60 protein-coding genes and 2 riboswitches (1 of these 62 only partly in view) are annotated in these 57,489 nt (G+C 43.5%); of the genes, 48 read left to right on the top strand and 12 right to left on the bottom strand.

From position 1 onward, the window contains the following. The 8 genes from ACFQU8_RS03055 to ACFQU8_RS03025 all read left to right on the top strand — a co-directional run. Positions 1 to 342, top strand: partial view of an NAD(P)H-quinone oxidoreductase gene (locus ACFQU8_RS03055; RefSeq protein WP_382357698.1) — the end only. It extends 648 nt beyond the left edge of the window; the window shows 342 of its 990 coding nt (coding positions 649–990); the start codon falls outside the window, past its left edge; its stop codon occupies positions 340 to 342. Between the two features lie 74 nt (positions 343 to 416). Then, positions 417 to 701 (top strand): WYL domain-containing protein, encoded by a 285-nt coding sequence (locus ACFQU8_RS14215; RefSeq protein ID WP_449280296.1) that lies wholly within the window; start codon positions 417 to 419, stop codon positions 699 to 701. Between the two features lie 229 nt (positions 702 to 930). Further along, positions 931 to 1,713: a transporter substrate-binding domain-containing protein gene (locus ACFQU8_RS03050; RefSeq protein WP_382357697.1), complete on the top strand. Its 783-nt coding sequence runs from the start codon at positions 931 to 933 to the stop codon at positions 1,711 to 1,713. 117 nt (positions 1,714 to 1,830) lie between these two features. Further along, positions 1,831 to 2,490 carry an amino acid ABC transporter permease gene (locus ACFQU8_RS03045; RefSeq protein WP_382357696.1) on the top strand — a complete coding sequence of 220 codons (660 nt, stop codon included), beginning with the start codon at positions 1,831 to 1,833 and terminating at the stop codon, positions 2,488 to 2,490. Continuing rightward, the gene (locus tag ACFQU8_RS03040; protein ID WP_382357695.1) at positions 2,490 to 3,212 is read left to right on the top strand and encodes an amino acid ABC transporter ATP-binding protein; all 723 of its coding nucleotides are present in this window, start codon (positions 2,490 to 2,492) and stop codon (positions 3,210 to 3,212) included. The genes ACFQU8_RS03045 and ACFQU8_RS03040 overlap by 1 nt, the downstream gene beginning before the upstream one ends. A gap of 288 nt (positions 3,213 to 3,500) precedes the next feature. Beyond that, entirely contained in the window at positions 3,501 to 4,031 is a 531-nt protein-coding gene (ectA, locus tag ACFQU8_RS03035; RefSeq protein ID WP_382357694.1) for a diaminobutyrate acetyltransferase, read from the top strand. Between the two features lies 1 nt (position 4,032). Beyond that, a complete protein-coding gene (gene ectB, locus ACFQU8_RS03030; protein WP_382357693.1) occupies positions 4,033 to 5,313 on the top strand; it encodes a diaminobutyrate--2-oxoglutarate transaminase in 1,281 nt (426 codons plus the stop codon). Positions 5,314 to 5,352: 39 nt separating this feature from the next. Beyond that, complete coding sequence (locus ACFQU8_RS03025) at positions 5,353 to 5,739, top strand: ectoine synthase (RefSeq protein WP_382357692.1); 387 nt, start codon at positions 5,353 to 5,355, stop codon at positions 5,737 to 5,739. A 59-nt stretch (positions 5,740 to 5,798) separates the two neighbouring features. Here ACFQU8_RS03025 and ACFQU8_RS03020 read toward each other — a convergent pair whose 3' ends face one another. Then, positions 5,799 to 6,656: a GNAT family N-acetyltransferase gene (locus tag ACFQU8_RS03020; protein WP_382357691.1), complete on the bottom strand. Its 858-nt coding sequence runs from the start codon at positions 6,654 to 6,656 to the stop codon at positions 5,799 to 5,801. A gap of 158 nt (positions 6,657 to 6,814) precedes the next feature. On the opposite strand from ACFQU8_RS03020, the gene metA reads away from it, so the two are divergent. From metA to ACFQU8_RS03000, 4 genes are all read left to right on the top strand, one after another. Further along, a complete protein-coding gene (gene metA / locus ACFQU8_RS03015) occupies positions 6,815 to 7,732 on the top strand; it encodes a homoserine O-acetyltransferase MetA (protein WP_382357690.1) in 918 nt (305 codons plus the stop codon). 160 nt (positions 7,733 to 7,892) lie between these two features. Beyond that, on the top strand, positions 7,893 to 9,092 hold the full coding sequence (locus ACFQU8_RS03010) for an exonuclease SbcCD subunit D (protein WP_382357689.1): 1,200 nt from the start codon (positions 7,893 to 7,895) through the stop codon (positions 9,090 to 9,092). A 22-nt stretch (positions 9,093 to 9,114) separates the two neighbouring features. After that, positions 9,115 to 12,207, top strand: coding sequence for an AAA family ATPase (locus tag ACFQU8_RS03005; protein WP_382357688.1), 3,093 nt, complete (start codon positions 9,115 to 9,117; stop codon positions 12,205 to 12,207). A gap of 179 nt (positions 12,208 to 12,386) precedes the next feature. Next, positions 12,387 to 14,060, top strand: coding sequence for an ABC1 kinase family protein (locus tag ACFQU8_RS03000; protein WP_382357687.1), 1,674 nt, complete (start codon positions 12,387 to 12,389; stop codon positions 14,058 to 14,060). A 103-nt stretch (positions 14,061 to 14,163) separates the two neighbouring features. Here ACFQU8_RS03000 and ACFQU8_RS02995 read toward each other — a convergent pair whose 3' ends face one another. Continuing rightward, the gene (locus tag ACFQU8_RS02995; protein ID WP_382357686.1) at positions 14,164 to 14,370 is read right to left on the bottom strand and encodes a twin-arginine translocase TatA/TatE family subunit; all 207 of its coding nucleotides are present in this window, start codon (positions 14,368 to 14,370) and stop codon (positions 14,164 to 14,166) included. A gap of 73 nt (positions 14,371 to 14,443) precedes the next feature. Next, positions 14,444 to 14,803, bottom strand: coding sequence for a Lin0512 family protein (locus ACFQU8_RS02990; RefSeq protein ID WP_382357685.1), 360 nt, complete (start codon positions 14,801 to 14,803; stop codon positions 14,444 to 14,446). 266 nt (positions 14,804 to 15,069) lie between these two features. Between ACFQU8_RS02990 and ACFQU8_RS02985 the strand changes: the two genes are divergently transcribed. From ACFQU8_RS02985 to ACFQU8_RS02975, 3 genes are all read left to right on the top strand, one after another. Next, positions 15,070 to 15,561: a QueT transporter family protein gene (locus ACFQU8_RS02985; protein ID WP_382357684.1), complete on the top strand. Its 492-nt coding sequence runs from the start codon at positions 15,070 to 15,072 to the stop codon at positions 15,559 to 15,561. A 65-nt stretch (positions 15,562 to 15,626) separates the two neighbouring features. Next, positions 15,627 to 16,220 carry a DNA-3-methyladenine glycosylase gene (locus ACFQU8_RS02980; protein WP_382357917.1) on the top strand — a complete coding sequence of 198 codons (594 nt, stop codon included), beginning with the start codon at positions 15,627 to 15,629 and terminating at the stop codon, positions 16,218 to 16,220. A gap of 488 nt (positions 16,221 to 16,708) precedes the next feature. Continuing rightward, complete coding sequence (locus ACFQU8_RS02975) at positions 16,709 to 18,172, top strand: catalase (RefSeq protein WP_382357683.1); 1,464 nt, start codon at positions 16,709 to 16,711, stop codon at positions 18,170 to 18,172. Between the two features lie 243 nt (positions 18,173 to 18,415). Here ACFQU8_RS02975 and ACFQU8_RS02970 read toward each other — a convergent pair whose 3' ends face one another. Next, positions 18,416 to 19,348, bottom strand: coding sequence for an NADP-dependent oxidoreductase (locus ACFQU8_RS02970; RefSeq protein ID WP_382357682.1), 933 nt, complete (start codon positions 19,346 to 19,348; stop codon positions 18,416 to 18,418). A gap of 179 nt (positions 19,349 to 19,527) precedes the next feature. After that, positions 19,528 to 19,629, top strand: a riboswitch (purine riboswitch). Positions 19,630 to 19,794: 165 nt separating this feature from the next. Here ACFQU8_RS02970 and ACFQU8_RS02965 point away from each other — a divergent pair. From ACFQU8_RS02965 to ACFQU8_RS02930, 8 genes are all read left to right on the top strand, one after another. Next, entirely contained in the window at positions 19,795 to 20,385 is a 591-nt protein-coding gene (locus ACFQU8_RS02965) for a xanthine phosphoribosyltransferase (protein ID WP_382357681.1), read from the top strand. A gap of 183 nt (positions 20,386 to 20,568) precedes the next feature. Continuing rightward, positions 20,569 to 21,039 carry a hypothetical protein gene (locus tag ACFQU8_RS02960; RefSeq protein ID WP_382357680.1) on the top strand — a complete coding sequence of 157 codons (471 nt, stop codon included), beginning with the start codon at positions 20,569 to 20,571 and terminating at the stop codon, positions 21,037 to 21,039. A gap of 35 nt (positions 21,040 to 21,074) precedes the next feature. Beyond that, positions 21,075 to 22,157 (top strand): aldehyde dehydrogenase family protein, encoded by a 1,083-nt coding sequence (locus ACFQU8_RS02955; protein ID WP_382357679.1) that lies wholly within the window; start codon positions 21,075 to 21,077, stop codon positions 22,155 to 22,157. A gap of 376 nt (positions 22,158 to 22,533) precedes the next feature. Beyond that, complete coding sequence (locus ACFQU8_RS02950; protein WP_382357678.1) at positions 22,534 to 22,833, top strand: rhodanese-like domain-containing protein; 300 nt, start codon at positions 22,534 to 22,536, stop codon at positions 22,831 to 22,833. Positions 22,834 to 23,121: 288 nt separating this feature from the next. Further along, positions 23,122 to 23,328 carry a copper chaperone CopZ gene (gene copZ / locus ACFQU8_RS02945; RefSeq protein ID WP_382357677.1) on the top strand — a complete coding sequence of 69 codons (207 nt, stop codon included), beginning with the start codon at positions 23,122 to 23,124 and terminating at the stop codon, positions 23,326 to 23,328. 254 nt (positions 23,329 to 23,582) lie between these two features. After that, positions 23,583 to 24,074, top strand: coding sequence for a MarR family winged helix-turn-helix transcriptional regulator (locus ACFQU8_RS02940; protein ID WP_382357676.1), 492 nt, complete (start codon positions 23,583 to 23,585; stop codon positions 24,072 to 24,074). After that, on the top strand, positions 24,052 to 25,014 hold the full coding sequence (locus ACFQU8_RS02935) for an ATP-binding cassette domain-containing protein (RefSeq protein WP_382357675.1): 963 nt from the start codon (positions 24,052 to 24,054) through the stop codon (positions 25,012 to 25,014). The genes ACFQU8_RS02940 and ACFQU8_RS02935 overlap by 23 nt, the downstream gene beginning before the upstream one ends. Continuing rightward, complete coding sequence (locus ACFQU8_RS02930) at positions 25,014 to 25,841, top strand: ABC transporter permease (RefSeq protein ID WP_382357674.1); 828 nt, start codon at positions 25,014 to 25,016, stop codon at positions 25,839 to 25,841. Before ACFQU8_RS02935 ends, ACFQU8_RS02930 begins: the two co-directional genes overlap by 1 nt. 242 nt (positions 25,842 to 26,083) lie before the next feature. Here the strand turns inward: ACFQU8_RS02930 and ACFQU8_RS02925 are convergent, their stop codons facing one another. Next, complete coding sequence (locus ACFQU8_RS02925; protein WP_382357673.1) at positions 26,084 to 27,190, bottom strand: M24 family metallopeptidase; 1,107 nt, start codon at positions 27,188 to 27,190, stop codon at positions 26,084 to 26,086. 157 nt (positions 27,191 to 27,347) lie between these two features. Next, positions 27,348 to 27,532, top strand: a riboswitch (cobalamin riboswitch). 126 nt (positions 27,533 to 27,658) lie between these two features. On the opposite strand from ACFQU8_RS02925, the gene ACFQU8_RS02920 reads away from it, so the two are divergent. The 4 genes from ACFQU8_RS02920 (at position 27,659) to ACFQU8_RS02905 (ending at position 31,925) form a co-directional block, all read left to right on the top strand. Beyond that, a complete protein-coding gene (locus ACFQU8_RS02920) occupies positions 27,659 to 28,642 on the top strand; it encodes an ABC transporter substrate-binding protein (protein ID WP_382357672.1) in 984 nt (327 codons plus the stop codon). Further along, entirely contained in the window at positions 28,614 to 29,657 is a 1,044-nt protein-coding gene (locus ACFQU8_RS02915) for a FecCD family ABC transporter permease (protein ID WP_382357671.1), read from the top strand. The genes ACFQU8_RS02920 and ACFQU8_RS02915 overlap by 29 nt, the downstream gene beginning before the upstream one ends. A gap of 48 nt (positions 29,658 to 29,705) precedes the next feature. Beyond that, entirely contained in the window at positions 29,706 to 31,112 is a 1,407-nt protein-coding gene (locus ACFQU8_RS02910) for an ABC transporter ATP-binding protein (RefSeq protein ID WP_382357670.1), read from the top strand. Positions 31,113 to 31,247: 135 nt separating this feature from the next. After that, positions 31,248 to 31,925, top strand: a complete 678-nt coding sequence (locus ACFQU8_RS02905; protein ID WP_382357669.1) for a uracil-DNA glycosylase — start codon at positions 31,248 to 31,250, stop codon at positions 31,923 to 31,925. A 46-nt stretch (positions 31,926 to 31,971) separates the two neighbouring features. Here ACFQU8_RS02905 and ACFQU8_RS02900 read toward each other — a convergent pair whose 3' ends face one another. Further along, positions 31,972 to 32,769, bottom strand: coding sequence for an N-acetylmuramoyl-L-alanine amidase (locus ACFQU8_RS02900; protein ID WP_382357668.1), 798 nt, complete (start codon positions 32,767 to 32,769; stop codon positions 31,972 to 31,974). Between the two features lie 419 nt (positions 32,770 to 33,188). Between ACFQU8_RS02900 and ACFQU8_RS02895 the strand changes: the two genes are divergently transcribed. The 4 genes from ACFQU8_RS02895 (at position 33,189) to ACFQU8_RS02880 (ending at position 36,598) form a co-directional block, all read left to right on the top strand. After that, entirely contained in the window at positions 33,189 to 33,920 is a 732-nt protein-coding gene (locus ACFQU8_RS02895; protein WP_382357667.1) for a gamma-glutamyl-gamma-aminobutyrate hydrolase family protein, read from the top strand. Positions 33,921 to 34,104: 184 nt separating this feature from the next. Next, positions 34,105 to 34,566 (top strand): hypothetical protein, encoded by a 462-nt coding sequence (locus ACFQU8_RS02890; protein ID WP_382357666.1) that lies wholly within the window; start codon positions 34,105 to 34,107, stop codon positions 34,564 to 34,566. 27 nt (positions 34,567 to 34,593) lie between these two features. Next, on the top strand, positions 34,594 to 35,472 hold the full coding sequence (gene garR / locus ACFQU8_RS02885; protein WP_382357665.1) for a 2-hydroxy-3-oxopropionate reductase: 879 nt from the start codon (positions 34,594 to 34,596) through the stop codon (positions 35,470 to 35,472). A 130-nt stretch (positions 35,473 to 35,602) separates the two neighbouring features. Continuing rightward, complete coding sequence (locus ACFQU8_RS02880) at positions 35,603 to 36,598, top strand: LLM class flavin-dependent oxidoreductase (protein ID WP_382357664.1); 996 nt, start codon at positions 35,603 to 35,605, stop codon at positions 36,596 to 36,598. A 53-nt stretch (positions 36,599 to 36,651) separates the two neighbouring features. Here ACFQU8_RS02880 and guaC read toward each other — a convergent pair whose 3' ends face one another. Continuing rightward, complete coding sequence (gene guaC / locus ACFQU8_RS02875; protein ID WP_382357663.1) at positions 36,652 to 37,635, bottom strand: GMP reductase; 984 nt, start codon at positions 37,633 to 37,635, stop codon at positions 36,652 to 36,654. Positions 37,636 to 37,711: 76 nt separating this feature from the next. Between guaC and ACFQU8_RS02870 the strand changes: the two genes are divergently transcribed. Continuing rightward, positions 37,712 to 38,047, top strand: a complete 336-nt coding sequence (locus ACFQU8_RS02870; protein ID WP_382357662.1) for an aminotransferase class III-fold pyridoxal phosphate-dependent enzyme — start codon at positions 37,712 to 37,714, stop codon at positions 38,045 to 38,047. Between the two features lie 83 nt (positions 38,048 to 38,130). Here ACFQU8_RS02870 and ACFQU8_RS02865 read toward each other — a convergent pair whose 3' ends face one another. The 3 genes from ACFQU8_RS02865 to ACFQU8_RS02855 all read right to left on the bottom strand — a co-directional run bounded on the left by ACFQU8_RS02865 (position 38,131) and on the right by ACFQU8_RS02855 (position 42,025). Continuing rightward, entirely contained in the window at positions 38,131 to 39,903 is a 1,773-nt protein-coding gene (locus ACFQU8_RS02865; protein ID WP_449280297.1) for a cation:proton antiporter, read from the bottom strand. Between the two features lie 154 nt (positions 39,904 to 40,057). Next, positions 40,058 to 40,828, bottom strand: coding sequence for a succinate dehydrogenase iron-sulfur subunit (gene sdhB / locus ACFQU8_RS02860; RefSeq protein WP_382357660.1), 771 nt, complete (start codon positions 40,826 to 40,828; stop codon positions 40,058 to 40,060). 147 nt (positions 40,829 to 40,975) lie between these two features. Next, entirely contained in the window at positions 40,976 to 42,025 is a 1,050-nt protein-coding gene (locus ACFQU8_RS02855) for a C45 family autoproteolytic acyltransferase/hydolase (RefSeq protein ID WP_382357659.1), read from the bottom strand. Positions 42,026 to 42,212: 187 nt separating this feature from the next. On the opposite strand from ACFQU8_RS02855, the gene ACFQU8_RS02850 reads away from it, so the two are divergent. Further along, complete coding sequence (locus ACFQU8_RS02850; RefSeq protein ID WP_382357658.1) at positions 42,213 to 43,697, top strand: BCCT family transporter; 1,485 nt, start codon at positions 42,213 to 42,215, stop codon at positions 43,695 to 43,697. Positions 43,698 to 43,762: 65 nt separating this feature from the next. Here ACFQU8_RS02850 and ACFQU8_RS02845 read toward each other — a convergent pair whose 3' ends face one another. Continuing rightward, positions 43,763 to 45,349, bottom strand: a complete 1,587-nt coding sequence (locus ACFQU8_RS02845; protein WP_382357657.1) for a peptide chain release factor 3 — start codon at positions 45,347 to 45,349, stop codon at positions 43,763 to 43,765. Positions 45,350 to 45,760: 411 nt separating this feature from the next. Here ACFQU8_RS02845 and ACFQU8_RS02840 point away from each other — a divergent pair, with 411 nt between their 5' ends. The 9 genes from ACFQU8_RS02840 (at position 45,761) to ACFQU8_RS02800 (ending at position 50,862) form a co-directional block, all read left to right on the top strand. Then, positions 45,761 to 46,021, top strand: coding sequence for a metal-sensitive transcriptional regulator (locus ACFQU8_RS02840; protein WP_382357656.1), 261 nt, complete (start codon positions 45,761 to 45,763; stop codon positions 46,019 to 46,021). Positions 46,022 to 46,237: 216 nt separating this feature from the next. After that, positions 46,238 to 46,537: a rhodanese-like domain-containing protein gene (locus tag ACFQU8_RS02835; protein WP_382357655.1), complete on the top strand. Its 300-nt coding sequence runs from the start codon at positions 46,238 to 46,240 to the stop codon at positions 46,535 to 46,537. A gap of 62 nt (positions 46,538 to 46,599) precedes the next feature. After that, entirely contained in the window at positions 46,600 to 47,001 is a 402-nt protein-coding gene (locus tag ACFQU8_RS02830; protein WP_382357654.1) for a DsrE/DsrF/DrsH-like family protein, read from the top strand. Between the two features lie 18 nt (positions 47,002 to 47,019). Then, the gene (locus ACFQU8_RS02825; protein WP_382357653.1) at positions 47,020 to 48,144 is read left to right on the top strand and encodes an MBL fold metallo-hydrolase; all 1,125 of its coding nucleotides are present in this window, start codon (positions 47,020 to 47,022) and stop codon (positions 48,142 to 48,144) included. A gap of 39 nt (positions 48,145 to 48,183) precedes the next feature. Beyond that, on the top strand, positions 48,184 to 48,411 hold the full coding sequence (locus ACFQU8_RS02820; protein WP_382357652.1) for a sulfurtransferase TusA family protein: 228 nt from the start codon (positions 48,184 to 48,186) through the stop codon (positions 48,409 to 48,411). Positions 48,412 to 48,686: 275 nt separating this feature from the next. Beyond that, positions 48,687 to 49,268 (top strand): class I SAM-dependent methyltransferase, encoded by a 582-nt coding sequence (locus ACFQU8_RS02815; RefSeq protein ID WP_382357651.1) that lies wholly within the window; start codon positions 48,687 to 48,689, stop codon positions 49,266 to 49,268. Between the two features lie 70 nt (positions 49,269 to 49,338). Next, positions 49,339 to 49,485 (top strand): SHOCT domain-containing protein, encoded by a 147-nt coding sequence (locus ACFQU8_RS02810; protein WP_382357650.1) that lies wholly within the window; start codon positions 49,339 to 49,341, stop codon positions 49,483 to 49,485. A gap of 130 nt (positions 49,486 to 49,615) precedes the next feature. Then, positions 49,616 to 49,918, top strand: coding sequence for a metal-sensing transcriptional repressor (locus tag ACFQU8_RS02805; protein ID WP_382357649.1), 303 nt, complete (start codon positions 49,616 to 49,618; stop codon positions 49,916 to 49,918). A gap of 452 nt (positions 49,919 to 50,370) precedes the next feature. Beyond that, positions 50,371 to 50,862 (top strand): CBO0543 family protein, encoded by a 492-nt coding sequence (locus ACFQU8_RS02800; RefSeq protein ID WP_382357648.1) that lies wholly within the window; start codon positions 50,371 to 50,373, stop codon positions 50,860 to 50,862. Between the two features lie 10 nt (positions 50,863 to 50,872). Here ACFQU8_RS02800 and ACFQU8_RS02795 read toward each other — a convergent pair whose 3' ends face one another. Then, a complete protein-coding gene (locus ACFQU8_RS02795) occupies positions 50,873 to 52,141 on the bottom strand; it encodes an MATE family efflux transporter (RefSeq protein ID WP_382357647.1) in 1,269 nt (422 codons plus the stop codon). Positions 52,142 to 52,518: 377 nt separating this feature from the next. Between ACFQU8_RS02795 and ACFQU8_RS02790 the strand changes: the two genes are divergently transcribed. The 6 genes from ACFQU8_RS02790 to ACFQU8_RS02765 all read left to right on the top strand — a co-directional run bounded on the left by ACFQU8_RS02790 (position 52,519) and on the right by ACFQU8_RS02765 (position 56,760). Continuing rightward, positions 52,519 to 52,935: a GntR family transcriptional regulator gene (locus ACFQU8_RS02790; RefSeq protein WP_382357646.1), complete on the top strand. Its 417-nt coding sequence runs from the start codon at positions 52,519 to 52,521 to the stop codon at positions 52,933 to 52,935. After that, a complete protein-coding gene (locus ACFQU8_RS02785) occupies positions 52,919 to 53,800 on the top strand; it encodes an ABC transporter ATP-binding protein (RefSeq protein WP_382357645.1) in 882 nt (293 codons plus the stop codon). The genes ACFQU8_RS02790 and ACFQU8_RS02785 overlap by 17 nt, the downstream gene beginning before the upstream one ends. 57 nt (positions 53,801 to 53,857) lie before the next feature. Further along, positions 53,858 to 54,577, top strand: coding sequence for an ABC-2 transporter permease (locus tag ACFQU8_RS02780; protein ID WP_382357644.1), 720 nt, complete (start codon positions 53,858 to 53,860; stop codon positions 54,575 to 54,577). Next, complete coding sequence (locus ACFQU8_RS02775) at positions 54,577 to 55,272, top strand: hypothetical protein (RefSeq protein WP_382357643.1); 696 nt, start codon at positions 54,577 to 54,579, stop codon at positions 55,270 to 55,272. The genes ACFQU8_RS02780 and ACFQU8_RS02775 overlap by 1 nt, the downstream gene beginning before the upstream one ends. A 156-nt stretch (positions 55,273 to 55,428) precedes the next feature. Continuing rightward, positions 55,429 to 55,755: an ArsR/SmtB family transcription factor gene (locus tag ACFQU8_RS02770; RefSeq protein ID WP_382357642.1), complete on the top strand. Its 327-nt coding sequence runs from the start codon at positions 55,429 to 55,431 to the stop codon at positions 55,753 to 55,755. A 60-nt stretch (positions 55,756 to 55,815) separates the two neighbouring features. Further along, entirely contained in the window at positions 55,816 to 56,760 is a 945-nt protein-coding gene (locus ACFQU8_RS02765) for a cation diffusion facilitator family transporter (protein ID WP_382357641.1), read from the top strand. Positions 56,761 to 57,489: the final 729 nt, after the last annotated feature.

Genomic DNA, 57,489 nt, shown 5'->3' with positions numbered 1-57,489 from the left:
CGCTACTGGGACAAGAACCTGGCAAGCATTAAAGAAGGCGGCCGCTGGGTATTGATTGGTGTTCTCGGTGGCAGCGAGCTGTCAAGTGCCGATTTAATGCCGCTTATGTCTAAATACGTTCAGCTTACGGGGACGTTGCTGACGCCGAGAAGTGATGCTTATAAGGCTGAACTGAGCAAGGAATTTACCAGAGTGGTGACAAATGAGCTTGAGCGGGGCAGCATTCGCCCGGTTATTGACCGCATTTTTCCAATTGATGAGGCGAATGAAGCTCACGAGTATATGGAAACCAACAGCAATATCGGAAAGATCATTCTTGAGGTGATTTCCGGAGAAGCTTAACAGCACTTAGCGTTTAAAAAACCTTAAGGCCTGTGCGGCAGGTCTTAAGGTTTTTTATAATGATATGAGAACATATGTTTGATAACAGCTGGCGGTCATGTTACTTTGGGATCAAATGTTCTTGTGTAAAGGTGATGCTTATGAATCGTTTGCTGCAAAGGGCCGTACAAACTGGAAATAAGTTCGAAATCATTTATCTTGATGCCCGCAATCACGTGAGTCAGCGAATCATCCGTGTGCACGGCGTTCAAGGGACAGCAGTCACGGCGTTCTGTTTCACACGACGGCGAATCAGAACGTTCAAACAGGACAGAATTTTATCGATCAGACCTATCAGACATTGGGCTTATGGTGCATAAACTTATGGAAAAAGACAATTTTTACGACAGCAGCTTTTTATCTTTAATTTGATACCTGTCTCTCTCCTCTGCTATAGTACGTTCCTTTATCACTATTAAAAGTGATTGGCATGTTAACGCCCAGCCAATCATACGCTTGTATCAATATGCCAAAACATGCTGACAGGACACTGCAGGACATTTAATATAGTTTATTTGCGCGCGTAAATAAATGCATAGGAGGGCTTTTTTGTTAAAACAAGGACGCAAATGGCTCATTGCTGGTGTTGCAGGTATCGGGCTGATTAGCTTGCTGGGTGCTTGTGGTTCTGACGACTCGGAAGCTTCTGGTGAATTGAAGGACACGTATACAGTGGCCACTGACTCCTCGTTTGTTCCTTTTGAATTTGAAGAGGACGGTGAGTATGTCGGGTTTGATATCGATTTAATTAATGCTGTCGCTGATGAGGTCGGATTTGATATTGAATTGGAAGTAACGAATTTTGATGGTATCATTCCAGGTCTGCAGACAGGCTCGTTTGATATGGCGGTTGCCGGCATCGGGATCACTGACGAGCGCAAGAAGAAGATTGATTACAGTGACCCATATTATGAATCAGGTCTGGCTATTGGTGTGGCAGCTGACAATGAGTCGATTAATGGTCTTGGCGATCTTGAAGGTAAATCAATTGCGACACGCCTTGGTTCGACAAGTGCGGACTTTATCAAAAGCAGTATTGATGATGCTGATCCCCAGCAATATGAACAGCTGGACCAGGCCTATTTGTCTGTAGAAAACGGTCGTGATGATGCCGTTCTGTATGATGCTCCAAACGTTAATTATTATATTCAGACAACAGGCGACGATCTAAAAGTTGTCGGTGACTTATATCAAGCTGAAGATTATGCTATTGCAATATCTGAAGGACAGGAAAAGCTAGTGACTGCTGTTAATGACGCCCTGGAAACAATAAAGGAGAACGGTACTTATGATGAGATTTACGAAGAGTGGTTTGGCAAAAGTCCTGAATAAATAAGTGAAAACGTGTTTTTAAAACTGGAGCAAACTAAGACTTATCCCCCGCGCAGGAAGTAGTGATAGGTCTTAGTTTTTCTTATTTTGAAGCAAATTTTCAGAAGAGGTGGTCACATGATAGGAAGATTCAACTGGGCCGGGGTGGTTGATTTTTTACCGCAGCTGCTGACCGGACTGCTGTATACATTACTGATATCTGTTGTTGGCCTTGTTATCGGATTTATATTAGGCGGTTTATTTGGAATGGGACGGATTGCGGCTAACAAGTTCGTACGGAGTGTTTCGGTCGTGTTCATCGAAGTGATACGCGGAACGCCTGTTCTTGTTCAGGCTATTTGGATTTACTACGCTCTGCCGCTCATTATTGGTTTTGAGTTAGGTTCTGTTACAGCCGGTATTATTGTTATTGCACTGAATTCAGGTGCCTATATTGCAGAAATTGTGCGCGGTGCTGTGCAGTCGATTGATCCTGGTCAAATGGAGGCGGGACGTTCACTCGGACTTAATCATGGCCAGGCAATGCGTCATATTATCTGGCCACAGGCATTCAAGCGAATGATTCCTCCCCTTGGGAACCAGTTCATCATTAGTATTAAGGATACCTCACTTCTTTCAGTTATTCTTGTTCCAGAGCTGATTTTTCAGGGGCGTCTGATTGCCGCCAACCATTTTAATGCGGTGGAAATTTATACAACGGTAGCTGTCTTCTACCTAGCGGTTACACTGACATTGTCTTTTATTTTACAGCGAACTGAAAGGAGACTGGATATCTAATGATTCAGGTTACTGATCTGCATAAATCATTCGGGAACACTGACGTTTTAAAGGGAATTAATTGCGGGATTGATCCGTCAGAAGTTGTCTGTGTGATCGGCCCAAGTGGATCCGGGAAAAGCACATTTCTGCGCTGTTTAAATTTGCTGGAGTCCATTACGGCTGGTGAGGTTGTAGTAGATGGGCGCAGTTTGGCGGATCCGGCAACCGACATTAATCACGTCCGGGCTGAAGTGGGGATGGTTTTTCAGCAATTCAATCTTTTTCCGCATAAAAAAGTGATTGAAAATCTGATGCTTGCGCCTGTAAAAATACGCAAAATCAGTGAAAAAGAAGCACGTGAAAGGTGTCTGACGTTGCTGGAGAAGGTTGGTCTGGCCGACAAAGCTGACCAATATCCACAGCAATTGTCCGGCGGCCAGCAGCAGCGGGTTGCTATTGCAAGAGCATTGGCAATGGAGCCGAAAATGATGCTGTTTGATGAACCAACATCTGCATTGGATCCTGAATTAGTTGGTGAAGTGCTGGCTGTGATGAAACAGCTGGCAAACGAAGGTATGACGATGTTTGTTGTCACCCATGAAATGGGATTTGCCCGGGAAGTAGGTGACCGGGTCCTGTTTATGGACGATGGCATGATCGTTGAAGAGGGTATACCAGAAAAGATTTTTTCTGATCCGCAGTTAGAACGCACACAGGAATTTTTAAATAAAATTTTATAGCAATAGATGCTGAATTCGCCAAATAATGCTTGCTGCCAGTCTTCATGAAGATTGCCTGAGCAATGTGGCATCCTGCTGAAATTGAAAACGTCCGTTTATTTCCAACAATATGGGAGCATTTTTTACCTTAAGCCACTTATGTGCTCTTAGTGATAAGCCATTATGTTTAAACAACCGTCATGCTGATTAAACAGCTTTGACGCCTGCCGCTTTTTTGTTTATTCTTAATAGGAATGCTTTTTCAAAAAATTTGGAGGTGGAAGCATCTTAAACAGTAGTGATCAAGGCATGACTGTTACGAAGGAAAAGGAAGTGGATTTGGGTTTTCGCAAGCCCAGCAAGGAAGATGGAGCAAGCGTCTGGGAACTTATTAATCAGACGGGAGTTCTGGATCTTAATTCTTCCTACAGTTACCTCATGTGGTGCGAAATTTTTTCGGAGACATCTGTGGTGGTGGAACGTGATGAGAAGATTGTGGGCTTTATTTCGGGGTTTATTCATCCCGATGAGCCGGAGACATTATTCATCTGGCAAGTTGCTGTAGATGAATCGGAACGCGGCAGCGGCCTGGCTACACGCATGCTGTACCAGCTGCTTAAACGCGAAGGATGTGAAGAGGTCAATCACGTCGAGGCAACGGTCTCACCGTCGAACATCGCTTCTCAGCAGCTGTTTAAAGGACTTGCGAAAAAACTGCGTACCAAATGTTTAATTCATGACTACTTTACAGCCAATGATTTTCCGCGAGAAGGTCATGAGGATGAACGCTTGTTTAAGATCGGACCAATTCAAAAAGACAAAATAGAAGTGGAAGGGTGAAATGGTGACAACAACAGTAACTGAAACTGACAAAATGAAGTCGTTTGAAGAACTGGAGTCAACCGTCAGAAGTTACAGCCGGGGCTGGCCGACTGTTTTTGCAAAAGCGAAAGGCTATAAAATCTGGGATACAGACGATAACGAGTATATTGATTTTTTCGCAGGTGCTGGTGTCCTGAACTATGGACATAACGATGACAGCATGCAGGAAAAAATGATTGACTATATTCGAAATAACGGTATTCTTCATAGTCTTGATATGGGATCAACATCACGGAAGGAATTCCTGGAACGATTCAAGGAGGTTATTCTTGAACCCCGGAATCTTGACTATAAAGTTATGTTTCCCGGACCGACCGGAACGAATTCGGTGGAAAGTGCCCTAAAAATTGCCCGGAAAGTGACAGGGCGCGATACGGTCATCAGCTTTACAAACGCATTTCACGGTATGACGATTGGTTCGTTGTCTGTGACGGCCAATTCGTTTAAGCGCCACGGCGCCGGTATTCCGTTGCACCATGCTGTATCGATGCCCTTTGATAATTATATGGAAGATCAGGACTCAATCGCTTATCTGGAGCGGTTTTTGGAAGATGGGGGGAGCGGTGTAGCTCTTCCAGCAGCTATCATTCTGGAAACAGTCCAGGGTGAAGGCGGTATTAATGCGGCAAGAATGGACTGGTTGAAAAAAGTTGAAGAACTTTGTAAACGCTGGGACATATTGCTGATTATTGATGATGTTCAGGCAGGGTGCGGCCGAACAGGCACATTCTTCAGTTTTGAACCGGCCGGCATTGACCCGGACATTGTCTGCTTATCAAAATCAATTGGCGGTGCCGGTTTGCCAATGGCTCTGACACTGATCAAGCCAGAATTTGATCAATGGGGCCCTGGCGAGCATAATGGTACATTCCGCGGCAACAATCTGGCGTTCATCGGTGCCATTGAGGCTCTCGATTACTGGAAGACAGATGACTTCAGCCATGCAATTAAGGAAAAAGGATCTAGCCTGCACAAGGGAATTCAAGCGATTATTGACAAGTATCCTGAACTTAAAGCAACGCATCGCGGAAGAGGTCTTATGCAGGGGATCGCTGTTGCAAAGCCTGAACTGACGGATGTCATTTGTTCTGAAGCATTTCAGCGCGGTCTGATTATTGAAACGTCCGGGCCGCAGGATGAGGTTATTAAATTCCTCCCTCCGCTAATCATAGACGAAAAGGGTCTTCAGCAGGGTCTGAGCATCTTAGATGAGAGCATTAAAGCAGCCCTGAACCCATAAATACAGCAGGTGAAATCGAACTAAAGGAGGCACTATTAAATGATTGTCAAATCACTGAATGATTTGGTTGGCACCGATGATGAAACGTCTGATGAAAACTGGTCAAGCCGCCGGTTCATACTGAAACAAGACGGTGTCGGCTTCAGTATGAATGATACAATTATTAAAGCGGGCACTGAAAATTATTTCTGGTATAAGAATCACATCGAAGCGGTTTATTGTATTGAAGGCGAGGGCACAATCGAAAAGGTGCAGACTGGTGATGTTTATGACATTAAGCCAGGCACGATGTATCTTTTAGATGAACACGATAAGCATATTTTGCGTGCAACGTCGCAAATGCGTATGATCTGTGTGTTTAATCCGCCACTAGTCGGAAGAGAAACACATAATGAAGAAGGCTATTACCCGTTGTTAACGGAGTAAACGATAAGCTTCCAAAGGCCGGAGCAGTTTAATACTGCTCCGGGCTTTTTTTGTTCAGGCTATGTTACAGGCATACCATGTAAGATCCACGGTGCAGATAATTGGAATGGATGATTGTCCGGGAGCGTCTGAATGTTATCCTTCGTTAAATCTATCCATATGTAGGCAGTTTCATTTGTGTGCTGTTTCAGCTTCACATAGTCATGCCTGATTGTTTCCCACAAGCCTGGCTGAGAAGTGACATCCCGCCACGGGTAAACGACATGTAACAGATGATATTTTTTACGATCGTATTTTGTGATCACAAACCGTGTGCGATCATCGTTCTCATAAAAAGACCATTGGTTTAGGATATCATTTGAAAATAAATCGTCTGATGCGGGAAACGGATAAAAGCATTCATATGGAAAAATCGCTCCGGTTTGGATGTAAAGCTTGTCAATCCATTCGCGTTTGCGCGCTAAACGTGTGATAGGCTGCCAGGAATGAGAGCCTGATTCCAGAACGGTTGTATCCTCTGCCGTTGCACCATACAGCGGTAGGTATGGTGCCAGATTAAGGCGTTTTAATAGACGCCGGGCCGGTACATTATCTTCCTCTGTATTTGCTCCGATCCACCGAATGCCGGAAAGTTTCTGTGCCTCCTTCAAAACATAAGTTACTAATTCGGTCGCATAGCCGTTTCCACTGAATCGCTGGTCACTTCTTAGCCGTCCGAGCATTGCATAATGCTTGGCATAAATGGAATAGCCGCACAGGACGATCATTCGGCCATCTAGGAATAAACCGTATAAGCGATTGTCGCCTGTCGTAAGATCAGCAAAGATAGATGAAATATAGTCAGAATCCATACCGGTTTCCATAGCATCAAAGTATGAAAAATCGTTACTGCTTAGCAGGCGGATATCTTTGATCAAAGTGTCACACCCCTTTCTAATGACAGGTTACCATGCTTGATATGCCTGGAAAACTTGTTCGATTGTTTAATAAATATTCTGTGAAATGATTGTGATTTTCACCATCTGCTTTTATAATGGAAAGAACTTAATCGTGTAAATTAAAGGAGTGGTGACGGTTGCCGATCAATGTTTCAAAAGAATTGCCTGCGAGTGACGCATTAAAGCAGGAAAATATCTTTGTTATGGATGAAGACAGGGCTCAGACGCAGGATATCCGCCCTCTTAATATATTAATTTTAAATCTTATGCCGGAAAAAGAACGCACGGAACTGCAACTGCTCCGTTTGCTGGGCAATACACCGCTGCAGGTTAATATCTGTTTTCTGCAAACGGCAACACACCAGCCGACACATACAAGCGCCTATCATTTGGATAATTTTTATACGACATTTAACGATATAAAAACGCAACGGTTTGACGGATTGATCATTACAGGTGCTCCAGTGGAACAATTAGCCTTTGAAGATGTTACTTATTGGAATGAGCTCACAACAATTATGGACTGGGCCGAAAACAATGTAACGTCTGTCCTGCATATTTGCTGGGGTGCCCAGGCAAGTCTGTATTATCATTATGGCATTAGCAAATATGATCTGCCCGAGAAGTATGTTGGTATTTATAAGCACTATGTTCAAGATACGCGTGTGAAACTTATGCATGGCTTTGATGATATTTTCCATGCCCCACATTCACGATTTACCGGGGTGTCCAAACAAGCTGTTGAAGCCCATACCAATTTGACATTACTGGCAGCGTCTGAGGATGGGGCACCGTTTATCATCATATCTGACGATGCCCAAAACATTATGGTCACGGGTCATCTGGAGTATGATGCGACCACGCTTCGTGAGGAATATGAACGTGACCGGGCAAAAGGGGCAGCGACGCCATTGCCGGAAAATTATTTTCCCAATGATAATATAAATGAACAACCGCCGCATATGTGGCGTTCACACAGCCATTTATTATTCGCCAACTGGTTAAATTATTATGTTTATCAGGAAACGCCTTATGAATGGCATCAGAAAACGTGAAGTGACACTGCAGACCTTGTTTCAGGGTTTGCAGCTTTTTAATATAGACAAGTGCGAAAGATGATACCGTGGTTGCATATTATTTTTCACTTATTCACACGAGCAATGCTTTTTGTACTATAATAGATGATAAGAATGATTGATCGGAGGAGACAAGCCTATGAAACTATTCCATACGGCGGACTGGCATTTGGGTAAGCTCGTCCAGGGCGTGTACATGACAGGGGACCAGCGTTATGTGCTGGATCAGCTGTTGCAGGCCATTAAAGATGAAAAGCCTGATGCTGTGATTGTTGCTGGTGATTTATATGATCGTGCTGTACCGCCGACTGAAGCGGTGCATCTGCTGGATGATGTTTTAAGCAAAATTGTTCTTGACTTAGAAACACCTGTCCTGGCAGTGGCAGGCAATCATGACAGTCCGAGCCGTCTCAACTTCGGAACCACGATTATGAAACAGCATGGATTGCATATAGCAGGAACATTTACCGGAATTCCGGATCCCGTTAGTTTAAACGATGAACATGGACCGGTTCACTTCCATCTGATGCCCTACTGTGATCCGAGTATTGTCCGCACAAACCTGGAGGACGAAAGCATCCGTACCCATAACGACGCAACGGCGCGGGTTGTAAATGATCTCCAAGCGCAAATGGATCCAAATGCACGTCATGTTTACGTAGGCCACGCGTTTGTCACCCCCTACGGCGAGGAAGAAGAGAATACGAGTGATTCTGAGCGGCCGCTTTCAATTGGCGGAGCTGAGTACGTGGCTTCGCGTCTCTTTGCACCTTTTGATTATACAGCGCTTGGCCACTTGCACCATGCGCATCATGTTGCTCATGAAACGGTGCGGTATTCGGGTTCGATTCTCAAATATTCTATCTCTGAGGAGAATCAGTCAAAAGGTTTTTCCATTGTGGAGCTGGATGCTGACGGTCAGGTATCAATCGACAAACGCACCTTTATACCCGAGCGCGAGATGCGAACCGTTGAGGCGACGATGGATAACTTGCTGATGCATCCAGTTAATGATGACTATGTATTTGTCCGGCTGCTGGATCAGGCGCCTGTTCTATCACCTATGGAACGGATTAGATCTGTTTATCCCAATGCCATGCATGTGGAACGGAAAAACGACGGCTTTTCTGCGGTGACGGCAGATCAGCAACCGTCAGTGAACCGCAGCGATATGAGCACTGTGGATCTTTTTAGATCTTTTTATAAAGAAGTGAAAGGAACCGATGCCGGTGAGGAGACAGAAGCTATTTTTAAAGAAGCTTTAGACGACTTGCTGCAGACTGAAGATGATACCGGAATAGTCGGTCATTCTAACGAAAGGCTGACGGAGCAGACTTGACACAGAAAAGGGGAGACGCCGCTTGAAACCACTGACATTAACCATGACGGCATTCGGTCCGTATAAATCAACCGAAACCGTTGATTTCACTCAACTTAATCAGCATCGTCTGTTCATTATTTCAGGGAATACCGGTGCAGGCAAGACAACCATTTTTGATGGTATCTGTTTTGCTTTGTATGGAAGCGCCAGCGGATCGGACCGGGAAGATTATCGGATGCTCCGCAGTGATTTTGCTGATGATGATACACATACATCTGTTGAATTGACATTTTCCTTAAATGGTCACTATTATCGTATCCTGCGCCAGCTGGGGCATGTGAAGCAGGGCAATAAAACGCGGACTGGTGAGCGGTATGAGTTTTATGAACAAGTGGACGGAGCAGAATTCCCCTGTGTTGATCGGCAGATGGTCTCCGAAATCAATCAAAAAGTTGAAACACTTATTGGGCTTTCTCAGGATCAGTTCAAACAGATTGTCATGCTCCCACAAGGTGAATTCCGCAAACTATTAACCTCCGAAACAGAAAACAAAGAAGCTATTTTACGGCGGATTTTTAAAACGGAATCATATCAGCAATTAAACGACCGGCTTAAACAGAAAAAAGACACTATCCAGCAGACATTCTTGCAGGAAAAACAAATGCGCGATCATTATATTCAGACGATTTCTGCTTCACTGCCACAACGAGACAATTCGTTGCTGTTTCAGGTGCTCGCTGAGACGTATTATAATGTCAATCAGATCGTGGAGGGTCTGGATGAAGAGATTCAATTTTACCAGTATCAGATGGCAGCTGATCAGAAAAGGTACGAACAAGCCTATACAGCTCATCATAAGAAACAATCTGAATACCATACTGCAAAGGCCTTGAACGACCGCTTTCAGGAGCTGGAGCAGAAAAAAGCTGAACTGGCCGAATTGCAAGAGCAAACTTCAGCTATGAAAGTTCAGGAACAGAAACTTGAAGCGGCGGAGAAGGCCAGCCATCTCGAGCCATATGAAAAACAAACTGCTGACTGGCGGAAAGACGAGCAGGACAAGATGCAGGCTCTTGAACAGGCCCAGACTCGGAGTCAACAGGCTGAAACGCAGTTGGAACAAGCCAGGACTGTTTATAACCGTGAGGCAGACAACGAGACAAAACGCGAGGAAGTACGCAAGAAGCTGGACCGGCTGCAGGAGTTTTTGCCTGTGGTTCAGGAAATTGATGAGCGCAAACAGCAAGTGGAACGTTTGAAAAAGCAGGCCCAGCAGGCATCTGCTGACTTAGACCAGATGACCAAACAGGTGGAAGCAAAAAATTTATCAATTGAAAACGTGACGAAAACCATTCAAGAGATGGATCAGGCAGTCAGTCAATTACCGGAAAAACAGCAAGCATTGAACGATAAGCGCGATCAAATAAAGCTCGTTATGCAGTTTCTCGACTTGGAACAAACTCAGGCACAGCTGGACCGGGATGTGAAAACCTGCGAAGCTGCTTATCGTCATAAGAAAGAGCAGTATAACCGGCTGGAACAGGATTGGATGCACAATCAGGCGAGCGTTCTGGCTGCCCAGCTCCATGATGGTGAGGCATGTCCTGTGTGCGGCAGTCTTGAGCACCCGAATAAAGCGGACGGAAAAGGGGGAGCTGTGACCCAGGAGAAGCTCACTGCTTTGAAGCAGGAACTGGATAATCAAGACCGTGCATATCGTGACGCTGTAACCACGCAAAAATCCAACAGGATGCAGCTTGAGGACAAGCAGGAGACGCTCCAGCAATACCACATTCAGCCAGAAAATGCTTCTTCGGTGAAAGATACGCTGGAAACACAGGGGAAGCAGCTGAAACAGGACGTCGATGAACGTCTCAAGCAACAGGAAAAACTTCAGCAGGCTAAACAAACTTATACGAACGAAATTGAAGCAAAAAAACAGTTAGAGACAAAAAAAGAAGAGCTGGATAAATACCGGCAGGAACAAGAGACAGCCTATGAAAAGAAGAAGACTGCCTATGAAGAACAGATTAGCCGCATTCCCGAAGAAGTTCGTGTGTTATCGGAGCTGCAAAGACAAATTAATGAGCTAACGGCGCAGCAAACACGTTTGGAAAAAGCCTGGGAAGATGCACAGACACAGCTCCAGCAGGCAAAGGATGACGCGACAAAAGCAGCAGCTAATCTGACACATACGCAGTCGCAGCTCACAGAAACACAGCGCAGGCGGGAACAAGCGGAAACAGCTTTTCACACAGCCGTTGCGGATGCCGGTTTTGCATCTGAAGACACGTACCAAAAGGCTAAACTTTCAGAAGCTGACCGTTCAGAGTTAAAAACATCGATTCAGCAATTTAACGAAAAATTGTCAGCACTGAAACAAGTCGTCAGTGATTTGCAGGAGTCACTAAAAGGCAAACAAAAAGCCGATTTAGCTGTCATACAAACAGCGCTTGAGCAATGGAAAGAGGCCTATGAATCAGCGTTGAAGCAATTAAACATGTCCAAAGGCTATCATGAGGAAGCTGTGGATTTGCGAACACATATTGCAGAGACACATGAGCAGGTCGCTGCACGTGAGAAAGAATTGGCCACCGTCACGGATTTATATGATATACTGCGGGGACAAAACGAGGAAAAAATTTCATTTGAACGCTATTTGCAAATCGAATATCTGGAGCGGATCATTAAAGCAGCTAACGGGCGACTGAAAGGGCTGACAAACGGTCAATTTCAGTTGATGCGCAGTGACCGTCAGGAAACCCATGGCAGACAAAGTGGTCTCGCACTCGATATCTATGATGCTTATACAGGACAGACACGTGATGTCAAGACCTTATCAGGCGGTGAGAAGTTTAATGCCTCCTTATGTCTGGCACTGGGTATGTCGGATGTTATCCAGAGTTTTCAAGGAAGTGTTTCGATTGAAACGATGTTTATCGATGAAGGGTTTGGCTCGCTCGATGACGAATCGCTGAATAAAGCGATTGAAACATTAATTGATCTGCAGAGATCTGGTCGAATTATTGGTGTGATTTCCCATGTTGAGGATTTGAAAACCATGTTTCCTGCACGCCTGGATGTACTCAAAACGAAAGAAGGCTACAGCCGGACCGCGATCACGGTGACATAGCATGGTGTTACTTTTGCAGTCTTGTGCGAAAAAGCGATCATGATCTCATTCCGGCGGATCTGCTCGCTCGATTCGTCAGAGTATCCGACAAGTTCTGTGTTTAAACGTTCAGCCTTAGGGAAAGGGTTGACTGTCTAACTCATGTGACACGATGATTTAAAAACGGGAGTTGGTGTAAAATGCTTGGAAAAGGCCTTCGACATACAAGGCGTTACCGGGAAATTATCAACGCACTGATTAAGCATGGGTTTGGTTATTTTCTGTCGCAAATTGGATTGACAGACCGCGGTACGGTGAAAAAGAAAGGCTCCACAGAAGAAAATAAGAACATGAGAAGTATGGGCAAACAGCTGCGGCTCACCCTGCAGGAGCTTGGACCAACAGCTATTAAGCTTGGGCAGATTGCGAGCACCCGCTATGACACGCTGCCTGAAGAAATTACTGCTGAACTCGAGAAGCTGCAGGATCATGCTCCCATTATCGATTTTGCGAACGTGCAGAATACGATTGAATCTGAATTTGATGACAGTCTGGATCATTTATTTACATTCATCAGCAGTGCCCCTCTGGCCACCGCCTCTATTGGTCAAGTGCACGCCGCACAGCTTTTAACAGGCGAAGATGTGGCTGTTAAAGTGCAGCGTCCGGGTCTTAAGCCTCAGATGGAAACAGATTTGGAAATTGTCGCTGGGATTGCTCGTCTGCTGGAAGAACGGATGGCTTGGGCCCAGCATTACCGGCTTACGGATATCGTGGATGAGCTTGCTATGACGCTGCGAAATGAACTTGATTACCTCATTGAGGGGCGTAATGCTGAACATCTGGCCGAACAGTCAGGACATCATATATACACGAAATTTCCGGAAATCTATTGGGATTTCACAACCGAAAAAGTGCTCACAATGGAAAATATAAGCGGTATTAAAGTCTCGGAAATTGAGGAACTCGATGAGAAGGGTTATGATCGCAAGTTAATTGCGAAACGTCTGTCAGATGCCATGCTGCGGCAAATTCTTGATTATGGTTTCTTTCATGCTGACCCGCATTCAGGCAATATTTTCGTTATGCCGCAAAATACCATAGCGTTTCTGGATTTTGGTGAGACAGCGCGGATTAGTGAAAAACTGAAACGGCATTTCGCAGCAATCATTGTGAACTTGTATCAAGGTGAGACAGATGCAATGATTAAGACCTTTACCAAAATGGATATCATAGAGGAGGATACCGATACCGAAGCGCTGAAACGTGATCTTGATCAGCTGCACCAGCGATATGAAAATGTCAAAGTTCGCAATCTCAGTCTGGGTCAGATTATTACAGGGATTTTTAGTGTTGTTAACCATCATCACATTAAAATCCCGACCGAAATTGTTATGATCAGTAAAGCTGTACTGACCCTTGAAGGTGTGCTGGGACGACTTGATCCAGCGTTCAGTTTAATGCGGGCGGCTGAACCTTATGCCCGCAAATTGCTGCAAAAGCGGTATCATCCTCGTGAACTTTTAAGAAATTCTCTGGCTGAAATTGGGGAGAATATCGATATTCTAACGGACATGCCCAGAGATTTGAAAGATGTGATGACGGCTGTCAAACGAGGCCGAATTGGTCTGGACATTAATGTTAAACACGTCAGCCAAATCATGCGTCGTCTTGATAAGATTACAAATCGTATTACATTCAGTATTTTAATGCTTGCTTTCAGCATTATTATGGCGGGCCTGATTATTGGGTATGCCGTTCTTGGTAAAAGCACGATTATCTGGGATTTGCCGATTATAGAAATTGGTGCTGTTGTGGCTATGCTCATGTTTATTCTCATGGTTATCATGATTATTCGGTCCAACCGCATGTAGCCGGGACTTAATGTTTGAGCATAAAAAGAACTGTTCCAAGTTATTATGGAACAGTTCTTTTATATGGTCAATTCTGCTTGATCGTATCAGTACAAAGGCAGTCTTAACTGTCAGTTTTCTCCTTCTCCTGCTGGTCTGCAGGAGACCGGCTATCGTCATCTGTAACCAAATCACCAGCAGACTGTTTAAATTCACGCAGTGTCTGTCCTGATGCTTTACCGATTTCAGGCAATTTTTTCGGTCCAAAAATGATCAGTGCAAGAACAACAATCAGAATCAGACCGGGTATACCGATATTAGCTATTCCCATAAGGATTCACCTCTTTTAAACAGTTAATACTATAATTCCCTGGAAACGCCAAAATATACATAAAGACTGTTCACTAGCAGCCAACTTCCACTACAGCATTCACAATATACATGACATCATTTTTGTCCTGCTGGTCTTCTAAATAAATGCCGCTTGTTGTTGCCATACCACCGTTCATGATATTAACAGTCACATCTCCATATGGAATGAGTGTTTTGATTTTAGCTGCATCCAATTGATCCTGGTCCTCAGGAATCGCAAGTTTGACAGTGATTTGCATGTTATCAAGGTTCTGATCTGGCAGCATGTTTTTGATACCGGGCATGGAGTTGTAATGGATGGCATTGACTACAGCCCGTTCTGATGCAACATTGACGTCCTGGCCATGCACATCGATACCCATACCTGTTTCAATGAATAAAATGGTCTCCATTAATTTAGCCTCCTGGAAGTAAGCTTGTTAGTCAAATGCAATTGTAGCCACTTTTAGCATCTATTCAAACTAAAAGCATTCATTTTAAGGTTTGGCAGTCATAACTTACGGGAAATTTAACCATTTACTTCTGGGCTGGATGGACAAATGACTTAGATGCACTATACATGGTCACAACTTTCAGGTATAATAGATTCGCTTTGAAGGATTTCTTCAAACCGTGGTTCGAAACCATCCCACGTCACAAAAACTAAGGAGTGACCAACGTGACTATTAAAACACTAGTCACCAATGCGCTTGTGGCCTCAGCATATGTCGCGGTGTCATTGGTTGCAGCACCTATTGCCTTCGGAAGCATTCAGTTTCGCATTCCTGAGATCTTTAATCACCTCGTGATATTCAACAAAAAGTATTTTTTCGGGATTGTACTGGGTGTCCTCTTGACTAATTTGTTCTCGCCAACGGGTATTTATGATTTAACATTCGGTGTAGCCCACACAGCACTGTCTCTTAGTATCGTTATATTTTTGGCCAAATTTATAAAACATAAGTGGACCCTGTTTATCATCAACACAATTGTTTTCACATTTATGATGTTTATCATAGCGTTTGAACTTTATCTGGCTGCTGACTTGCCATTTTTGTTCACCTGGCTGACATTGGCTTTAGGGGAATTTGGTATTATGGCAATTGGGATGCCAATTATGCATGCATTAAATAAGAAGCTGAATTTTAATTATCTGCTGGAAAAACGCTAACGTTATTTAGTGGATCAAAATTCATGTACAACCCAGACACAGGTGAAAGGGTGCTTAATCGGGATATGAGACCAAAATCACTGCCTTTATCATTTTATAGCGAGCCAACTCTTCAGCTGGCACAATCACTGCTGGGTCATATGCTGCTGAAGGAAACTGAAGAGGGACTGACTGGTGGCTATATTGTGGAAACAGAAGCATATTTAGGACCCAATGATCGGGCGGCACACAGTTTTAATCATCGCCGTACAAAACGTACCGAGATTATGTTTGGTGAAGCCGGCTATGTTTATACGTATACAATGCATACCCATTGTCTTTTAAATATAGTGAGCGGCGGCACTGATGAACCGGAAGCTGTATTGATCCGGGCTGTGGAACCTTATTATGGGCAAGATCTCATAGCACAGCGGCGGTCAAAGATTACGAAGAAAAAACATTGGACAAATGGTCCTGGTAAATTAACCAAAGCACTCAATATTACGATGGATGATTATGGACATAAACTCGATCAGCATCCACTCTGGATTGCTCGTGGAAAAAGTCTGGATGCAGCTGATATTGCTTCGGGACCGCGGATTGGCATTCAAAATAGCGGCGAAGCCAAAGCGTATCCATGGCGTTTTTGGGAATACTTGAATACTTTTGTGTCCAAGTGACAATGTTAAATGCACGGCATCTTAAATCAGAATGATAAGCATTTTTAATACACGTTATCAGCACGCAGCTTCTGAGCATCATGAAAGGAAGTTTGCGTGCTTTTATTTTAAATTGTTTTTTAACTGACAAATGCGCGCTTGCGCTGGATTTAAGAGTGCCAGACGAACTTGATAAACATTCTCAGTATAACTTGTTTGGTGATAATCAGCTAAAAGTGTTACAATATTTTAAAGATAGGAAATTCACGTTGAGCGAGCTTTCCAGCTAGCTGATTTTCGTGAATTTGTTCGCGATATGGCTATAGCAAAGAACTTATGACACTTTAGTTCTGAGTGCCTCATAGTTAGCTTAAAACCAGCGATACATAAATTGGACCGCTAGGAGTCGTTCGCTATTTAAAATGATTATTATAAAGTATTGACTTTAACCAGATATCTATTATAATAGTAAGCAGTCGAAAATCATTTAGGGAGAGGTGTTCAAGTACATGGGTAATGAAAAGAAACGTATCACAACTGCTTCCGGAGCCCCCGTTGGTGATAATCAAAATTCAATTACGGCAGGTGAAAGAGGCCCGACGCTCGTTCAGGATGTTCATTTTCTGGAAAAGATAGCTCATTTTGATCGTGAGCGTATTCCTGAGCGTGTTGTGCATGCTAAAGGCGCCGGCGCTTTTGGCTACTTTGAAGTAACCAATGATGAGATCTCTAAATATACCAAAGCTGATTTCCTGAGTGACAAAGGCAAGCGCACAGAGATGTTTGCCCGTTTTTCTACTGTTGCCGGTGAACAGGGCTTTGCTGACACTGTCCGGGATCCGCGCGGTTTTGCGTTGAAATTCTATACTGATGAAGGCAACTATGACATGGTTGGGAATAATACGCCTCTCTTTTTCGTTCGTGACGCGATTAAGTTTCCTGACTTTATCCATTCACAAAAACGGAATCCGCGCACAGGATTAAAAGATAAAGATATGGTCTGGGATTTCTGGTCACAGTCACCGGAATCACTGCACCAGATTACTTATTTGCATGGTGACCGCGGCATCCCTGCCACATATCGGCACATGAATGGTTATGGCAGCCATACCTATAAATGGGTCAATGAGCAAGGTGAGGCATACTGGATTAAGTATCACTTTATCAGTGATCAGGGCGTTAAAGGTCTTGATGTTGATGTAGCTGATGAGCTTGCAGGCAAAGAGCCGGACTATCACCGGGAAGATCTTTATAATGCGATTGAAAAAGGAGATAGTCCTTCCTGGACACTATATGTCCAAATTATTCCTTATGCAGATTACAAAACGTATAAATGGGATATTTTTGATGTAACCAAAACCGTTTCCCATAAGGATTATCCGCTTATTGAGGTTGGTAAAATGGTATTAAATCGCAATCCTGAGAATTTTTTTGCTGATGTTGAACAAGCAGCCTTCTCACCAGCAAATCTGGTGCCAGGTATTGAAACCTCACCTGATAAAATGCTGCAGGGCCGTTTATTCAGCTACTCGGATACACAGCGTTACCGTTTAGGAACGAATCATCAGCAAATTCCTGTTAACCGTCCGAAAGTCGAAACGAACCATTATCAGCGTGATGGCTATATGGCTGTAGATGGCAACGGTGGCGGTGATCCGGTTTATGAACCAAACACGATTAATGGACCGGTTGAAGATCGTTCAGTAAATGTTAGTCCTTTTGATGTCGATGGTATGGCTGATAGTGTCTCTTATACGAGTGATGATCATTATACACAGCCGGGAGATCTTTATCGTCTGATGAGTGAAGATGAAAAAGCCCGTCTCGTGCAGAACTTTGCCGACCATATGCGTCCTGTTACACGTGATGATATTAAACTGCGTCAAATTGAGCACTTCTATAAGGCGGATCCCGATTGGGGCGAGCGTGTGGCTAAAGAATTAGGTTTGGCTGTTCCCACGGGCGTTAAATAATTGACTTTAGCGTGTCAGCGGTCTATTAATTGTTGCAGTTTGCTAAGATAAATAACGAGAATGATAGGAGCAGCCGTTCCCACATAGAGGGGAGCGGCTGCTTTTATTAAGTGATTCGTCTACTTCGTTTTGATGATTATTTTTCCATTTGTTCTTCTCGCCCCGTATTGATCTATGGCAATTGCTTTCACATACATACTCATCTCATATTTACATTGAAAAACGACTGGTGCGATTAAGGCACTATTTTTCAGTAATGACAATCTTCCCTTTGGCATGGTGTGTTTCACTCAGCCGATGCGCTTCACGCAAACCTTCCTGTGTCAAGGGGAAGGTATGACCTATAATCGGTTTAACCTCACCTTGTTCCATCAATTGTCCTAATTGAGCGAGTTGTTTTCCATTCGGATTAAGCCACAGCGAGTCGGCTTTCAGCTGATTGGCTTCCGCTCGTCTCTGATCAGGTTCACCGGCAATCGACACCAGGCGTCCTCCGGCTTTTAGAATGTCATGACTTTTTTCGAGTATGTCACCCCCGAGTGTATCGAGCACAATATCGGCGTCTTGGACAACATCGGCAAAATCAGTTTGCTCATAATTAATAAATTCATCGACCCCTAATGATTTCAGTAAGGCTTCATTTTTGCCGCTTGCGGTGGATACAACATACGCACCAAAACTTTTAGCAATTTGAATTGCCAGGCTGCCAACACCTCCGGAACCTGCGTGAATGAGGACTTTATCGCCAGATTGAATCGCGGAAAAGTCTACTAGACATTGCCAGGCTGTCAAGCCCGCCAGCGGGACAGCTGCCGCATCCTGAAAGGAGATATCAGCAGGCTTTTTGGCTAGCAAATTGGCATCGATGGCTGCATACTGAGCATATGTCCCGTTTTCCATAGCTGGTCTGGCAAATACGTCGTCGCCTGCTTGGAAGTCTGTCACATTTGCTCCGGTATCACGAACAACACCAGCTGCGTCCCAGCCAAGTATTGCAGGAAACGGTAAAGGAATTGTGTCTTTCATATAGCCTTCACGGACTTTCCAGTCAATTGGGTTAATGGAGGTCGCATAAAGTTCAACCAGCACTTGATTCTCACTGATTTCTGGTTTTGGCATCTCTCTTTCTATAAGTTCCTCTGCTTTTCCATATTGCTCTATAACAACTGCTTTCATAGCACATGCTCCTTTTTTAGATATAACAATGTCGTTAATAGTCATTATAGACGAAATGCCTGTTCTCGCATAAGAAAGAGCTTATATAGCAGCGAATGGCGTTTCAAACAACATCGTTTAACAAGCACGATTGTTTCGGCTGGGGTTGATTTTGCAGTTCACCGTGTTACAATTTACATATTAATTGAAAAGTATCATTTCATATATCAGCAGGGATATGGCTTGCAAGTTTCTACCGGTTCACCGTAAATGAACTGACTATGAAAGAAAGCGTCGTACTGGTGCCGTTATCAATATAGCTGGCGTTTATCTTGTTTCGGATTGTTTAAACCCGGAAAACAAGCTTTCCTCATAGACGAGCGGAAGCCTGTTTTCCGGGTTTATTTATTGGGGCAGCTGTTGCTTAGCGGGACAACTAAAATACTGATTGCAGAAAGGTGATCATCATGCAGCGATTAAAGCAAAAAATTGAGAACGAGGGCGTTGTTGTGTCCGAATCTGTGTTAAAGGTTGATGGGTTTTTAAATCATCAGATTGATCCAATAATGATGCAGGAAATAGGTGAAGAGTTTACCTCTCGTTTTGCCAATGAAGGTGTTACAAAGATCGTGACGCTCGAATCGTCAGGCATTGCACCTGCGGTAATGGCAGGACTGTCATTGGGGGTTCCGGTTGTTTTTGCCCGAAAGAGCAAGTCCCTCACGTTGACAGATCACCTCTATAGTGCGGACGTCTATTCGTTTACAAAACAGGAATCAAACCAGATTTCTGTATCCACAGACTATCTTTCCAAAGATGATATCGTTTTGCTTATTGATGACTTTCTTGCTAACGGCCAGGCAGTGCTCGGAATGGTCTCTATGCTGGAGCAGGCTGGGTCGGCACTTGCTGGGATTGGCATTGTTATCGAAAAAGGTTTTCAGGACGGCGGCGCCATTTTGAGAAGCCGCGGCATTCAGGTGGAATCACTGGCCATAGTTGACTCGCTTGCTAACGGAGAAGTAACTTTTCGTGATGAGAAGGCCTCGTCGGAATAAAACCTTTCACTTTCTTTATAACATTTGCTTGTATGCGGTGCTATTGTAGTGCCGTTTATGGCAGCCAAATGTAATAAGCAAACTACATTAGTAAAGCTTCTCATTATGTTTCTTAAGTTGTGGAAAAATTCAAATGGTTATGTTAATATAAAATAAAATAATTCGAGATGAGGAGGACGTATGTTGCATGATACGGATGATGTCAGTACTTCCTTGATGAACATTTCTGCAAACTTTGAGGGACGTGTTATGAACCGGATTTATCCTTTTCATATCCTTTGCATCTATAACTCCCATGAAAAACAGGATTATTTGAAACGCTATGCAAAACGCGTTATTTCTGGCGCGAAAGATGACTTGCGATTGTTTAGTCATGAACAGGAAGGTGAGTCATTCATAATATCGCAAACATCCTATCAGCAAAATCAGGGGATTTTTTCCAGAATTCGTACTCAGGCAAGAGACGATGTATTTAACCGTATTGCAACAGGAATTACGGCATACTTTTTAAAGAAATATACGCATTTGATTCAATCATCCATGTCACAGCATTGGGTTTTGAGAAACCCACAGTTACTGAACACGTCAGTGCAAAAAATTAAGGTTCTCTTAAAGGAGAATACCTTTCTTGCTGAAGAAACAGCTTCAGGGTGATGGTCTGGTCGGATCGTGGGAATATCTTGAGTGGGATGAAACGCTGGCCGGTTCTGATGGCTGGGCCAGGGGTCCCCTATGGGGTTGTTCTGGGAATCAGCCCGTGGAATGCCGGATTGTTTACGTTCACTATTAAGGCCGCTTATGCACTGGCAGCAGGAAATACGGTCATTATAAAACCATCTGAACTGGCCGCTGTAGCTTCACTTCGCTATGGCGAGATTCTTTCAGACATTCTGCCTCCTGGTGTTATCAATGTGATTTCTGGTTTAGGCCGCGACATAGGCGATGCACTTGTCAGTCATGAAAAAGTGAACAAGGTCAGTCTTACTGGTTCTAAACCAACAGCAAAGGCCATTGCACATGCCTCTTCTTCCGATCCGAAGTCATTGATTTTTGAGCTGGGCGGAAAATCGCCCAATATTGTTTTTGCTGATGCGGATTTGGAAAAGGCGGCAAACGGCGTCCTAAATGGAATTTATACACCAAATGCTGGTCAAATTTGTGCCGCTGGTTCTCGTATATTGATTCAGCGTTCAGTTTTTGAAGAAATGTTAGCCCTTCTCAAAACGAAAATGACCTCTCCGGGGGCTGTCAAATTTGGAGATACACTGGATACAGCTAATAACATGGGACCAGTAGCAAACAAGCCGCAATATGATAAAGTGCGTGCTTTTTTGGCGAGGGGATTGGAGGAAGGCGCGGAACTCGTTTTTGGAGGCCGAAGCGCCGGCGAGACGCTATTACCCGATCAGCCAGTGTTTGCGGATGGTTACTGGGTTGAACCGACCTTGTTTAAAACAGAGAGCAATCAGTTAAGTATCTGTCAGGAAGAAATTTTCGGGCCAGTTGCAGTAGCCATTCCGTTTGATGATGAGGCTGAGGCTATACAAATAGCTAACGATACGGAATATGGACTTGCTGCAGGTGTTTGGACCAATGATCTGCAGCGAGCCCACCACATGGTGGAAAAGATAGAGGCTGGCAGTGTATGGGTTAATACGTATGCAATGGTTGGACCAGACTTGCCTTTTGGAGGCCTTAAGGGCAGTGGCTACGGTACCGATACGGTGCTCGAATATACACGAGAAAAAGCAAGTGTTATCAATTTTGGATAGTATAAAGACATAACCAGGGTACATCAAAAGGCTGATTTGACGTAATCAGCCTTTTTGTACGGCGCTATAATTTTGCTGTGCCTATAGCTTCGGGGATTAAAGACGTAATTTTCAGTTACTTCGATAACATTCCCCGGGAAATAATGCCTTAAAGACAACTTATTTTATTTTGTTATGTCAAATATGAAACAAGATATTGGAAAAATGGCATTCCATCCTCTATCATAAGACTTAGCGGCAGCTTAGGGATGATCAATTAGAATGGTGGATTGGTCAAAGTGATACTTGAATAACCATACGTGTCACTTTAGACAGTGCCATGATAAGATGGAAATTGCAGAAAGCCTGTATAAACTCAAGTTTAGGAGGCCACATTATGAAACAAATTGATATGACAACGTTAGAAGAAAAAATGAAGAATAAAGAAAACGTGAATGTTATTGACGTACGTGAGGATGATGAGGTAGCACAGGGGAAAATTCCAGGTGCCAAACATATACCCTTAAATGACATCCCGGATCGTCTTAATGAATTGGATGAAAATAGTCATTACTATATGGTTTGCCGCTCAGGCGGCCGCAGCGGCAAAGCAAGTGATTATCTTGAAAGTGAGGGCTATGATGTTACCAATGTTGACGGTGGCATGCTGGCCTGGAATGGTGAAGTCGAGAAATAAAGGGCTGCCATCAAAACAACTGCTAAAACAACTAAAGTCATAAATCTTTATAATGCAATAAGTTTGACCGTTAAATGGTAACAATGGGCATCTTATGAGTGTGTATGAAACGTGTTAACTAGTAAAGACATAAGTTATAAAGAGATCCTGTAACGCTAGTAATGCTTGTTAATTGAAATTGGTTAGCGGGCACTGCTAAAATTTAGTACAATGAGAGTGATTTTTAGGGAAAAGCCAGTTATTTGGAAAACCTTCCTATATTATTATCTTTAAAAGGAGTGACTAGATATGCAAACAACACTTAATGTCCAGGGCATGACTTGTGAACATTGTGAAAGCGCCGTAAAGGGTGCGTTGGAAAATTTGCAGGGCGTTCAGAGTGCTGAGGTGCATCTCGATACAGGAAAAGTTGATGTTACGTACGATGATGCGGCTGTAAGCATTGCTGCTATGCATGAAGCTATTGAAGATCAGGGTTATGATGTTGTCGCATAATCATAAAAACGGCTCCTTACTAGGGGCCGTTTTTTTATGGCATGGCAAATTTTAAAAGTTCAGCGACGGTTAATGCTTCTCTTTGCATAGCAGGATGGATCGGAAAACAGTTAATATATCAACGGAATAATGAATTGCTTTAAAGTCTATCTAAAATGAACACACCAAATAGCGCTTTTTGGTTTATCTTAGTCTGTTAATATGGTAAATTATTTAGTGTACGAAATATTCGTGTACGAAAAGGAGAAACGGGTATGGAACACCGTGAATTCTCACGCTCAGGCATGCAAACGGCTGAGCTTTTCCGTGAAATAAACAGTGTGTTAAATCAGCGCATGCGCCAGTCATTTCAGGAAGTAGGCTTAACACCGCCCCAAATGATGATTTTGCATTATTTATATAATCATAATGGATGTATGGTGAGTGATATCAGTCAGGATCTTCATTTGGCTGCCAGTACTGTTTCGAGTATATTGGATCGGCTGGAACGCAACGATTTTATTACCAGGCAGCGAAAGCAGGCAGATAAGCGCGTTGTGCAGGTAATTTTGTCGCAAAGAGCGCTCGACTGGAAAGACTCCCTGCGCGCCAATCTTGATGGGACGATGGAGCGTATGGTTCGGAACGCCACGGATGATGAGCTTGAACAGATTATCAGTGGTTTGCAGTTAATGAAAGATGTGTTAAATAGAAATATACAGACTGAGGAAGGGGAGGAGCCGCATGGAGACAATTGTGGAAGTTAATGATTTGAAAAAGACTTATAAAGATAAAGAAGCTGTCAAGGGCGTCAATTTTTCCGTTGAGAAGGGCGAAATATTTGGTTTTCTCGGTCCGAATGGCGCTGGTAAAAGCACCACGATCGATATGCTGTCAACCATTAACAAGCCAACCAGTGGTGATGCCATTATCAATGGTTATCATGTTGCTTCTGAGAAAGATCGTGTACGGGGAAGTATTGGCTTAATATTTCAGGAGTCAACACTTGATGAAAAATTAACCGCTAATGAAAATTTAAAACTTCATTGTCGTTTTTACAATGTTCCTAAGGAGAAACGGGAAGAACGTATTCAAGAAGTATTAGAAATTGTTGACTTAACAGAAAACCGCTATAAGATTGCAGAAAAATTCTCGGGTGGTATGAAACGCCGGCTGGAAATTGCGCGGGGGCTCCTGCATTATCCGAGGGTTCTGTTCCTGGATGAGCCAACTGTCGGTCTTGACCCGAATACACGTAATCATATCTGGGATTATATTCTGAAATTAAAGAAAAAAGCAGGGATTACGATTTTCTTAACCACTCATTCTATGGACGAAGCAGAACTTTGTGATCGTATAGCTGTCATGGATCATGGGGAAGTGATTGCTTTGGATTCTCCGGAAAAAATGAAGACAGATGTTGGTGGCGATATTATTGAAATTGAGACTGCCGATAATGAAAAAGCAAAGGCAACAATCGAAGCTGACTATAGGTTAGAGGTCAAAGAAAAGGATGGTATGCTAACGTTCCAGATAAACAATGGAAGTGAATTTCTCGTGCAGTTTGTAAAAGATTTCACGGTAGAAATTCTGACCGTTAATCTGCGACGTCCAACGCTAAATGACGTGTTTATGCATTTAACGGGACGTGGCATCCGGGAAGAAGCAGCACAGCCTGCTGAACAGACGAAAGGAGGAACAAACTGATGGAAGGCATTCTGGCTGTATGGCAGCGTGATGTCATTAAATTTTTCCGTGATATAAGCCGACTACTGGGATCATTTGCTATGCCATTTATGTTTTTAATTTTGTTTGGAAGCGGCATGAGTGGCGCAATGCAATCAATGATTGGCGGCAGCGGTGGCGGACCTCTGGCTGATTTTGACTTTGTCAAGTTTATGTTTCCGGGTATTATCGGAATGGTTGTGTTTACTAACTCGATATTTTCAGCGCTATCGGTTGTGCAGGATAAAGAATTTGGCTACATGCGTGAAATCCTTGTATCACCTATGTCCCGTGTATCAATTGCGATCGGAAAGGTACTTGGAGGTACAACGGTAGCCGTTATTCAAGGATTAATGATGCTTATTTTCGTACCATTTATTGGTGTTTCAATAAGCTTTCTCATGGTTGTGAAATTAATTCCAATTATGTTCCTCGTTGGCTTTACCATGTCATCAATTGGCCTTCTGATAGCGAGTCTGTTAAATTCAGCACAAGGTTTCCAAATGGTATCCCAAATTCTATTATTCCCAATGCTGTTTTTGTCCGGTGCACTGTTCCCATTAAATGGAATGCCGGCATGGATGGATGTTATCGTTAAAATTAATCCGTTAACTTATTCGGTTGATATGCTCAAGAATGTTGTATTACAGCCAGGTACTCTGAGTGAGCCGATGCAGGAAGCGATGGGACTTAACTTAGACTTATTTGGACATACGATTTCACTCACAGGCGATATCCTGATCGTTCTTGGGATTGCAGCTGTGTTTATTGTATTGGCTACAGTAAGATTTGCTAAAACAGAAGCGTAGGTCTTCATATATACCGCTGATGCAAAGCTCATGGAAAATATAACAGCCCAGATTTACAACATACTTGGCGAACGATTAAACCCAGGCTCATATAAACGAGCTGGGTTTAAATGTTTTATTTAGACGAAAATGACTGGAAACTAAACGGCTGTTGAAAACAAAAATAGCGTGGCCTTCACTGATGATCGTGAGGGCCACGCTTAGTTTATTGACTGGGTTAGTCTAACCAGCATTCAAATAGTTTATAGAACTTGCAGCTCTTTAGGGAATGTGGTCAATACGTCTGCTTCTCCGTTCTCATTGATATAGACCTCGTCTTCAATGCGAACACCGCCGAAGTCAGGAATGTAAATCCCGGGTTCAATTGTGAACATGAGTCCATTTTCAGCTGCAGCTTCATTATTTTCATGCAAGGATGGCTCTTCATGCAGTCCGATGCCAAGTCCATGGCCGACGCGGTTATTGAAATACGCGCCATAGCCGCTGTCGTCGATAACGTTTCGCGCTGCAATGTCGAACGTTTTAAGCGGAACACCGGCTTGTACAGCATTGATGCCAGCTTGATTGGACTTTAGCACGATGTTATAAATGTTGCGCTGTTCCTCGGATGCTTCACCGATAACAAAAGTCCGTGTCATGTCGGAACAATAGCCTGCATTTGTCACAACGCCGAAGTCAATCAGTAAAAAGTCACCATTCTGAAATGCGCGGTCTCCTGGTGTGCCATGCGGCATGGCTGTTTTTTCACCTGCAAGTGCGATGGTGGAGAAGGAAGGCCCCGCTGCCCCAAACTGTTTCATGAGGTATTCTAACTCAGCAGCCAGCTCCGCTTCTGTCATACCGATTTTAACCTTTTTAATTCCTTCAGTAAGGACCTTTTCGCTGATGGTTACAGCTTCCTGCATCAGATCAATTTCACTTCTGGTTTTTTTGAGCCGTTGCTTGTTTACCAGTGGCTGGATATCAGTATAAGACGCATCAGGAAAAACATCCTGTAAGCGGCGATGACGGAACATACTGACTACATTCATCTCAACGCCAATCTGCTGAATGTTTGTTCCCAGTTCTGCTTGCAGCTTATCAAATGGGTCTTCTTCATCAGAAATCGGAATAATTGTTTTAATGATTGATTCATTGTCGGCTATTTCTTTATCCAATGCTGGAACAAACAGTCTGGATGTTTGCTGACGGCCATCTAATACCAGTGCCATAAAACGTTCATGCGGATCAGAATTAAACCCTGTGTAATAGAAAACATTGGCCGGGTCAGTGATGATTGCTACATCAATTTTCTGCTCCTGCAGGCTGTTTTGCAAGGTTATTAGCCGTTTTTCGTAGTTTATTGCCATTTTTGGACCCTCCAATTCGTTTGTCACCATTATAACATGAAACGATTAATCCCGCTTAACTAATCGAATTCATTATACATACAGATCAATTTTGCTGATCGACAAAAACCGGGAAGTGACAGGCACCTTGTAAAGATGTATAATAGAGTCAGAAAATAATTTCATTTTGGGCACAGGTGATTTCGTTTTGTGAAATCTTGAAAGGGAAGCTGGTGAAAGGCCAGCGCGGTCCCGCCACTGTGTTTGCGAGCGAGCTGCGATACCACTGACATGTGAATGTATGGGAAGGTGCAGTGAGTGATGACCATGAGCCAGGAGACCTGCCTGTTGTCTTTTGAACACCAGAGCCTGCGAGGAATAGGAGGGTGTAGAGGGACAGGTATATCAAACTGCCCTTTTACATAACCATCTTCATTTTTCGTGAAGATGGTTTTTTATTTGTTTTAATTTAAATTAAGGGGGATTAACGTGAAGAAAAATTTGGCCTTTACATTATTAGTGATGGTTATGATGGGGCTGTTAATCAGCTGCAGTGCAGGGGATTCTACTGCAGATGAGGGGACAGAAAATGCAGATGAAGACGCGACGCAGACAGATGCAGGCGATTCCGATTTTCCGTTAACGGTAACAGATGCACTTGATAATGAGATGACGATTGAGGCGAAACCTGAACGGATTGTTTCATTAATTCCAAGCAACACAGAAATTGCATTTGCGCTCGGATTAGAGGATGAAATTGTTGGCGTAACAGATAATGATGATTATCCTCAAGAAGCACAGGAAAAAGAAAAAGTGGGCGGTATGGAATTGAATGTGGAAAAGATTATAAGTCTTAAACCAGACCTAGTGCTGGCCCACGCTTCTGCTGAACAAAATTTTAAAGAAGCGTTAAAACAGATCCGGGATGCGGATATTAATGTATTTGTTGTTCAGGGTGCGCAGCAAATTGACGAAACGTATGATACGATTAATCAAATCGGTGAAATTACGGGTACCCAAGAGACAGCTGAGGATATTGTCAGCAATATGCAAGAGGAATTTGCTTCGCTGATTGATAAAACCGATTCCATCAGTGATGATGAGCGGAAGTCTGTCTTTTTTGAGGTAGCACCTGCACCAGACATGTTTACGGCGGGTGAAAATACGTTTTTCAATGATCTGCTGCGCGTTGTGAATGCTGATAATGTTTCCAAAGATCAGGATGGCTGGACGCAGATTGACCCAGAGGCTGTTGTGGAACTTGATCCGGATGTCATTATAACGACATATGGAACGGATAATGATCCTGTCGAACAAGTAACCAATCGAGACGGCTGGGAGGACATGACGGCCATTAAAAATGATCAGGTTTATCAGATTGATTCAGATATTGTCAGTCGTCCCGGGCCTCGATTAGTCGACGGTGCAAAGGAGATCGCTAAGGTTGTCTATCCGGAACTTTTTAAGGAATAAACATTTAGTTGCCTATGGATTGGCGCTAGCATTTTTAGTGATAGCGGTTCTGACGGCTGTGTCTGTTGGCACTGTATCGGTCCCGGTTTTGGATATTATTAAAATAATTGGTGCACAGATTTTCCGTTTGCCGGCAGCTGATGATATTGACCCAATGTATGTGAATATTATCTCGGAAATCCGTTTGCCCAGAGTGCTCCTTGCAGGACTTGTCGGAGCATCTCTGGCGATTGCCGGGGCGGCGTTTCAGGGACTTTTGCAAAATCCGCTCGCGGACCCGTATATTTTAGGTGTTTCATCTGGAGCCTCTGTAGGTGCTGTAGCTACCTTGTTTTTTAACGTGTCAATCCCTTTTCTCGGACTTTATACGTTACCTGTGCTTAGCATCGCGGCTGCTTTACTTACGATTTTGCTTGTCCTGTTTTTTGCACGTCGTGTAGACCGGTCGATGCGCGTGGAAACAATTATTCTAACAGGAATTATATTCAGCTCCTTTCTGGGGGCTTTTATATCGTTAATTATTGCCTTGACAGATGACCAATTGCAGCAGATTATGGGCTGGCTGCTTGGAAGCGTCTCCTCCCGTGGCTGGCGTTACATTGGTATTATGGTTCCGTTCTTTATTTTGGGAGTTTGTCTGCTGTTAATGAACACCCGTGAATTAAATGCCATGTCCTTTGGTGAAGAAAGGGCACAGCATTTAGGTGTTGATGTTGGAAAACGCAAATTGATGATTCTTGTGGCTGGGTCGATCGTTACTGGTGCGGCTGTGGCTGTCTCTGGAGCCATTGGTTTTGTTGGATTAGTCATTCCCCATTTAACACGACGGTTATGGGGACCTGATCATGTTCATTTGCTGCCTCTCTCAGTCATTATTGGTGCTGGTTTTTTAATACTGACGGATCTGATATCCCGGACGATTATATCACCAACGATTCTGCCAATTGGTGTGATCACCGCATTAATAGGAGCTCCCGTGTTTGCGATTATTTTAATGAACCAACGTCAAAAGTAACCATTGGCATGACACAAAAACAAGGCACAGCAAAAGAAGGAGGATGTCATGTTAAACCTGCAGCATGTTTCGGGTGGTTATGATGATCAGCCGATTATTCAAGATCTCAGTTTTTCTGTAACGCGTGGCGAATTTTTTGGGATACTGGGACCGAATGGCAGCGGAAAAACAACGCTGTTAAAAATGATTAGCGGCCTTATTCCCACTGTATCTGGCTCTATTCAGCTGGCGAATGTGAGTATAGCCAGCTTTTCACGAAAGGCACTGGCACGAAGAATGGCTGTTCTTCCTCAGTTCACAGCTCAAGTATTTTCCTATACGGTCCGGGAAACGGTGGCATTGGGGAGATATGCCCACCATCAGGGGATGTTTCAAACCTGGACAGCTGAGGATGAACAAGTGCTTCAGACAGTCATGGAACAGACAACGACTAAAGCATTTGAGCATGAAGATGTGCAGGCATTATCAGGCGGCGAGCAGCAACGTGTGTTTCTTGCTCAGGCTTTAGCCCAGCAGCCAGATTTATTGCTGCTCGATGAGCCGACGAATCATCTCGACCTGGCTTATCAAAAAGAACTGCTCGATTTATTAAAAAAAGACGTAAATGAAGATGGCCTGACAGTTGTATCCATTTTTCATGATCTTAATCTGGCAAGTTTGTACTGTGACCGTTTGTTACTGCTGCATGAGGGCCAAAAGCAGGCCTTGGATACACCGGATAGCGTGTTGGCAGAGGATTTGATTCAAGACGTTTATCAAACAGATGTGACGAAGCATCCGCATCCGGCTATTGCAAAACCACAAATTCATTTGCTGCCAGATGCTGCTGACACAGCGACAGACACTGTCATCATTGATTCTTCCTTTTTGCATATACAGTCAGATCATCTTGTTCTTGCTGCACCAGCCCCATTGCGAACACTAGCACTTGGTGCATGGGGTTCTGGCATCGGTTGGAAGCAATATTTTGTGAACTGCCACATGTCAGCGGGTCATGCTTGTCCAGATACTGAGCGGGACATGCAGGAATATCTGGATGAATACCAGTTTGACTCGTCACGCACAGTCAGTATGGCGACAAGTGTTCAGCCCGGGCAAGCTGTCTCCGTTTTTCGAAAAAACGAATACATCTCTGTTTTCACGGTTGCTGCAGCCAGCGGAGGCGGAGAGCAAAAGAGCGTCATTCTCTGGTTGTTTATCAATGGGCATTTAGCTGATGAAACACTTATCCAGATGTTGGCGGCCGCAGCTGAGGTCAAAACTTATGTGCTGCAGGAATTGGCTGTCCGCGCGGAAAATGGAAATTTCCCTTCTTCAGCTAACACGTTTGACCGGCTTGCGGCAGCCGCTGTGCAACAGGGCGAAACATTGTCAAAGAATGCTCTCGTCGCGCTGGAGGACTTAATCCGGACAAGCGTTTATACAGCAACGACACAAGCAATTCAGCGTTCTTGAGGTGTGCTGCATCAGGTATAAGATTCAGCTGTCCGTGACGCTGCTTTTAGTTAACTTATTCACAGGTCATTTTCAGCTGTACACTGCCGTGATATGATAATTAAAGATTCTTTTAGATTGTTGGGAGCTGACAATGTGGCTATTTTAACGAATGATTGGGCGCCAATCATGGAAAAAGAATTTCAGAAAGATTATTATTTAACGCTGCGTTCGTTTTTAAAACAAGAATACGGTGCACACACGGTTTATCCGGATATGTATGATATTTTTAATGCGCTGCATTATACGGATTATCAGAATACGAAAGTAGTTATTCTCGGGCAGGATCCATATCATGGGCCCAATCAGGCACACGGCTTGAGTTTTTCTGTTCAGCCGGATGTCACCATACCGCCATCATTGAAAAATATTTATCAAGAGCTGAACGATGATATCGGTCTGCCTATACCAGAGCATGGATGTCTAACCGACTGGGCGAAACAAGGTGTCCTTCTTTTAAATACGGTGCTGACGGTACGAGCCGGAAAGCCAGCATCTCATCGCGGCCAGGGCTGGGAGCATTTTACCAATGAAGTGATCCAGCAGGTGAATGCGAAAACAGATCCGGTTGTATTTATCTTTTGGGGAAGACACGCCCAGGCTAAGGAGTCACTTATTACCGCGCCGCAGCATCTTATCATTAAATCCTCTCATCCAAGTCCGTTTTCTGCGCATAAAGGATTCTTTGGCAGTCGTCCTTTTTCGCGCACAAATCAGTTTTTGAAAGAAAATGGCCGCGCGCCGGTTGACTGGCATGTTAGCCCGGCGAGATAAAGCGCGGCCGACTGTTAGAAAGCCAGTTGAACCGGAAATAGCCGGATCAGCTGGTTTCCTTTATAATATAGGCATCACTGACATCGTTGGCTTTTACCACTTGCAGGTATTTCTCCGCATTCTGCCACTTAGCAAAAGCACCAGCTTGAACACGGTGCCATGTTTCACCAGAAATCGTGACTGCCGCAATATAGGCTTCTAATCCATTTGATTTCAGGTGATCAGCCCGTTTTTTGGCATTGGACTGTGATCTGAAGGACCCGGCTATGATTTTATAAAATGTTTTCGTTTTTTTTGTCTGTTTCAGGTTAAAGATCGCAGCAAGTCCATTAACGTGTCCTTGTGCTACTGTTTGCCGCCAGGCTGAATCTTTCATTAATGCCGCATCTTCTGGGTTGTCAATAAAGCCATTTTCCGTCAGGAGAGCCGGCATAGTCGACTCACGCAGCACATGAAAATTGGATTTTTTTGTACCACGGTCTTGCAGCTGATTCACCTTTAAAAGGTTCTCATGCATTGTGTTCTGATGAGCCGCTGTGGTTGAAGAATCAGTTAAGCTGCTGTGAATATAATCTTCATAGCCATCAGCCGATCCGTTAAATGAATTGGCATGAATGGATAAAAAGTAGTCAGCCCCCCAGTCGTTTGCTTCATCTGTCCGCTCCGTGAGACTTTTTGTCGTATCGTCAGAGCGGCTCATGCGTACATGGGCGTCAGGGTAGTGACTTGTTAAAATGGAACGGATCTTGCGGGCAACATCCAAATTAAACGTTTTTTCATTCATCCCGTTGCCATGAGCACCTGCATCTGAGCCGCCGTGTCCTGGATCTAAATATAATTTCATTAGTAATTCCTCCTTTTCATGACAGTATATTTTCTGGAAGCTGCTCACTCGTGGACACCTTGTTCAAATAGAACAAAATTGAGAAACATACCATCGGCCAAATGCTGACAGAACGGTTCGCAAGCTTATGGTCTGTGCTGTTTCTGCTGATTTGTAAAAGGTTCCTGTGAGACTTCCTATATAAATAATCGTTTAAGCTGAAAATAAAGGGGCAACAGGTCCGACTATTTTCCAAGTTGCATTCTCTTAGCATTTATGTAAAAATAAGGGTTAAAATTATCTGAATAAAAATAAAAATCCGGTTATGAATGACAATACGACTGGCATACGCCGATGGCAATTTGGTTTGCATAGTTATCAACTGGCTGCTAAGAATAACGGTTATAGACTTAAATGAGCAACCTAGAAGGAGCGGCCAAATGCAACAGTTTACCAAACCTGTAATAGGCATTACCAGTTCGATTGTCAGTCATAATACGATTAAGAGTCTTAATGTGCATGAGAGATTTATCCGCACGGTCATACAGGCTGGAGGTGTTCCGATTGTCATTCCAAATGGTACTGACGATATGCCTGAGACATGGATGTCGATGTGTGACGGCTTGATTTTAAGCAGTGGTGAGGATGTCGATCCAAATTCGTACCTGGAAAACCCTGATCCTCAGTTACAAAAAACGAATGTGAATCGGGATAATACAGAAATAGCGCTCGTTCATTGTGCAGAAGAACAAAAAAAGCCGATCTTCGCTGTATGCAGAGGTATTACATTGTTAAATGCTGCTTTAGGGGGGACGGTTATTCAGGATATTGGGACGTGGTTTCCACAAGCCATCCAGCATTATCAGCTGGCAGAAAGATATGAAGCGACACATGATATTCAAATTGAATCCGGAAGCTGGCTGCAGAAGATCACAAATTCTACAGGAATTCGGGTTAATAGTCACCATCATCAGGCCATTAACAAACTGGCTTCTGGTTTGAAAGTGACGGCTAAAACGCCCGATGGCATGATTGAAGCAGTCGAATCCAGTGATGCCGCCGCTGTACCCCTTTTTATGGGTGTTCAATGGCATCCAGAGGCAATGGCGCGTGTTAATCCGACAATGCTGGAACTGTTTAAATCATTTGTTATGAAGTGTACAAATACCTAAGGGGGTGATTATCATTCAGGAATCGTCACAAGATAATCATTTAGTCTGGTATGCGAGTTTCGGCTCTAATTTAAACCGGGACAGATTTCTATGTTATATTAAAGGCGGACAACCACCAGGCTCGGACAAGGTAGAGGATGGCTGCCGTGATCAGTCGCTCCCAGTTAAAGAGCGAACGCACGTCATGAACTACCCATTATATTTTGCCGGGGAATCTGATCGGTGGCAGCACGGTGGTGCGGCTTTTATAGGCTTGGATCGTAACGAAAACTGTAACACGTACAGCACCAAATATCTGGTAACAGAGGAACAATTCAAAGACGTCGTGGAACAGGAAAATGACGGTTTGGATCTGGCGGTCAATTTTGATGCTATTATTAAAGACGGGTCGAAAACCCTGCGTGATTCATGGTATGGGACGATTCTTTACTTAGGTGAGGAAGATGGCTATCCCATATTCACATTTACATCAGGACGCGATTTAGATGTTTCAGTTAATGCACCGTCAGATGCGTATTTAAGTATGATTATTCAAGGCTTAGAAACAACAGTCGATCTTGCCGATTCAGACATTTTGGATTATCTGCGGACAAAGCCGGGGATTGACGGCCGTTACAGTCAAAAGGAACTTGAGGAACTGCTTTGATCAGAATGTGAAGGGGAGGAAACTGCTATGAAAATTGGTTTTATTGGTCTGGGGATTATGGGAAAGCCCATGAGTAAAAATCTATTGAAAGCTGGCTACGAATTGGTTGTTTCCAGCAGTAAGTCAGGAACAAATCAGGAATTGCAAGAACTTGGAGCACACGTGGTGCCTGATTATGAAACGTTAGCGTCCAAATCGGAGACGATTATTACCATGCTGCCAAATTCACCTGAAGTGCGTGACGTTATTTTAGGTGAAGAAGGTCTGATACATAGCATAAAGCCGGGGAGTGCTGTGATCGATATGAGTTCGATTGCCCCTATCGCCAGCCGAGAAATTGGGGCAGAACTGGCAGATAAGAATATCGGTTTTATCGATGCGCCAGTAAGTGGAGGTGAGCCTAAAGCCATTGATGGCACTATTTCGGTCATGGCAGGGGGTAACGAGGATGTTTTCGATCAATGTGTGCCTGTTATGGAAGCTATGGCCGCTTCTGTTACCAGAACAGGTGATGTAGGTTCAGGCAACTCAACTAAACTTGCTAATCAAATCATTGTTGCTCTGAATATCTCGGCCATATCGGAGGCATTTGTGCTGACGGAGAAGCTGGGTGTTGATAATCAAGCAGTTTACAATGCCATCCGAGGCGGCCTTGCCGGCAGTACGGCTTTAGATGCTAAAGCACCAAAAATGCTGGAAGGCAATTTTGATCCCGGCTTCAAAATTGATCTGCACTTAAAAGATTTGAATAATGTGATGGAGACAGCGACAAATCTTGGTGTACCGCTGCCATTAACAGCTTCGGTCAGGGAAACGCTGAAGGCACTGACAGCTGATGATCTTGGTGAAGAAGATCATGCGGCGATTGTGAAATATTATGAAAAACTGGCCAATATAAATGTTTGAAGCGCAGTTACATGGGTATGATTGTTCTGTTTAATGATTCAAACAGATGTGAAGCAAATGCTTTTAGTGTGGGTATCTTTTCTGTCATGCTGAATATACAAGCGGGAAAGGCGAAAGGAGATTATTTAGCATGAAATTGAGTGTTTTGGATCAGGCACCAATATCACGGGATTCTACACCAGAAGAGGCATTGAATAACACCTTAAAGTTGGCGGCTGAAACAGAAAAACTGGGTTATACGCGCTATTGGGTAGCTGAACATCACAATACGAACGGTCTCGCAAGTGTCTCACCGGAAATTTTGCTGACACGGATTGCTTCTTATACGAATACAATTCGCGTTGGTTCTGGCGGGGTGCTTCTGCCGCAATACAGCCCTTATAAAGTTTCGGAGAATTTTAAAATGATCGAGGGCTTGTTTCCAGATCGGATTGATTTAGGAATAGGCCGTTCACCAGGCGGTTCACAGGATACACGGATGGCTTTGACTGATGGTGAGGCTAAAGATATGTCTGAATTTCCTCGTCAATTGCAGGATCTGCAGGGTTTTTTGCATAATACACTGCCCAAAGATCACCGTTACCGTCTGGTTAAAGCATCTCCAAGAACAAATAGCGTCCCGCCGATGTGGGTGCTTGGATTATCGGAACGGGGTGCGCAAAACGCTGCGGAAATCGGAGCTGGATTTGTCTTCGGTCATTTTATTAACCCGGACCATGGGGAGGAAGCATTGCAAACATACAGACAAGCATTCAAGCCGTCAGAAAATATAGCCCGGCCGACAAGTGCCGTCTGCATTTTTGTCGTGTGTGCCGATACAGAAGAAGCGGCGGAAGAGCTGGCTCTTAGTCAAGATAAATGGCTGTTGAATGTTGGCAAAGGGGCCGATACGAAGGTGCCATCTATTGAGGAAGTCAAAAAGCGAACATTCCGGCAGGAAGAACTGCAAGAGATGCAAAAAAATCGCAGACGTTGTGTCATTGGAACGCCAGATCAGGTGAAAATGGAGCTGGAGCGGCTGAGTGATATTTATCAAACTGATGAATTCATGATTATCACGAATATTTATGATTTTTCAGCTAAAGTACATTCCTACCGGTTATTAGCGGAAGCATTTGATCTCTAAAACCATGATCAGGTGTGAACCTGACCATGGTAATTCATGTGTCTTTTTGGATTTTAATAGGCGCTATCGCCATTAAATATTGAGTTTTTAACAACCACATAATCAACATACCGAATGGCTTGCAATTCTTTTCCGCCGGCATAGGAGATAGCAGATTGGAGGTCCTGCTGCATTTCGGATAATGTATCCTCCAGTGAGCCTTTGTGCTCGACATACATCTTCTTGCCTTCTACGTTTTTCTTCTCGCCTTTTTGAAATTCAGATGCTGACCCAAAGTATGCTTTGTACCGTTTGCCCTCCTGCTCAATGGTTTTCCCCGGTGATTCTTCATGACCAGCAAATAAAGAGCCGATCATCACCATTGAGGCTCCAAGGCGAATAGATTTGGGAATATCGCCATGTGTCCGGATGCCTCCATCGGCAATAATGGGTTTGCTCGCCGCTTTAGCACACCATTTGAGGGCGGCCAGCTGCCAGCCGCCGGTTCCAAAGCCTGTTTTTGTCTTTGTAATACACACTTTGCCTGGTCCAATCCCGACTTTTGTCGCATCAGCTCCTGCATGTTCCAGTTCCCGCACTGCTTCCGGCGTTCCCACATTTCCTGCAATAACAAAACTGTCAGGCAACAAGTGTTTGATATGCTGAATCATATTTATGACACCATCGGAATGGCCATGAGCGATATCAATTGTTATAAATGCAGGCGTAAGTCCGGTATCGGCCAATTCACGGACAAACTGGTATTCTTCTTTTTTGATGCCAACACTGATTGATGCTATAAGCCCTTGCTGATGCATATCACGAATAAAGTTAGTTCGTGTTTCTGGTTCAAAACGGTGCATGACATAAAAATAGCCATTCTCTGCCAAAAGTTTAGCGACATTTTCATCAATTATCGTTTGCATGTTAGCCGGAACGACAGGCAGATTGAAGGTATAGCCGCCAAACGTCATCGTGGTGTCGCATTCGGAGCGACTGCTGACAATACATTTAGCCGGTATTAATTGAACGTCTTCATAATCAAATACACTTTCCATCGATACACCCCTAAAAACGAATGATTATTTTATTTAATATTTAAATGTTCGTCTATTGCTAATCTACAAGACTTTCATGACATTGTCAATCGACAGCCAATATAAATATGACAGAATTATGTATAAATATACAACGGGAACGTACTTATATAAACGTCTGCATCACGTCATTGGGAGACTGCCTGTTGTGTCAGCAATTCGCGGGAAAGGCCTCATGATTGGCATTAGATGTACAGAAGATATAGATGATAAGGTCAGCTCATTAATGGCTAAAGGATTGCTTGTATTAAAGGCTGGACCCAGAGTCATTCGTCATCTGCGACCACTTATTGTAAGTGAACAGGAAATTGATATGGCGGTTCAATTGATAAGTGATGTATTGACTGAGGAAGAAGCTGATACAATCTGCTAGGAGGCTGGTGAGTCGCCTCGTGTCGCCGGACGCCGGGGTATCACCTATGGCTGTCATCCCACAGGAATCCTCTAGTCTTATCGTTAATCGTTTTCTGTTATTAGGAATACAGCTTGATCACCCTGTTCTATCTGCAAGTTACGGGTGCTTGCTGTAATAAAGGTAACGCCCGCATTCTTTTTGCGGATAAACAATAACAGACCGTTTTCTTTTTCCGCAAACTGTTGTTTCTTAACTGTCTGTTTTTCTTCCATCGTTATCGTTTTAAGCGAATAATCCGCGGCAAGTTTTTCATTCAATGCAGACAGAGTCATACCCTCATCAAATAGTATATGCCCTTTGATAGCCGGGGAAATATCGCGGTTCATCTTATCTGCTGGCAGCACAAATGTATTGTGATAACCGAATTCCGGGGCGAATGATTGGCCTATAAGTGCGTTATAGGCAGAATCATCTGTCATGATCAGGATATTATCATACGGTGCCAGATCAATTTCCATCCGGGTATGCTCATAGAGAATATCACCATTGAAGACGTCGATCCCCTTGTTATTCTGGGCAGGTATTAACCTGTCTAAAACACTGTCTGCGAGCAGAACAGGTATATCGCTTGATTGTAAATAGTCAGCTAAAACGGTAGCTGTACCGCCTTCTTCTGTGCTGGCAAGATTAAGTTTTTTCGCTAAGGGCGCCAGTGTGAAACCATGGACGCAGACAGTAATAAATACCAGGGCAAACGTCAGGGTCATCAAAATGGAAGCATCCGTAAAGCCGTCCTGCTGCAGGATACCAGCAAAATAACCAGCTACAGTCAGGGCCACAATACCGCGCGGTGCGATCCAGCTAATTAATGTTTTCTCATTTGTTTTCAGCTCTGTGCCAATCGTTGCAATCCAGATCGACAGCGGCCGGACAAGAAATAACATCACAAGAACAAAGCCGAGAATAGGCAGTGTGAACATGTCCATAATGGTTTCTCTTGTCAGCGACGCGGTTAGTAGCACAAACACTGTTGATGTTAAAATAACAGAAATGTTTTCAGCGAAATGGGTCACATTAGCAATTGACGCGATATATTTTTTCGTTACGGCTACAGTCAGCCCCATAACCGTAACGGCAAGCATGCCTGTCTCCTGCATGATGAGCTCACCAAGACTGAAGCAGAGCAAGACAAATGACATGATGATCGGCGATTTGAGAAATTCCGGAAAGAGCCCCTTATTGGCCATATGACTGGTTAACAAGCCGATGACCAGTCCAATAATAATGGCCAGCAAGGCACCGCCAAAGAAATTTAGCAAGTAACTCCCCTGAATTTGCTCATTCGTGACAACTTTTAAAATCTGGTAAGCCAAAAGCGCGATTAACGGGCCTGCGGGATCAATTATGGTTCCTTCCCATTTTAGAATGGTTGCGACTCTTTGTTTTAATTTGGCTTGCCGCAGAAGCGGTATGATGACGGTCGGACCGGTAACGATAAACAAGCCGCCAATGACAAAAGCAACCGGCATGCTTAAACCAGCTATGTAGTGTGCGGCTAAAGATCCTCCTACCCAAGCAAGCAATGCGCCAAGCGTGACTACGCGAAAAACGGATTTAGAAATATCTTTTATTTCCCGAAAGTTCAGACTTGAGCTTCCTTCAAATAGGATAACAGCGACTGCCAGTGATATCAGCGGATTATATAATTCACCTAACGCTGCTTCCGGATTAATTAATTGAAGTACCGGGCCAATCAAAAGCCCGACAACTGACATAATGACAATCGATGGCCACTGAATCCGCCAGGCCAGCCATTGGGAGAAAGTGCCGAGTACAATAATAATGACGATACTGAGTAATACGGCTTCCTGCAACTGTTTCACCTTCTTAAACGGTCCTGTAGAATATCTAATAGTGTAATACGAATACTGTATTATGCAGTGTAAGATTATGGCAATTTTAGGATGGCACTGGATCGTTTGAAATGGTGCAATAAAAAATAAGCAGCCTCCTCAGCTGAAGGCTGCTTTAATAATTATCACTGCCAAAGAAATTTTTAAACGACTGCAGTGAAGCTTCGCGGTTAACAGCTGCAATTGAAGTCGTGATCGGAATACCTTTCGGGCACACCTGCACACAGTTCTGTGAATTGCTGCAACCCTGGAGCCCGCCATCCTCCATAAATGCATTAATTCGCTCATCACTGTTCATCTCACCAGTTGGATGGGCATTTTTTAAGCGTACCTGAGAAAAAACAAATGGTCCCATAAAATCACTTTTATCATTAACGTTTGGGCATGCCTCCTGGCAGACACCGCATGTGAAACATTTCGAAAGCTCATAGGCCATAAGACGCTTGTCCTCACTCATACGCGGACCGGCACCGAGATCGTAAGTGCCATCAATTGGTATCCAGGCCTTCACTTGTTTCAGCGAGTCGAACATGCTGTCCCGGTCTATAATTAAGTCTCGGACAACCGGGAATGTGTACATAGGATGAATGCGGATTGGCTGTTCCAGTTCATCAACCAGTGTGGAACAAGCCTGGCGCGGGACATCATTAATCACCATCGAGCAAATCCCGCATACCTCTTCCAGACAGCTCATGTCCCATTGAACGGGCGTTGTTTTTTCACCCGCTTTATTGGTCGGGTTTTCCCGAATAGACATAAGTGCCGATATAATATTCATGTTCGGGGTATAAGGGACTGAGAAGGTTTCTGTATATGACCCTGAATCGGGGTCGGACTGTCGTTCAATAATGAGTTCGACGGTTTTTTGATCGGTTGCCGTTGGCATAACACAACTCCTTTCTGGCGATAACGGCTGTTTTATACAAACTGTATTGGCTAGTATGACAGGATTATTGGACTTATATACACGTCTCAGTCAAATGCCTGGCTGGTTTGTCAGTCAGACTGTCTATAGATATGGTTAACGAAGGCGTTATATCAGTGCTTTATTGATAAACGGATCTGAATAATTGATTTCCCCTTTAATGCGTTTAATAGGGGTGTCGTTGCCTTTGAGCCAGCTGTCAAAGTCAAAAACAACCGGCATTCGGTCCGGCCCGATAGCAAACCATGCTTTCATTTCGTTCGGAAGGTAGGCTGCTGTATGGAGCGTTCCGGCTGCTGCATCATATTTTTCAGAGAAGACTCCTTGGTCCAAATCGTTCATCACCCGGAAAGCGTCATAAGGATTGGTTGTATAGCGCTGCTGATCCTGAATGGTTTGTTCCCGCTGGCGCGACTCTTCCTGCCGGTAGCGGTTTTCATCGTCCAGTAAATGGAAGTGGTTGGTGCAGACATTTGCAGGACGTGCCACCACTTCTCGTGGTGTAGCTTCCACAACGTATGACTCGCCACTTCGGTCTAATAAAACGTAGCTGAATGAATGCCGGTGTGGAATGGCTTTTAGCAGGCTGATCGCCTCATCGACAGTGGAACACGTTTCCAGAATCATTCGCCCAATCATGTTGCACAGAAAACCGTCACCGGCTTGTTTGCGATGGGTGAAATTGTAACCCATTACGAGTCCCTTTTCATTCATCCCATCGATACGGCCGGTGATTTGCATGGATGGTCCGATAACGGCATAACCTTGATCGGTGGGCTGATAAAGTAAAAAACGTCCCTCGTAAGATATAGGATGGCTGTCATAATTGCGGATCATGTATTCTGGCTGGGTGAATATGGAACAGCCGCTCCGCCCGTATTCGAGATAATAGCCGCCGAAAAGTCTGATTGCCTCATCCATCTTCATATTAAGGGAAGCGGCCAGACCGCGGATTTCGTCCCAGACCCCCGGTGCAAATGCTATAAGCGATTGTTTGACTTCTTCTGGATTAATTAAAAAATGCCGGTCTTTTTTGGGCTCCCATTGTTTTTGACGGTTAGGGAGAATAGGGGAGTTTTTCAGCTGTTCACCCTGGCTATAACCAAAATCAAAATGGGTCCCTCTGTATTGGAAAACGTCACTGTAGACGTGGTTCATAAATGTCAGTCCTCTTTCATATGCAAACTAATCTTAGTGTATGCCATGTCACCACGAAAGCAAATCATCTTGCTTACAGAAGTACGATGACCTGATCTTGATCATCAATCATTGTATAGAATCGTCATTCAGCGAAAAACTAATGATTGCATGAAAGCCGTATTACTAAACAGGAAGGTTGGGTCATATGAAAAAGGTAACCATTGTCTTTTGGGTGACACTGGCCATCACACTCGGATTATCTGTAATTGGCGTTATCTGGCCTGATCCGTTTGAACAAATATCTGGTCAGATTATGGACTTCTTTTCGGCCAAGTTTGGCTGGTTTTACTTAATTATGGTCACATTATTTCTTTTATTTTGCTTGTACCTTGTGGTTAGCCCGTATGGTAAAATCAGGCTGGGAAAGCCAGGTGAAAAACCAGAGTTCAGCTACCCATCATGGATAGCCATGTTATTTAGTGCTGGTATGGGCATTGGCCTCGTCTTTTATGGCGTGTCTTCACCTGTGGGTCATTATATAAACACGCCGCCGACAGCAGATCCTGGTACAACAGAGGCATTAGAAGAATCTCTGAGAGTAACTTTCTTTCACTATGGCATTCATGCTTGGGCGATTTACGCAGTGATTGCGCTCATTCTGGCTTACTTTATGTTTCGTCATGAAAAGCCAGGGCTTGTCAGTGCTTCATTGGAGTCTCTTTTTGGCGAGCGGATGAAAGGTGCCTGGGGTAAGGTTGTAGATGTTATAGCTGTATTTGCTACGATTGTTGGTGTAGCTACGACGCTGGGTTTTGGCGCTACACAGATTAATGGCGGTTTCGCTTATTTGTTTGACATGCCGATTGCGTTTTGGGTCCAGCTGATTATCATTCTAATTGTGACCGTTTTATTTATGATTTCAACATATACAGGTCTCAGTAAAGGCATTCAGTATCTGAGCAATGCCAATATGGGGCTGGGCGGTCTTTTGATGCTGGCAACATTGATCCTTGGACCAACGTTGTATATTATGAATTCCTTAATTGATACAATTGGTTCCTATATACAGCAATTGCCATCCGAAAGTTTCCGTCTGGCACCTAATGATGAATCGGAACGGAAATGGGTGATGGATTGGACGGTGTTCTTTTGGTCCTGGTGGATTGCCTGGTCACCGTTTGTTGGCATATTTATCGCTCGTGTATCAAAAGGGCGCACGATAAGAGAATTTTTAGCCAGTGTGATTATTGTTCCGACTGTGGTAGGCTTTTTATGGTTTGCAACATTTGGCATGTCGGGCATTAATGCGCAAAATAATGGTGCAGACATAGCTGAACTTCCTCAAGAACAGGCCTTGTTTGCCATGTTTGATCAGTTGCCGTTTGGAATTATTTTGTCGATTCTCGGTCTTCTGCTGATCAGCACATTTTTCATTACGTCTGCTGACTCGGCAACATTTGTCCTCAGCATGCAGACAACGAACGGATCCATGTCACCGCCAACGACGGTAAAATTCGTATGGGGGCTGGCACAATCAACCATTGCTGCAGTTCTGTTGTATACAGGCGGGCTCCAGGCGTTGCAAAATGCTTTAATTTCCGCAGCTCTGCCATTCTCGATTATTATATTTCTCATGATTATGTCGTTTTATAAAGCTATAAAAAAGGATAAGGACAAAAATTGGTCATGATAGAAAAACGATAAAAACACACTGAATTTCAGTACTGAAATTCAGTGTGTTTTTTCTGTCAGGTATTAAGAAGTCTGATCATACTGATTGACATCAAACAGGTCAATCAGTTCAATATCGGGATGATTCTCCTTGAACCAGTTTAAGGAGAACTCATTTTTAAACAAGACAACATAATTGCCACTCCGGTCCTGAACCAGCATGTTGCGCTCATCATAAAGAGAGGGATCGACCTGATCCGGTTTGAGCCAGCGCGGGACCCGATCACCAATAGGTTCCAATTCGACTTCTGCATTATACTCATTTTGCATCCTTTGTTTGAATACATCAAATTGCAGTTCACCAACTGCTCCCAGGATATATGATTCGGTACGATGGTGCCTGAATAATTGAATGGCACCTTCCTGAACGAGTTGTTCAATACCCTTTTTAAACTGTTTGGCCTTCATGACGTTTTTGGCCGTCACACGTTGAAATTGTTCTGGCGGGAATTGCGGCAGTTCCTGATACTCAAACGTGTTCTTGCCTTCCAGTAAGGTGTCACCAATCTGATAAGCGTTTGGGTCATAAATGCCGATAATATCACCGGCATAAGCTTCTTCAATGGTATCCCGGGACGAAGCAACGAATTGTTGTGTCTGGGCCAGCCTGACAGGTTTGCCTGTACGGGCCAGGGTTACACGCATTCCACGCTCAAATTTGCCGGAACAGACTCTTAGAAAGGCGACACGGTCACGGTGTGCCGGATCCATGTTGGCCTGGATTTTGAAAATAAATCCGGAAAAATCCGGGTCATCCGGTGAAATGACCCCTTCTGTTGATTTGCGCGGTGCCGGTTCAGGGGCCATAGAAATAAATGTATCAAAAAACGTCTGGACGCCAAATGGAGCGAGCGCACTTCCAAAGAAAACAGGTGTCTGATCACCAGCCATGATAGCATCAAGAGAAAAATCGTCTCCAGCTTCTTCAACCATGGACAATTCTTCCTGCGCTGCCTGATAAGTTGGATCAGAAACTAACGCCTCATGCTCCGTCTTATTCAATTCCTCATAGGGTATATAGCGTTCTTCTCCATTACCGTTAAATTGAATAAATTGGTTGCCGTCCCTGTCAAAAGTGCCAAGGAACCGTTTGCCCATACCGGCGGGCCAATTCATCGGATATGTCTCAATGTTTAACACATCCTCGATTTCTTCGAGCAATTCGAGCGGTTCACGTCCTTCACGGTCCAATTTATTGATAAACGTGAAAATCGGAATGCCGCGCATTTTACATACTTTGAATAATTTAATGGTCTGCGCCTCAATTCCTTTTGTTGCATCAATAATCATAACAACGCTGTCTACAGCGGTCAGCGTCCGGTACGTATCCTCACTGAAATCCTCGTGTCCGGGGGTATCGAGGATATTAACCTGATAACCCTGATACGGAAAATTCATCACACTGGACGTTACAGAAATGCCGCGCTGCTTTTCAATGGCCATCCAGTCTGAGGTTGCAAACTTGCCCGATTTTTTGCCCTTAACCGTACCGGCAGACCGGATAAGATTACCAAACAGAAGCAGCTTTTCCGTCATGGTTGTTTTCCCGGCATCCGGATGCGAAATAATGGCAAATGTTCGCCGTTTACTGGCTTCGTCATTCATCGTCATAAAAAAATCCCTTCCATTATAATTATGTAGGCTGTACGGCTGATGGGGGATTTAGCTACATAAGCTTGATACTCCTTATAATTTGTTTAAACGATCGTCTTATACTCTCAAACGATAGCATGCTGCCGGTGATTCGTCAATCAATCGAAGGCAGTATTAACACTGATTTGCCGGATAATGGATGGCTTAACAACACAAACATGACAAAGCATGCCTGCCCAATTTCAGCACTGTTTTTCATTAATGAAGACATAAAGTCTTGACAATATACCTAAGGGGGTATATTGTAGAAGTAGTTCTTTTGAAAGACAGATTACAGCTGATCATGTGAAGATCATGAATCTGCTGACTAAAAGGAACGATTCTGGCAGACAATCGTGGATAAGACTGCGTAAAGAAGGGTGAATGCAAATGGAGTATGAAGCAGATGTCAAAAATCGGGTGAAGCGAATTGAAGGGCAGGTCAAAGGGCTTCTTAAAATGATGGAGGAAGAACAGGATTGCCGCCAAGTTGTCACACAGATGACGGCCGTGCGCAGTGCGCTTGATCGAACAGTGGCTTTGCTTGTCAGCCAGAATCTGGAGCAGTGTATACGTGAAGAAAAGCAAGACGGTGAAAGTTCTGAGGATCTTGTTAAAGAAGCCGTTAATTTGCTTGTTAAAAGCCGGTAACGGGATCTTTATCCAGCTTCGAAGATTAAATTGACACAAGGTTTAGTCACATAAATGAATGGACTAATCCTTTTATTCCAATTTATATACCCAGCCCCGTATGTTAAGAGAACGGTTGAGCGAACGTTGCCAGATTACAAAAATATTTTTTAGCCTTTAATATACCCCTGCCCGTAGGTGTATGAAAGAGGGTCTGAATCAGGAGGGACATTGAAAATGAAAGAAGTTACCACTCAACAATTGGAGCAGATGGTAAACAGTCATGAACAGGTCAATATCGTTGATGTTCGAGAGAATGAAGAAGTCGCCCAAGGAAAAATCCCAGGAGCCAAGCATATCCCGTTGGGTGACGTTCCAGAACGTCTTGATGAACTTAATCAGAACAACCATTATTATATGATTTGCCGTTCTGGGGGCCGCAGTGCGAAAGCAACCGAACTTCTGGAATCAAACGGTTATGATGCAACCAATATAGATGGTGGCATGCTTGCTTGGAATGGGCGCACAGAAGTGTAACACAAAGCATATTTGAACAAGATGTCTGTTCAATACATTCAAGATAATAGGAGGACATAATCATGGAAAATAACACACGCGTAGCGATTATTGCAGCCAACGGAGGTCTATTTGATGCCTATAAGGTATTTAACATTGCAACAGCAGCAGCTGCGTCTGATAAAGAAGTCGGGATTTTCTTCACATTTGAGGGATTAAATCTGATTCACAAAGAAGCGCATAAAAACTTGCCGTTGCCAGAAGGGAAAGAACATTTTCAGGAAGGCTTCGAAAAAGCGAATGTCCCATCGATACCCGAACTTTTGCAAATGGTACAGGAAATGGGCGTTAAGATGATTGGTTGTCAAATGACAATGGATGTGATGGATCTGGAACAAGATGATTTTGTTGACGGTATTGAAGTTGGCGGCGCAGCCTCATTCATCGAATTTGCCAAAGACGCTGATATTTCCCTGACATTTTAAGGAAAGGAGCTATGCATAATGACTATAACGGCTAAAGACCTGGCAAAACGTGTTATTAATCAGACGAAAACGTTGATTCTGGACGTTCGAAATACGAATGAATTTAACGACTGGAAAATCGAAGGCAATTCAATTGAGATTATGAACGAACCTTATTTTAATCTGCTGGACAGTGTTGAGCCACTTGCAGACAAACTGGATAAACATCAGGAAGTTATCGTTGTTTGTGCGCAGGGCGGTTCCTCAGAGATGATTGCTGACATGATGGAAGACGCGGGATTCACGAATGTTTATAGTTTAGAAGGCGGCATGCAAGCCTGGAGTGAACATATGGAACCCGTTAAAATAGCTGACTTATCAAATGGTGGCCATCTCTATCAGTTTGTTCGTCAGGGCAAAGGATGTTTATCCTATATGGCTATTTCCGGTAATGAGGCGGCTGTTGTTGATGCAGCTCGTATGACAGATGTATATGAACAATTTGCTGAGGATAAAGGCGTTGTCATTAAGCATATCATTGATACACATCTTCATGCCGATCATATTTCCGGTGGTCGTCAACTGGCTGAAAATACAGGTGCAAATTATTATATGCCGCCAAAAGATGCTGAAGACGTTACATTCGATTATCAGCCATTAGAACAAAACCATACGATAACGGTTGGCCAGACAACGATTAACGTACAGCCTGTTTATTCACCAGGTCATACCATTGGCAGTACGTCCCTTATCATTGATGAACAGTATTTGCTCACAGGGGACATTCTATTTATCAAATCCATTGGCCGTCCTGACTTGGCCGGAAAAGCTGAGGATTGGGCAGCTGATCTTCATAAAACACTCTATAAGCGTTATGAAAAGCTGTCTAAGGATTTAGTTGTCTTGCCAGCCCATTACGCATTTATGGAAGAAATGAGCGAGGACGGGAGCATCAGGGCGCGACTTGGTGATTTATACAAGCATAATGATTCGCTTAATGTACCGAATGAACAGGCATTTCGCAAAATGGTGACTGAGAACATGCCGCCGCAACCGAACGAGCATGAAACCATTCGTCAGACTAACATGGGTCAAATGAATCCAAAGGTTGAAGAGCAGCGCGAAATGGAAATTGGCCCAAACCGTTGTGCTGTTCACGGTTAATCGTTTGAGATTCAAATTAATTTGAAGGAGGAAATGATCATGGAAGCAGCAAAAATGTTAGATGCCAAAGGTGTTGCATGCCCAATGCCTGTTGTAAAAACAAAAAAAGCTATCGAAGAGTTGAATTCAGGTGACATTTTGGAGGTTCATGCAACAGATAAAGGTGCAAAAAGTGATCTGACAGCATGGGCTCAGGCAGGCGGTCATGAATTGATTGATCAGACAGAAGAAGATGACGTCCTGAAATTCTGGATTAAAAAAGCCTAAGAGCGTTGACTGGGATATAAATGAAGTGAACAACTTTAAAAACAAGCAAAACTAAGGTATAGCGGAGAAATATACGTAAACGCCACATAGGCATTAGCCATTATGATCGTTGCCTGCATTCGCCCCGCCAATCGGCGCAAATGCAGGCAAACGTGATCAATACAAAATTATTGCAAGCTGTTTTAGCTGTCCTTATACTTGGAACTGTCATTAAGATCTGGTTTGAATTTGTTTGATCAACGAGTCAACATTATAAAATAAGCAGGTGATAAATGATGGAGAATAAACGTTTTGACCCGAAAAATTCCGATAAATTAATGAATCAGGCACGCCGTGATCGATTACAGCCTGAAAAAATAATGCAGCATTTAGATCTAAAAACTGAGGATAACGCGGTTGATTTGGGAGCAGGTCCGGGTTTGTTTACAATCCCCCTTGCTAAGCAAATCAATGGTGAGGTTTATGCTGTCGATGTGGAACCGGCTATGCTGGAGAAACTTAAGACGAACGCCGAACAAGAAGGGGTTCATGGTATTACGTATATAACAAGTGACTTGGAAACGTTGCCGTTATCTGATCAGTCGGTAACCAAGGTTCTTAATACGTTTGTCATTCATGAAGTCGACAGTGCTGAGAATGCCATTCGCGAAATGAATCGCATTTTAGAGCCTGGCGGTATTTTGTTATTAGTCGATTGGGCGAGAATCGAAACGGAATCCGGTCCGCCGCTCGAGCAAAGATTTGAAGCTGATGATATGGCTGAACGCATTCAAAAAAACGGATTTGAAACAGAAGTTATGCGTCCGAATCCGGATGAAAATTTTGCTATTAAGGCGGTTAAAACGGCGTCTTGCTAAGACAAGTAAAAACTAAGCATCCATGGAGCTGAAAATAATGTGTTTTATCATTACTCTGGCAGTTATCCTTATGGCTGTCTGGTTCTTCAAACGTGGTGAAACCAACCCTCCCCGTTCATCAGGAGGAGATTCACTGGACACGCTAAAGGAGAGATTGGCTAAAGGTGAGATATCGGAAGAAACTTACGACAGGCTCAAACAAAAATTGCACGAATGATATATGAATGGACTTGGGCGAATGGCGTGATCAGCTCTCTTTTTATGCTTCCACAGCCAGTTTCTCTTCAAATTTGACAAACATACATAAGGGGGTACCCTGTAATTGGGAAGGAAAGGAGTGAAGCGACATGGGTGATTACTTGCATGAGCATCCTGCAACCCCCCGAACATATGAAGAAAAGCAGGCTGTCAGCAACCGCCTTAAGCGGATTGAAGGACAGGTGCGCGGTATTCAAAAAATGATCGAGCAAGACCGTTATTGTATTGATATTTTAGTACAAATCAATGCTATTAACGCCGCATTGAAAAAAGTGGGTTTTTCTGTTGCCGAACGGCATATGAAACATTGTGTCAGTAATGCCGTTCAAACGGGTGAAGGAAACGAAGCGATTGATGAACTGATGCAAGTTATGAAGCAGTTTTCCAAGTAGGGAGATAATAATACCTGAAACTTATTCCGCCTAAAACGTCTTAAAATTTAAAGGTTAGCTGACCTTTTCGGGGCGTTATTGTCTGTAACGCCAACATAAACCGGTCTCCATTGGGGAACCGGTTTTTTATGACTATCGTCAAATGGGTGACTGCTTTGAAAACGTTACGGATAGTATTAAGAGAACATGCATTGATAAGGACGATATGTGCACGCTAATTGGCAAAAGCTATTAATAAGCTGGGTGAATGGCAGCGCATATCCTGATTGGTCCGTAATGGGCAGCATAATGTTGAGTTTGACTGTTTTAATGGTTCAACTCCCAATACCTGCGGCCGCACCGTACGCACCCATTTATGGCACACGTCACTGTCCCTGCGATTACTGTCAGCTTATTTGTGGTGTACCACGTCTCATGGAACAAAGTTTTCGCCTTTAATAGGAGCTGTTAGTATGGATATGATATTATTATGGGTGTTTTTTATAGCTGGTGTCGGCATTTTAATCATTTTATTGCAAAGGCCGCCGCTTAAAGAATGGCTATTATGTTTCTTTATTGCTGCTTGTTTGGCATCATTCTTGGGTCAATTAGTTGTTTCGAGTAACTTAATTTCCTATCCCGTTAAGCTTTTTCCCATATTTAAGTCGAGTATTCTCTATGAATATCTGCTTCTCCCGCTTTTAAGTGTTATCTACTACCGGACAACTTATCGCAAAGATATATACAGTTCTCTTTGCCAGGCATTTATCTACAGCAGTGTTTTAACAGTTTTAGAAGTGTTATTGGAGCAAGGCACAGACTTCATTCACTACATTTCCTGGAATTGGATGTTCTCATTGGTGAGCCTGTTTAGCTTTTTACTGATAATACGTTACATCATGCAGCTGATCAACAAGGTCACGCAAAGGAAAGAACGCAATCAGGCGCACTCAGATGACGCTTGATTGCGTTATATCAGAGTCCGCGATTCTTCAGCTCCTTGCGCATAATACCAGGTCTTGCAACTAACAGAAGAAAGATGGCTGTCAGTGCCTCTGCGGCGGGAAGTGCCAGCCATATACCGGTTGTATCCAGCCATAATGGGAGAATAAGGAGTGCGGCAATTAAGAGAATAAAGCCGCGGAATAGCGTGATCCCGATTGATGGTCGTACATACGCAATCGATTGATAATAGGTCATGTAAATAAAGTTAATACCCATGAATACATAACCGATAAAAAACAGCATAATTCCTTTTTTAGCCAGCTGACGTACAGCTTCGTCTTCAATTCCAAATATTGAGACAAGACCTCCGGCGCCAGTCCAGCCAACGATGAGGAAACCAATTCCTAATAAAACAGTCGTTATTTCTGCAATTTTCACGGTATGTTTAATAGAAGCATACTTTTGGGCGCCGTAATAAAAACTAATGATAGGCTGAATGGATTGACCTATACCAATGAAAGCCAAAAACATAAAGGTGTGCAGATAATTAATCACAGAGAATGCTGCAAGCCCTGTAGTGCCGGCATAGTAAGCTAAAGCCGTGTTATAGCCTACGACAAAAACGGCTGTTCCGGCCTCGGATAAAAAGTTGGGCATACCCAGCTTGCCAATCATCATAAGGTCATCTTGTTGCCAAGGCTTCCGGATGAATTTCAAACCAGACCCGTTTTTTAGAAAATGAATACAATATATGAGCAGGCCAATAGCTGTTGCAATCACCGAAGCAAGGGCAGCACCGGTTACCTCCATATTTAAAATGAAAATCATCCAGTAATCCAGGACAATATTGAGTAATGCCGATATGACTAGACCGATCATAGCGAGCTTCGGACTGCCGTCGTTACGGACAAAAATACTGAGTGCATTTTCCCATGCTAAAATCGGTGCCCACATAAAAATGATCTGCATGTAGTCTGTTGCATACGCCAATGTCTCGTCGTTGGCGCCGAATAAGTAAGCAAGCGGCTCGACGGCAAAATAGCCTGTGATGCCAATGACGATCATGATAACGGTGATAGATGTCATAGCAAGTGTGAATGCCCGCTGTGCTTTCTCAGTATCCTGTGCACCGCTGGCTATGGAGTAAAGTGTTCCGCCGCCAACCCCAATAAGAAGTGAAATGGAAATAACAATAGACCAGACAGGAACAGCGACATTAACGCTCGCGAGCGCAACCGAGCCAACGCCATTTCCGACAAATATACCATCAATAACAATATTGGCAGACATCAGCATCATGCCAATAAGGGTAGGAAGCAGGTATTCAAAAAAAACGCCTCGTAACACTTCGGGTTGAAAGTTTTTGTTCGACCAAGCTCATCATGATTCGCTCGCTTTCTCAAAGTTCTGTATCCATTTTATAATTTTATCAGGCGAAAATCCATAACATACACAATTTTAAATTAGAAGAAAAGTGTTCTTGTCAAAACGTGCGCACTTCTTTCAAAAAGGGTGCGCTTTTTAGTGTGGTTTCTCACAGATTTCTCAGAAAACAGATTAGCATCATATTGTTTTCGGCCGGATTATTATGTATACTGTGTATACTATGTAAACACAGTATAACGGTAACCGTATTAAATTGTGTTGAATGATTTTGAACAAGGGGGTGTTTGAATGTGCTGATTCATATTTCGCAAACGAGTTCGGCGCCCATGTATGAGCAGGTTGTCAGTGAAATCCAACGGCTGATAGCTATGGGTCACATGGAGCCCGGCGAGATGCTGCCGTCCATTCGGGGATTGGCTAAAGAGCTGATGACAAGCGGAATCACCATTCGACGTGCCTATCAGGGACTCGAACAGTCGGGATTTATTTATACGCGCAAGGGCAAAGGAAGTTTTGTTGCTGAATTAAGTGAAGCAAGACTGAATCGGTGGAAGATTGAACAAGTACAGGGACCTTTGTCAGAATCAATTTTAAAAGCAAAACAGCTTGATCTTACAGAAGATCAGTTTCATGACTTGATTAAACGTTTTTGGGAGAAAGCGGACGACGATAGGCAAGGGGGAGATACCTATGGATCTGAACGGTGAACAGCCTTTATTAGACGTGCACCATCTGACAAAAATATATGGCGATTTTCAGCTGCAGGATGTCAGTTTTAATGTTCCTGCGGGTACCATTATGGGGTTCATTGGCCGGAATGGTGCGGGGAAAAGTACCACAATGAAAGCCATTATGGATCTAGTTAAACCGGATGACGGACGTGTTTTTGTTTTGGGTAGGCCAATGCCTGAAGAAGAAGTTGCTGTCAAAGAACAGGTCGGCTATGTCGGTGATATCCCGTTATTGAATGATAACTGGACGCTGGACCGGACGCTGCAATTTGCGCGTCAATTCTATCCAAACTGGAATGAGGAAGCTGTTGAACAACGCCTGGAACATTTTGCGATTGCGAGGCATAAAAAACTCGGCGAGCTGTCCAAAGGCATGAAAATGAAAGCGTCACTTATTTTGGCAATGGCACATGAGCCGAAGCTGTTGTTATTGGATGAACCGACTTCAGGTCTGGATCCGGTTGTACGGACAGAAGTCCTGGAAATGCTGCTGGATTTTGTACAAGATGAAAGCCGGAGTGTTCTGTTTTCTTCCCATATTACGCCTGATGTCGAAAAAATTGCTGATTGGGTAACGATTCTTGATGATGGGGAACTCATCTTCAGTGAAGATAAAGAATCACTCCTCGACCGGTACAAACGTATTGTTATGGCAGGAAAGGGCAGTGACTATACCACGGAAACGCCATTACTTTTCAATTGTCACAAAACAACTGGCGGCTATATTGGTTATACTGATCGTTTTCCGCAATTTCAGCGTGTGGCTAAAGGGAACTGGTATGCAGAACGTCTGACATTGGAAGAATTGTTTGTCTTGTTGACAGGGAAGAATGCTGATTAATCACGGGTGTGATGTATAACCGGAAAAAGACATGATGTAATGGAGGTGGACGCAAAGATGAAAATGCTCATCAAGCGGGAATTAAACCAAATGAGCCTAGCTAATAATTCTAAATACCCAGTGCTTATTAATGGCCTTTTTGTGATCGGTGTTCCTATCATTTTATGGCTGACTGGTCCAGGTCTGCTTAGTTTTTATGATACCGAGGGATTTTACTCAAATGTATCAATTGTTGGACTAGTGATTGTTACGCTGACTGTCACCGGTAATATACAACGTGAAGCAGCCAACCAGCAGCTTCTTTTTCTACAAACCTTGCCTGTGTCAAAAAGCAGTATCGTGAATGCAAAGTTTATCAGTGTATTAATATTTGCATGCACAGTGGTGGCATGGCTTAATGTGGTTGTCTTGATATACAGTTTAATTACTGACGATCATCTGGCAGAGTATGGCATGCTTTTAGGCTATTTCTCGTCACTCATCTTGTTTGTTGCGGCTATATTACTGCTTAAATCTATTGAGACTGGCTCTCGAAATATCTTCATGACAGGTATTATTTCAATTTTCGCCTGGGGCGTTGTATTTTTCATCGGAGAATTTGCTAAGAGAGAAATGGGAATGGACACGGGCGTGTCAGATCTTGTCATATTTATCGGCTTGTCATTAGCAATTTATGGGCTTTGCTGGCAGGTGGCACTGCAAAGGGTCAAGAAAAAGGGATTTCCTCTGGATAAAAGCCACAAAAATCATACGCGGTCATTGGAGGGGGGAGGTTAATGCGATTCAAGGTAATTAGCAGTGTTATGAAAGAAGAGTGGCTCAGTAATCGACGGAAGCTGTTGTGGTATATGATCGTGTCACTGATTTTTGATATAGCCATGATAGTCATTAGCCGGATTGACTGGGTTATGAGGCAGGTTGAGCAGTCGAACCTAAGTTTTGAAGAATTTTCTCTGACTGTATTTGCTATTCTTTTTATACCATATGTCGTTACATGGGTGATGCTTACTTTTAAAGCAGATAAAGATAAAAGTTCAGGATTGTTTAAATTTATTCATATGCTTCCGATTTCAATAAGGGAATTGGTGACAGCTAAATTCATTGCCGCATTTCTGATAAACCTGCTTCTGGCCGGCTGGTTCAGTATGTTATGGCGCGCCTATGAAATGGTGTTTATTGATGCAGGATTACTGCAGGCCTGGACGGGGATATGTATGGTTGTTTTCCTGCTGACTTTCGCTATACATGCTGTTCAATTGGGTCTCTTTTTCAGCCGAGGGAGCACCAGCATTGTTTTAATGATTCTAATGTTATTATTGAGTCAATTGGATGCTGCCGATACGCTGGCTGATCAAACAATGGTTTGGATGGCGCACACACCTTTCTTTATGTGGGGAATCAGCTTTTTATTAATAGGTTGTATCTGGATTCTATGCTGGCACTGGTCGGTTAAAACTTATTTGAAATATTGAGAGTAATTTAGCGTAATAGCAGTAACACTAAATTCAGGAACCAGTATGATTGACAGCAGCAGAGCAATTACCATATCATATTATTATATATGACAATATGATCATATAACGATCAATAATTCACCATCATGATCTGCCTAAAGTGGGGGAATTCTAATGGAAGATAAGCAAAATCAAAACATTGGTTCCTATAAAGAAATGGATGACGAAACGCTATTTGGCGTATCACAAACGTTCAAGGCGCTCGGGGATCCTACCAGAATCCGGATACTCCACCTGCTTATTCATCATGAATGTTCGGTGAACGAGATGGCTGACATTCTGCAGCTCCGTCAGTCAACCGTTTCTCACCAGTTGCGATTCTTAAAGGATTTACGCTTGGTGAAAAATCGCCGGGAAGGAACGACGTTGTATTATTCGCACGATGATGATCATGTCATTAATCTGCTGAGACAAACGATTAACCATGCTTATTATGGCTAGCGTTATGTGAAGCACGACTGATTAATCTTTTAGACATAATTGAGACGGGAGGGATCTTTTATGGCACATGATCATGATCACAGCCACAATCATACACATAGTCATGATCATGCACATGGCGCGAATAAAAAAGCACTTATGATCAGTTTTTTGATTATATTTGTTTATATGCTTGTTGAAGTTGTTGGAGGTTTTCTCTCTGGCAGTCTGGCTTTGTTATCAGATGCAGGTCATATGTTAAGTGATGCTGCTTCACTTGGCGTTGGGCTTTTAGCTTTCAAATTTGGCGAAAAGAACGCCAGCTATGAGAAAACTTATGGCTATAAACGGTTTGAGATACTAGCGGCTGTGTTTAATGGTGCTGTACTGATTGTCATTTCACTTCTTATTTTTTATGAGGCTTTTCAGCGCTTTATGGCACCACCCGAGGTAGCATCTACCGGCATGCTTGTTGTTGCATGTATTGGTCTAATCGTCAACCTTGTGGTCGCCCGGGTTTTGCATGGCGGCGATAAGGATGAAAATTTAAATATGCGTGCAGCTTTCTTGCACGTGCTGGGTGATTTGCTTGGATCCATCGGTGCTGTCACAGCAGCGATCCTGATTATGCTGTTTGACTGGACCTGGGCCGATCCGTTAGCAAGTGTTATTGTAGCAATTCTTGTTTTAATAAGCGGGTGGCGTGTAACAAAAGATGCCGTTCATGTTTTAATGGAAGGAACACCTGAAAACGTCGAACTCGATGATATCATTAAGACCATTGAGAATATCCCTGATGTTATTTCAATCCATGATCTGCATGTATGGAGTATTAGGAGCGGTCAGAATGCATTGTCGTGTCATGCTGTTGTTGACGGGCATTTGTCTGTATATGACAGCCAGAAGCTTTTGCAGACCATTGAACACGAAATGGCCCATAAAGAGATTGGTCATGTGACAGTACAGATGGAAAGTGAACAACACCCGCATGACGGTTCATTGTTTAGTCAAGACGATCGTGAGTAAGATCGATAATTTGTAAAACGTCATAAAATTGATTGAAGATGCTGGGACAAAACGAAGGTCGTTAACACATGATATCTAAGATTATCGAGTAAGAGACTAAAGATTCCCGTGGAAAAAGAAGGATAAGTGAGACCTGGTGTGCGCCCGCACAGCGCAAAAACGTCGCCGAATAAGCTGCGATCTGCGAAGAGCTGCAGAGCGCTGGGAAAGCTTGCCGGCGTGATGAGGCGCTTACTTGCCGCCTCAGAAATTGACGTTTATTTCCGGAGTGGTTAGTCGCAAGCATTCATTCTGGTTGTTCGCACTTTTGTCCCAGCCTCTTTCACTTTATTAAAAATTGCATACTCATTTATGATGTAATTTTTCATTATATTTAGTGGCAGAAGGTCATTGACATTTTAATTCTCGCCTAGTATTATCACTCTTGCTCTCAACGAGAGGCGAAGATATTGTTAATCATGAACTGATCAAAATACTGTTAAGTTCAATTCAAGAAGTTTATTCTTCTAGTTATCTATTGACGATCTCATGAATAAATGATATTCTTATTGAGTTGCATTCAAACGAGGTATTTATAAATAACCTCTTAATCAAACTAAAAAAGTTCTTGACTTCATTGAATGCAGATGTTATATTAATTAAGTCGCTTTTGAGAGGCGGCATCCGATTTGCTCCTTGAAAACTGAACAAAACAACCAGCCTGAAACAGATGTCAGGTAAGAGGCTCCC

The sequence above is a fragment of the Lentibacillus kimchii genome (genome assembly GCF_042666895.1).
Classification (GTDB): Bacteria; Bacillota; Bacilli; order Bacillales; family Amphibacillaceae; genus Lentibacillus; species Lentibacillus kimchii.
Note: the sequence above shows the minus strand (reverse complement) of the source record. Positions and strands in the feature narration are given on the sequence as shown.

Excerpts from the sequence above, each read along its gene's own strand:
- ACFQU8_RS02795 (WP_382357647.1), bottom strand. The coding sequence starts at position 52,141 with ATGATGCTGATGTCTGCCAATATTGTTATTGATGGTATATTTGTCGGA.
- ectA (WP_382357694.1), top strand. The coding sequence starts at position 3,501 with ATGACTGTTACGAAGGAAAAGGAAGTGGATTTGGGTTTTCGCAAGCCC.
- guaC (WP_382357663.1), bottom strand. The coding sequence starts at position 37,635 with ATGGAAAGTGTATTTGATTATGAAGACGTTCAATTAATACCGGCTAAA.
- ACFQU8_RS02835 (WP_382357655.1), top strand. The coding sequence starts at position 46,238 with ATGAAAGAAGTTACCACTCAACAATTGGAGCAGATGGTAAACAGTCAT.
- ACFQU8_RS02955 (WP_382357679.1), top strand. The coding sequence starts at position 21,075 with ATGAAACGCTGGCCGGTTCTGATGGCTGGGCCAGGGGTCCCCTATGGG.
- ACFQU8_RS03040 (WP_382357695.1), top strand. The coding sequence starts at position 2,490 with ATGATTCAGGTTACTGATCTGCATAAATCATTCGGGAACACTGACGTT.
- ACFQU8_RS02820 (WP_382357652.1), top strand. The coding sequence starts at position 48,184 with ATGGAAGCAGCAAAAATGTTAGATGCCAAAGGTGTTGCATGCCCAATG.
- ACFQU8_RS02970 (WP_382357682.1), bottom strand. The coding sequence starts at position 19,348 with ATGAAAGCAGTTGTTATAGAGCAATATGGAAAAGCAGAGGAACTTATA.
- ACFQU8_RS02850 (WP_382357658.1), top strand. The coding sequence starts at position 42,213 with ATGAAAAAGGTAACCATTGTCTTTTGGGTGACACTGGCCATCACACTC.
- ACFQU8_RS02980 (WP_382357917.1), top strand. The coding sequence starts at position 15,627 with ATGAGACCAAAATCACTGCCTTTATCATTTTATAGCGAGCCAACTCTT.
- garR (WP_382357665.1), top strand. The coding sequence starts at position 34,594 with ATGAAAATTGGTTTTATTGGTCTGGGGATTATGGGAAAGCCCATGAGT.
- ACFQU8_RS03010 (WP_382357689.1), top strand. The coding sequence starts at position 7,893 with ATGAAACTATTCCATACGGCGGACTGGCATTTGGGTAAGCTCGTCCAG.
- ACFQU8_RS02900 (WP_382357668.1), bottom strand. The coding sequence starts at position 32,769 with ATGAAATTATATTTAGATCCAGGACACGGCGGCTCAGATGCAGGTGCT.
- ACFQU8_RS02805 (WP_382357649.1), top strand. The coding sequence starts at position 49,616 with ATGGGTGATTACTTGCATGAGCATCCTGCAACCCCCCGAACATATGAA.
- ACFQU8_RS02925 (WP_382357673.1), bottom strand. The coding sequence starts at position 27,190 with ATGGCAATAAACTACGAAAAACGGCTAATAACCTTGCAAAACAGCCTG.
- ACFQU8_RS02975 (WP_382357683.1), top strand. The coding sequence starts at position 16,709 with ATGGGTAATGAAAAGAAACGTATCACAACTGCTTCCGGAGCCCCCGTT.
- ACFQU8_RS02770 (WP_382357642.1), top strand. The coding sequence starts at position 55,429 with ATGGAAGATAAGCAAAATCAAAACATTGGTTCCTATAAAGAAATGGAT.
- ACFQU8_RS02940 (WP_382357676.1), top strand. The coding sequence starts at position 23,583 with ATGGAACACCGTGAATTCTCACGCTCAGGCATGCAAACGGCTGAGCTT.
- copZ (WP_382357677.1), top strand. The coding sequence starts at position 23,122 with ATGCAAACAACACTTAATGTCCAGGGCATGACTTGTGAACATTGTGAA.
- ACFQU8_RS02800 (WP_382357648.1), top strand. The coding sequence starts at position 50,371 with ATGGATATGATATTATTATGGGTGTTTTTTATAGCTGGTGTCGGCATT.
- ACFQU8_RS02810 (WP_382357650.1), top strand. The coding sequence starts at position 49,339 with ATGGCTGTCTGGTTCTTCAAACGTGGTGAAACCAACCCTCCCCGTTCA.
- ACFQU8_RS02910 (WP_382357670.1), top strand. The coding sequence starts at position 29,706 with ATGTTAAACCTGCAGCATGTTTCGGGTGGTTATGATGATCAGCCGATT.
- ACFQU8_RS02870 (WP_382357662.1), top strand. The coding sequence starts at position 37,712 with ATGACATTGTCAATCGACAGCCAATATAAATATGACAGAATTATGTAT.
- ACFQU8_RS02965 (WP_382357681.1), top strand. The coding sequence starts at position 19,795 with ATGCAGCGATTAAAGCAAAAAATTGAGAACGAGGGCGTTGTTGTGTCC.
- ACFQU8_RS02930 (WP_382357674.1), top strand. The coding sequence starts at position 25,014 with ATGGAAGGCATTCTGGCTGTATGGCAGCGTGATGTCATTAAATTTTTC.
- sdhB (WP_382357660.1), bottom strand. The coding sequence starts at position 40,828 with ATGCCAACGGCAACCGATCAAAAAACCGTCGAACTCATTATTGAACGA.
- ACFQU8_RS02815 (WP_382357651.1), top strand. The coding sequence starts at position 48,687 with ATGGAGAATAAACGTTTTGACCCGAAAAATTCCGATAAATTAATGAAT.
- ACFQU8_RS02775 (WP_382357643.1), top strand. The coding sequence starts at position 54,577 with ATGCGATTCAAGGTAATTAGCAGTGTTATGAAAGAAGAGTGGCTCAGT.
- ectB (WP_382357693.1), top strand. The coding sequence starts at position 4,033 with ATGGTGACAACAACAGTAACTGAAACTGACAAAATGAAGTCGTTTGAA.
- ACFQU8_RS02845 (WP_382357657.1), bottom strand. The coding sequence starts at position 45,349 with ATGACGATGAATGACGAAGCCAGTAAACGGCGAACATTTGCCATTATT.
- ACFQU8_RS02825 (WP_382357653.1), top strand. The coding sequence starts at position 47,020 with ATGACTATAACGGCTAAAGACCTGGCAAAACGTGTTATTAATCAGACG.
- ACFQU8_RS03025 (WP_382357692.1), top strand. The coding sequence starts at position 5,353 with ATGATTGTCAAATCACTGAATGATTTGGTTGGCACCGATGATGAAACG.
- ACFQU8_RS14215 (WP_449280296.1), top strand. The coding sequence starts at position 417 with ATGTTTGATAACAGCTGGCGGTCATGTTACTTTGGGATCAAATGTTCT.
- ACFQU8_RS02780 (WP_382357644.1), top strand. The coding sequence starts at position 53,858 with ATGAAAATGCTCATCAAGCGGGAATTAAACCAAATGAGCCTAGCTAAT.
- ACFQU8_RS02840 (WP_382357656.1), top strand. The coding sequence starts at position 45,761 with ATGGAGTATGAAGCAGATGTCAAAAATCGGGTGAAGCGAATTGAAGGG.
- ACFQU8_RS02765 (WP_382357641.1), top strand. The coding sequence starts at position 55,816 with ATGGCACATGATCATGATCACAGCCACAATCATACACATAGTCATGAT.
- ACFQU8_RS02935 (WP_382357675.1), top strand. The coding sequence starts at position 24,052 with ATGGAGACAATTGTGGAAGTTAATGATTTGAAAAAGACTTATAAAGAT.
- ACFQU8_RS02890 (WP_382357666.1), top strand. The coding sequence starts at position 34,105 with ATGAACTACCCATTATATTTTGCCGGGGAATCTGATCGGTGGCAGCAC.
- ACFQU8_RS02990 (WP_382357685.1), bottom strand. The coding sequence starts at position 14,803 with ATGGAGACCATTTTATTCATTGAAACAGGTATGGGTATCGATGTGCAT.
- ACFQU8_RS02880 (WP_382357664.1), top strand. The coding sequence starts at position 35,603 with ATGAAATTGAGTGTTTTGGATCAGGCACCAATATCACGGGATTCTACA.
- ACFQU8_RS02995 (WP_382357686.1), bottom strand. The coding sequence starts at position 14,370 with ATGGGAATAGCTAATATCGGTATACCCGGTCTGATTCTGATTGTTGTT.
- ACFQU8_RS02855 (WP_382357659.1), bottom strand. The coding sequence starts at position 42,025 with ATGAACCACGTCTACAGTGACGTTTTCCAATACAGAGGGACCCATTTT.
- ACFQU8_RS02895 (WP_382357667.1), top strand. The coding sequence starts at position 33,189 with ATGCAACAGTTTACCAAACCTGTAATAGGCATTACCAGTTCGATTGTC.
- ACFQU8_RS02830 (WP_382357654.1), top strand. The coding sequence starts at position 46,600 with ATGGAAAATAACACACGCGTAGCGATTATTGCAGCCAACGGAGGTCTA.
- ACFQU8_RS03000 (WP_382357687.1), top strand. The coding sequence starts at position 12,387 with ATGCTTGGAAAAGGCCTTCGACATACAAGGCGTTACCGGGAAATTATC.
- ACFQU8_RS02950 (WP_382357678.1), top strand. The coding sequence starts at position 22,534 with ATGAAACAAATTGATATGACAACGTTAGAAGAAAAAATGAAGAATAAA.
- ACFQU8_RS02785 (WP_382357645.1), top strand. The coding sequence starts at position 52,919 with ATGGATCTGAACGGTGAACAGCCTTTATTAGACGTGCACCATCTGACA.
- ACFQU8_RS03045 (WP_382357696.1), top strand. The coding sequence starts at position 1,831 with ATGATAGGAAGATTCAACTGGGCCGGGGTGGTTGATTTTTTACCGCAG.